Source organism: Thermomonospora cellulosilytica (genome assembly GCF_014138835.1).
GTDB classification, from domain to species: Bacteria; Actinomycetota; Actinomycetes; order Streptosporangiales; family Streptosporangiaceae; genus Thermomonospora; species Thermomonospora amylolytica.
Genome location: NZ_JACJII010000001.1, coordinates 337509 through 394244, shown reverse-complemented (window position 1 = coordinate 394244; position 56736 = coordinate 337509). Strand labels below are relative to the sequence as shown.

54 protein-coding genes, 2 pseudogenes and 1 riboswitch (2 of these 57 running past the window's edge) are annotated in these 56736 nt (G+C 72.7%); of the genes and pseudogenes, 46 read left to right on the top strand and 10 right to left on the bottom strand.

The features are described from left to right. The 11 genes and pseudogenes from dacB to folK all read left to right on the top strand — a co-directional run. Positions 1-770, top strand: partial view of a D-alanyl-D-alanine carboxypeptidase/D-alanyl-D-alanine endopeptidase gene (gene dacB, locus HNR21_RS01970; RefSeq protein ID WP_182703780.1) — the 3' portion only. 592 nt of this gene lie to the left of the window's left edge; 770 of the gene's 1362 nt are visible here — the last part of the coding sequence; its start codon lies off the left edge, out of view; its stop codon occupies positions 768-770. A gap of 146 nt (positions 771-916) precedes the next feature. Further along, positions 917-2047, top strand: a complete 1131-nt coding sequence (locus tag HNR21_RS01965; protein ID WP_182708435.1) for an Rv3626c family coenzyme F420 biosynthesis-associated protein — start codon at positions 917-919, stop codon at positions 2045-2047. Positions 2048-2080: 33 nt separating this feature from the next. Continuing rightward, positions 2081-3064, top strand: coding sequence for a tRNA lysidine(34) synthetase TilS (gene tilS, locus HNR21_RS01960; protein ID WP_182703779.1), 984 nt, complete (start codon positions 2081-2083; stop codon positions 3062-3064). A gap of 25 nt (positions 3065-3089) precedes the next feature. Continuing rightward, the gene (gene hpt / locus HNR21_RS01955; RefSeq protein ID WP_182703778.1) at positions 3090-3650 is read left to right on the top strand and encodes a hypoxanthine phosphoribosyltransferase; all 561 of its coding nucleotides are present in this window, start codon (positions 3090-3092) and stop codon (positions 3648-3650) included. 256 nt (positions 3651-3906) lie between these two features. After that, positions 3907-5928: an ATP-dependent zinc metalloprotease FtsH gene (gene ftsH, locus HNR21_RS01950; RefSeq protein WP_119728195.1), complete on the top strand. Its 2022-nt coding sequence runs from the start codon at positions 3907-3909 to the stop codon at positions 5926-5928. Positions 5929-5930: 2 nt separating this feature from the next. Then, a pseudogene (locus tag HNR21_RS36535) lies at positions 5931-6206 on the top strand (GTP cyclohydrolase I); the annotation flags it as partial. 960 nt (positions 6207-7166) lie between these two features. Then, a pseudogene (folE, locus tag HNR21_RS01940) lies at positions 7167-7526 on the top strand (GTP cyclohydrolase I); the annotation flags it as partial. Positions 7527-7625: 99 nt separating this feature from the next. Beyond that, on the top strand, positions 7626-8480 hold the full coding sequence (folP, locus tag HNR21_RS01935) for a dihydropteroate synthase (RefSeq protein ID WP_446697333.1): 855 nt from the start codon (positions 7626-7628) through the stop codon (positions 8478-8480). Further along, positions 8477-8914 carry a nuclear transport factor 2 family protein gene (locus tag HNR21_RS01930; protein WP_119728199.1) on the top strand — a complete coding sequence of 146 codons (438 nt, stop codon included), beginning with the start codon at positions 8477-8479 and terminating at the stop codon, positions 8912-8914. The genes folP and HNR21_RS01930 overlap by 4 nt, the downstream gene beginning before the upstream one ends. 241 nt (positions 8915-9155) lie before the next feature. After that, positions 9156-9545, top strand: coding sequence for a dihydroneopterin aldolase (gene folB / locus HNR21_RS01925; RefSeq protein WP_312880779.1), 390 nt, complete (start codon positions 9156-9158; stop codon positions 9543-9545). Beyond that, a complete protein-coding gene (gene folK, locus HNR21_RS01920; RefSeq protein WP_182703777.1) occupies positions 9542-10117 on the top strand; it encodes a 2-amino-4-hydroxy-6-hydroxymethyldihydropteridine diphosphokinase in 576 nt (191 codons plus the stop codon). The genes folB and folK overlap by 4 nt, the downstream gene beginning before the upstream one ends. A gap of 65 nt (positions 10118-10182) precedes the next feature. Here folK and HNR21_RS01915 read toward each other — a convergent pair whose 3' ends face one another. Further along, entirely contained in the window at positions 10183-11373 is a 1191-nt protein-coding gene (locus HNR21_RS01915; protein ID WP_312880778.1) for an RNA-guided endonuclease InsQ/TnpB family protein, read from the bottom strand. A gap of 263 nt (positions 11374-11636) precedes the next feature. On the opposite strand from HNR21_RS01915, the gene HNR21_RS01910 reads away from it, so the two are divergent. Beyond that, on the top strand, positions 11637-12110 hold the full coding sequence (locus HNR21_RS01910; protein WP_119728201.1) for a DUF3180 domain-containing protein: 474 nt from the start codon (positions 11637-11639) through the stop codon (positions 12108-12110). A 57-nt stretch (positions 12111-12167) separates the two neighbouring features. Next, on the top strand, positions 12168-13202 hold the full coding sequence (locus HNR21_RS01905; RefSeq protein WP_182703776.1) for a HEAT repeat domain-containing protein: 1035 nt from the start codon (positions 12168-12170) through the stop codon (positions 13200-13202). 9 nt (positions 13203-13211) lie between these two features. Here the strand turns inward: HNR21_RS01905 and HNR21_RS01900 are convergent, their stop codons facing one another. After that, on the bottom strand, positions 13212-14369 hold the full coding sequence (locus HNR21_RS01900; protein ID WP_182703775.1) for an NADH-quinone oxidoreductase subunit D: 1158 nt from the start codon (positions 14367-14369) through the stop codon (positions 13212-13214). A 192-nt stretch (positions 14370-14561) separates the two neighbouring features. Between HNR21_RS01900 and HNR21_RS01895 the strand changes: the two genes are divergently transcribed. Beyond that, the gene (locus HNR21_RS01895; RefSeq protein WP_182703774.1) at positions 14562-15068 is read left to right on the top strand and encodes a PH domain-containing protein; all 507 of its coding nucleotides are present in this window, start codon (positions 14562-14564) and stop codon (positions 15066-15068) included. A gap of 2 nt (positions 15069-15070) precedes the next feature. Next, positions 15071-16447, top strand: coding sequence for a PH domain-containing protein (locus tag HNR21_RS01890; RefSeq protein ID WP_182708432.1), 1377 nt, complete (start codon positions 15071-15073; stop codon positions 16445-16447). Between the two features lie 3 nt (positions 16448-16450). On the opposite strand, the gene HNR21_RS01885 is transcribed toward HNR21_RS01890, so the two are convergent. Beyond that, positions 16451-17452, bottom strand: a complete 1002-nt coding sequence (locus HNR21_RS01885) for an SAM-dependent methyltransferase (RefSeq protein ID WP_312880777.1) — start codon at positions 17450-17452, stop codon at positions 16451-16453. Positions 17453-17543: 91 nt separating this feature from the next. Here HNR21_RS01885 and HNR21_RS01880 point away from each other — a divergent pair, with 91 nt between their 5' ends. The 12 genes from HNR21_RS01880 to HNR21_RS01825 all read left to right on the top strand — a co-directional run bounded on the left by HNR21_RS01880 (position 17544) and on the right by HNR21_RS01825 (position 31434). Then, on the top strand, positions 17544-18743 hold the full coding sequence (locus HNR21_RS01880; protein WP_246441915.1) for a sensor histidine kinase: 1200 nt from the start codon (positions 17544-17546) through the stop codon (positions 18741-18743). Continuing rightward, a complete protein-coding gene (locus HNR21_RS01875; RefSeq protein ID WP_312880776.1) occupies positions 18740-19411 on the top strand; it encodes a response regulator in 672 nt (223 codons plus the stop codon). Before HNR21_RS01880 ends, HNR21_RS01875 begins: the two co-directional genes overlap by 4 nt. A 147-nt stretch (positions 19412-19558) precedes the next feature. Further along, the gene (locus HNR21_RS01870; RefSeq protein WP_182703771.1) at positions 19559-20305 is read left to right on the top strand and encodes an ABC transporter ATP-binding protein; all 747 of its coding nucleotides are present in this window, start codon (positions 19559-19561) and stop codon (positions 20303-20305) included. 3 nt (positions 20306-20308) lie between these two features. Next, complete coding sequence (locus HNR21_RS01865) at positions 20309-22828, top strand: ABC transporter permease (protein ID WP_182703770.1); 2520 nt, start codon at positions 20309-20311, stop codon at positions 22826-22828. Between the two features lie 244 nt (positions 22829-23072). Beyond that, positions 23073-23981 (top strand): Rossmann-like and DUF2520 domain-containing protein, encoded by a 909-nt coding sequence (locus HNR21_RS01860; RefSeq protein ID WP_182703769.1) that lies wholly within the window; start codon positions 23073-23075, stop codon positions 23979-23981. 52 nt (positions 23982-24033) lie between these two features. After that, the gene (panC, locus tag HNR21_RS01855) at positions 24034-24897 is read left to right on the top strand and encodes a pantoate--beta-alanine ligase (protein WP_182703768.1); all 864 of its coding nucleotides are present in this window, start codon (positions 24034-24036) and stop codon (positions 24895-24897) included. Next, the gene (panD, locus tag HNR21_RS01850; RefSeq protein WP_119728212.1) at positions 24897-25322 is read left to right on the top strand and encodes an aspartate 1-decarboxylase; all 426 of its coding nucleotides are present in this window, start codon (positions 24897-24899) and stop codon (positions 25320-25322) included. Before panC ends, panD begins: the two co-directional genes overlap by 1 nt. Before the next feature lie 76 nt (positions 25323-25398). Further along, positions 25399-27051, top strand: a complete 1653-nt coding sequence (locus HNR21_RS01845) for an L-aspartate oxidase (protein ID WP_182703767.1) — start codon at positions 25399-25401, stop codon at positions 27049-27051. 11 nt (positions 27052-27062) lie between these two features. Further along, on the top strand, positions 27063-27920 hold the full coding sequence (gene nadC / locus HNR21_RS36530) for a carboxylating nicotinate-nucleotide diphosphorylase (RefSeq protein WP_182703766.1): 858 nt from the start codon (positions 27063-27065) through the stop codon (positions 27918-27920). Positions 27921-27935: 15 nt separating this feature from the next. Beyond that, the gene (locus HNR21_RS01835) at positions 27936-28724 is read left to right on the top strand and encodes a type III pantothenate kinase (RefSeq protein ID WP_119728215.1); all 789 of its coding nucleotides are present in this window, start codon (positions 27936-27938) and stop codon (positions 28722-28724) included. A gap of 80 nt (positions 28725-28804) precedes the next feature. Further along, complete coding sequence (gene lysX, locus HNR21_RS01830; RefSeq protein ID WP_312880775.1) at positions 28805-30298, top strand: bifunctional lysylphosphatidylglycerol synthetase/lysine--tRNA ligase LysX; 1494 nt, start codon at positions 28805-28807, stop codon at positions 30296-30298. A gap of 905 nt (positions 30299-31203) precedes the next feature. Continuing rightward, positions 31204-31434 (top strand): LuxR family transcriptional regulator, encoded by a 231-nt coding sequence (locus HNR21_RS01825; protein ID WP_119728217.1) that lies wholly within the window; start codon positions 31204-31206, stop codon positions 31432-31434. A gap of 96 nt (positions 31435-31530) precedes the next feature. On the opposite strand, the gene HNR21_RS01820 is transcribed toward HNR21_RS01825, so the two are convergent. Then, positions 31531-32592, bottom strand: coding sequence for a C40 family peptidase (locus HNR21_RS01820; RefSeq protein WP_312880774.1), 1062 nt, complete (start codon positions 32590-32592; stop codon positions 31531-31533). Positions 32593-32595: 3 nt separating this feature from the next. After that, positions 32596-32812, bottom strand: a riboswitch (cyclic di-AMP (ydaO/yuaA leader). Between the two features lie 130 nt (positions 32813-32942). Here HNR21_RS01820 and HNR21_RS01815 point away from each other — a divergent pair. From HNR21_RS01815 to eboE, 12 genes are all read left to right on the top strand, one after another. Beyond that, a complete protein-coding gene (locus tag HNR21_RS01815; protein ID WP_376766570.1) occupies positions 32943-33449 on the top strand; it encodes an amino-acid N-acetyltransferase in 507 nt (168 codons plus the stop codon). An 8-nt stretch (positions 33450-33457) separates the two neighbouring features. Then, positions 33458-34174, top strand: a complete 717-nt coding sequence (locus tag HNR21_RS01810; RefSeq protein WP_182703764.1) for an RDD family protein — start codon at positions 33458-33460, stop codon at positions 34172-34174. 7 nt (positions 34175-34181) lie between these two features. After that, entirely contained in the window at positions 34182-34670 is a 489-nt protein-coding gene (locus HNR21_RS01805) for an RDD family protein (RefSeq protein WP_182703763.1), read from the top strand. 651 nt (positions 34671-35321) lie between these two features. Continuing rightward, a complete protein-coding gene (locus HNR21_RS01800; protein ID WP_119728222.1) occupies positions 35322-35642 on the top strand; it encodes a histone-like nucleoid-structuring protein Lsr2 in 321 nt (106 codons plus the stop codon). Positions 35643-36044: 402 nt separating this feature from the next. Continuing rightward, complete coding sequence (locus tag HNR21_RS01795) at positions 36045-38555, top strand: ATP-dependent Clp protease ATP-binding subunit (RefSeq protein ID WP_182703762.1); 2511 nt, start codon at positions 36045-36047, stop codon at positions 38553-38555. A 225-nt stretch (positions 38556-38780) separates the two neighbouring features. Then, on the top strand, positions 38781-39917 hold the full coding sequence (locus tag HNR21_RS01790) for a ScyD/ScyE family protein (protein ID WP_182703761.1): 1137 nt from the start codon (positions 38781-38783) through the stop codon (positions 39915-39917). A 79-nt stretch (positions 39918-39996) separates the two neighbouring features. After that, positions 39997-41151 carry an inositol-3-phosphate synthase gene (locus tag HNR21_RS01785; protein ID WP_182703760.1) on the top strand — a complete coding sequence of 385 codons (1155 nt, stop codon included), beginning with the start codon at positions 39997-39999 and terminating at the stop codon, positions 41149-41151. Positions 41152-41179: 28 nt separating this feature from the next. Next, on the top strand, positions 41180-42007 hold the full coding sequence (locus HNR21_RS01780) for an SCO3242 family prenyltransferase (protein ID WP_182703759.1): 828 nt from the start codon (positions 41180-41182) through the stop codon (positions 42005-42007). Beyond that, a complete protein-coding gene (locus HNR21_RS01775; RefSeq protein WP_182703758.1) occupies positions 42004-42864 on the top strand; it encodes a sugar phosphate isomerase/epimerase family protein in 861 nt (286 codons plus the stop codon). Before HNR21_RS01780 ends, HNR21_RS01775 begins: the two co-directional genes overlap by 4 nt. Then, positions 42861-43532, top strand: coding sequence for an EboA domain-containing protein (locus HNR21_RS01770; protein WP_182703757.1), 672 nt, complete (start codon positions 42861-42863; stop codon positions 43530-43532). Before HNR21_RS01775 ends, HNR21_RS01770 begins: the two co-directional genes overlap by 4 nt. A 10-nt stretch (positions 43533-43542) precedes the next feature. Then, positions 43543-44388 carry a TatD family hydrolase gene (locus HNR21_RS01765; protein WP_182708429.1) on the top strand — a complete coding sequence of 282 codons (846 nt, stop codon included), beginning with the start codon at positions 43543-43545 and terminating at the stop codon, positions 44386-44388. A 1-nt stretch (position 44389) separates the two neighbouring features. Further along, positions 44390-45541 (top strand): metabolite traffic protein EboE, encoded by a 1152-nt coding sequence (eboE, locus tag HNR21_RS01760; protein WP_182703756.1) that lies wholly within the window; start codon positions 44390-44392, stop codon positions 45539-45541. A 13-nt stretch (positions 45542-45554) separates the two neighbouring features. On the opposite strand, the gene HNR21_RS01755 is transcribed toward eboE, so the two are convergent. Next, positions 45555-46241, bottom strand: a complete 687-nt coding sequence (locus tag HNR21_RS01755; RefSeq protein ID WP_182703755.1) for a sulfotransferase family protein — start codon at positions 46239-46241, stop codon at positions 45555-45557. Between the two features lie 92 nt (positions 46242-46333). Continuing rightward, complete coding sequence (locus HNR21_RS01750; RefSeq protein WP_182703754.1) at positions 46334-47224, bottom strand: HhH-GPD family protein; 891 nt, start codon at positions 47222-47224, stop codon at positions 46334-46336. A gap of 66 nt (positions 47225-47290) precedes the next feature. Between HNR21_RS01750 and HNR21_RS01745 the strand changes: the two genes are divergently transcribed. Then, the gene (locus HNR21_RS01745) at positions 47291-47932 is read left to right on the top strand and encodes a hypothetical protein (RefSeq protein WP_182703753.1); all 642 of its coding nucleotides are present in this window, start codon (positions 47291-47293) and stop codon (positions 47930-47932) included. Here HNR21_RS01745 and HNR21_RS01740 read toward each other — a convergent pair. Next, a complete protein-coding gene (locus HNR21_RS01740; RefSeq protein ID WP_182703752.1) occupies positions 47898-48392 on the bottom strand; it encodes a MarR family winged helix-turn-helix transcriptional regulator in 495 nt (164 codons plus the stop codon). The genes HNR21_RS01745 and HNR21_RS01740 overlap by 35 nt on opposite strands. 59 nt (positions 48393-48451) lie before the next feature. On the opposite strand from HNR21_RS01740, the gene HNR21_RS01735 reads away from it, so the two are divergent. After that, entirely contained in the window at positions 48452-48868 is a 417-nt protein-coding gene (locus tag HNR21_RS01735) for a MarR family winged helix-turn-helix transcriptional regulator (RefSeq protein WP_182703751.1), read from the top strand. Between the two features lie 349 nt (positions 48869-49217). On the opposite strand, the gene disA is transcribed toward HNR21_RS01735, so the two are convergent. The 3 genes from disA to HNR21_RS01720 form a co-directional block, all read right to left on the bottom strand. Next, positions 49218-50303 carry a DNA integrity scanning diadenylate cyclase DisA gene (disA, locus tag HNR21_RS01730; RefSeq protein WP_198679467.1) on the bottom strand — a complete coding sequence of 362 codons (1086 nt, stop codon included), beginning with the start codon at positions 50301-50303 and terminating at the stop codon, positions 49218-49220. A gap of 159 nt (positions 50304-50462) precedes the next feature. Beyond that, complete coding sequence (radA, locus tag HNR21_RS01725) at positions 50463-51872, bottom strand: DNA repair protein RadA (RefSeq protein ID WP_119728234.1); 1410 nt, start codon at positions 51870-51872, stop codon at positions 50463-50465. Between the two features lie 33 nt (positions 51873-51905). Then, positions 51906-52604, bottom strand: coding sequence for a class I SAM-dependent methyltransferase (locus HNR21_RS01720; RefSeq protein ID WP_182703750.1), 699 nt, complete (start codon positions 52602-52604; stop codon positions 51906-51908). Positions 52605-52792: 188 nt separating this feature from the next. On the opposite strand from HNR21_RS01720, the gene HNR21_RS01715 reads away from it, so the two are divergent. The 5 genes from HNR21_RS01715 to HNR21_RS01695 form a co-directional block, all read left to right on the top strand. Then, on the top strand, positions 52793-53683 hold the full coding sequence (locus HNR21_RS01715) for a sugar phosphate isomerase/epimerase family protein (RefSeq protein WP_182703749.1): 891 nt from the start codon (positions 52793-52795) through the stop codon (positions 53681-53683). Next, entirely contained in the window at positions 53683-54273 is a 591-nt protein-coding gene (locus HNR21_RS01710; protein WP_119728236.1) for a TetR/AcrR family transcriptional regulator, read from the top strand. Before HNR21_RS01715 ends, HNR21_RS01710 begins: the two co-directional genes overlap by 1 nt. 271 nt (positions 54274-54544) lie before the next feature. Then, on the top strand, positions 54545-55291 hold the full coding sequence (locus tag HNR21_RS01705; protein WP_220500002.1) for an ABC transporter ATP-binding protein: 747 nt from the start codon (positions 54545-54547) through the stop codon (positions 55289-55291). After that, on the top strand, positions 55288-56022 hold the full coding sequence (locus HNR21_RS01700) for an ABC transporter permease (protein WP_182703748.1): 735 nt from the start codon (positions 55288-55290) through the stop codon (positions 56020-56022). The genes HNR21_RS01705 and HNR21_RS01700 overlap by 4 nt, the downstream gene beginning before the upstream one ends. A gap of 75 nt (positions 56023-56097) precedes the next feature. After that, positions 56098-56736, top strand: partial view of an LCP family protein gene (locus HNR21_RS01695; protein ID WP_182703747.1) — the 5' portion only. The gene runs 477 nt beyond the window's last position; 639 of the gene's 1116 nt are visible here — the first part of the coding sequence; the start codon lies at positions 56098-56100; its stop codon lies beyond the right edge, outside the window.

Genomic DNA, 56736 nt, shown 5'->3' with positions numbered 1-56736 from the left:
TGGGCCCCGGCACGGCCACCGGATGGAAGCGCAACTACCTCCCCGACGGGGAGGTGGCTCCGATGAGCGCGCTGACGGTGGACGAGGGCCGTACCGAGGACGGGGGGCGTGTCGAGGACCCGGCCTCCGATGCGGCCGAAAAGTTCGCGCGTCTGCTGGACCGGGCCGGAGTCAACGCTAAAGCAGGACGCCGTACCGTCGCCCCCAAGGACGCCCCCGCACTGGGCGCGGTGCAGTCCCCGCCGGTGTCGGCGCTGGTGGAGCACCTGATGACGGTCTCCGACAACGACGTGGCCGAGGCCCTGATCCGCCAGGTCGCCATCAAGAGGAAGCAGCCCGCGTCGTTCGACGGCGGCGCACGGGCCGTCATGGCCGAGATGCGGAGACTGAACCTCGAGCAGGGCATCGAGGTCCACGACGGCAGCGGCCTGTCCACCCGTAACCGCATCACCCCCCTGGCGCTCGCCCGCCTGGCCTCCCTCGCCGCCTCCGACGCGCACCCGGAACTGCGCCCCGCCCTCACCGGCATGCCCGTGGCGGGGTTCACCGGCACCCTGGCCGCCCCCCGCTACACCGGTGAGACCGCGGCGGGGGCCGGGACCGTACGGGCCAAGACCGGCACGTTGTCGGGCGTGAGCACCCTCGCCGGGGTCGTCCAGGACGCGCGCGGGCGGCTGCTGGCGTTCGCGTTCATGCTCGGCGACGGCGAGGGCCCGGTCGAGCCGCGGCGGCTGGACCGGCTGGCCGCCGCCGTCGCCGCCTGCTGCTGACCCCTCCGCCGGGCCCGGCATATCGCCACGTCGGGGTGTGGACCTGGGCATACGGGGAGATAACCAGAACGTCCGTTCGTTGGACTTCGTGCAAGGGCGCTGCAGCGCCGGGTCGGAAAACTACGGTGGGATACATGAGCGCCCAGATGATCGACTGGAACGTCGCCGTCCAGACCGGGACCAGGCTGGTGCGCCCGGGACCGCAGGTCACCCCCGAGGAGGCCTTCGAGGTCGTCGACGAGCTGCGCCGGCTGGCCAAGGTCGCCGAGGGCCACGTCCGGGACTTCACCGGCATCGAGGCGGTGGGGACCGAGGCGACGCAGGCGACCGTCGTGGACCGGCCCGGCTGGATCCGGGCCAACGTCGACGGGTTCCGGGTCGTCCTGGAGCCGCTCATGGAACGGCTGGCCGAACGGCAGGGCGGGTTCGGTGGCCCGGGCGGCGCGGTCATCGCCGCGGTCGGCTCCCGGGTCACCGGCATGCAGGTCGGCGCGATCCTGGCGTACATGGCCAGCCGGGTGCTCGGCCAGTACGAGCTGTTCCTGCCCCCGGACCCGTCCGGGAGGGCCCCCACCGGCCGGCTGACCCTGGTCGCCCCCAACATCGTGCACGTGGAGCAGGAACTGGGGGTCGACACCCGCGACTTCCGCCTGTGGGTGTGCCTGCACGAGGAGACCCACCGCGCCCAGTTCACCGGGGTGCCGTGGCTGAGGTCGTACGTGCAGGAGCAGATGACCGAGTTCCTGCTGGCCTCCGAGGTGGACCCGGTGGCGATGATGGAACGGCTGCGGCAGACCGCCGAGGCCGTCATCGACGCCATCCGCGGCGACGAGGACCCCGACAACCCGCGCGGCGGGCTGATCGACGCGATCCAGTCCCCCGAACAGCGCGCCATCCTGGACCGCCTCACCGCCGTGATGACCCTGGTGGAGGGGCACGGCGACTACGTGATGGACGCGGTGGGGCCGGAGGTCGTCCCCTCGGTCAAGGAGATCCGGGCGCGCTTCCAGGGCCGCCGCGAGGGCGGCTCGCGCCTGGAGAAGGCGATCCGCCGGCTGCTCGGCATCGACCTGAAGATGCGCCAGTACGCCGAGGGCTCCCGGTTCGTGCGGCGCACCGTCGCCGAGGTCGGCATGGACGGCTTCAACAAGGTGTGGACGTCCCCGGAGACCCTGCCGACGCACGCGGAGATCAAGGAGCCGTCCGCGTGGATCGCCCGGGTGATCGGCACCCGTTCCCTGGAGGCGGGCCCCGCCCCGGAGGCCGGGCAGGGCTGAACCGCCGTACGCTTGCGCCCGTGAGGTGGGCGCATGGGGCCTGATCCGGCGGTGGCCGCGGTGCGGCTCGCGGTGCGACGGGCGATCGATGACCTGCCCGAGGGCACGCCGCTGCTGGTGGCGTGCAGCGGCGGGGCCGACTCCCTGGCGCTGGCCGCGGCGGTGGCGTTCGAGGCGCCGCGCGCGGGCCGGAACGCGGGCGGGGTGACCGTGGACCACGGCCTGCAGGAGGGCTCCGCGCATGTGGCCGACCGCGTCGTGCGGGCCATGCGCGACCTGGGCCTGGACCCGGCGGGCTCCGTGACGGTCACGGTGGACGGCGACGGCGGCCCCGAGAACGCCGCCCGCCAGGCCCGCTACGCCGCCCTCGACCGGACGGCCGAACGGCTCGGGGCGACCGTGCTCCTGGGCCACACCCTCGATGACCAGGCCGAGACCGTGCTGCTGGGGCTGGCGCGGGGATCCGGGGCCCGTTCCCTGGCCGGGATGCCTCCCGCCTTCCAACGGGGTGACGTCCATTACGTCCGGCCGTTCCTCGACCTGGACCGCGCGACCACCCGTAGGGCGTGCATGGTCATGGGGCTCGAACCATGGGAGGACCCCCACAACGAGGACCCCGCCTACACCCGCGTCCGGGTCCGGCAACAGGTCCTTCCCGCCCTCGAAAAGGCCCTGGGCCCGGGGGTCCCCGCGGCCCTCGCCCGTACGGCGAGGCTGCTGCGCGACGACGCCGACGCCCTGGACGCACTCGCCGACCGCGCCTACACCGACGCCCTCCACGACGAGGAACTCGAGGTCACGGCTCTGGAGGGCCTGCCCCGGGCGGTGCGCACCCGGGTCCTGCGGAGGGCGGCGCTCTTCGCGGGCAGCCCAGCGGGTACGCTCGCGGCCGTACACGTCGACGAACTGGATCGGCTGGTCACCGGGTGGCACGGACAACGCCACGTCGATCTGCCCGGAGGGCTGCGCGCGTTCCGGAGGCAGGGCCGGCTGCGGTTCGAACGGCGTGGGTCGTGACCGAACTTCGAGGTGCGGTGGGGTAGTGGACGACAAGGACCTGGGTGCGGACCTGGCGAACGTGCTGATTCCCGAGGACCGGCTGCAGGACAAGATCCGTGAGCTGGCGGCCCAGATCGACGCCGACTACGAGGGGCGCGACCTGCTGCTGGTGGGGGTGCTCAAGGGCGCGGTCATGGTGATGGCCGACCTGGCCAGGGCGCTGCACCTGCCGGTCTCCATGGACTGGATGGCGGTGTCCTCCTACGGCTCGGGCACCAAGTCCTCGGGCGTGGTGCGGATCCTCAAGGACCTCGACGCCGACATCACCGGCCGGCACGTGCTGATCGTCGAGGACATCATCGACTCCGGGCTGACCCTGTCCTGGCTGGTCAGCAATCTGCAGTCGCGCAATCCGGCGTCGCTGGAGATCTGCACGCTGCTGCGCAAGCCGGAGGCCGTCAAGACCGAGATCGACGTGCGCTACGTCGGCTTCGACATTCCCAACGAGTTCGTGGTCGGCTATGGCCTGGACTACGCCGAGAAGTACCGCAACCTGCCGTTCGTGGGCACCCTGGCGCCGCACGTCTACGGCGGCGGCGCCTGAGCCGTCACCGGCGTACAGGACACAAGGGAACATAGAGGGCGGCCGGTACGTTCCATGTCTGGACGGCCGGAGGCACCGGACGAGGCGCTCCAGCACGCGGGCTGCGGGCGGCACCACGCCGGTGTACCGTCGATGTCTCTGGGCATTGCCCGGGGTGTCGCACGGAAAGAGGCCGCTCCGCCGGGCCGCCGGTCTGGTGGTTGCTTGCAGACGCTGGTCAGGAGGGACGGGACCTCGCGAAGGGGTTGCCGGATAAATGGACGTGAAGCGCTATTTCCGCGGGCCGCTGCTGTGGGTCCTGCTGCTCGGTCTCTTGGTCACCCTGGTCGTGTGGGGGGCCGGCTCGAGCAACGGCTACAAGGCCGCCGACACCTCGGAGATCATCTCGGACATCACCCGCAACCGGGTGCAGTCCGCGAAGATCATCGACAAGGATCAGCGGATCGAGGTCACCCTCAAGGGCCGCGAGGCCGAGAAGAAGAAGGCCTCCTGGGTCAGCGGCCAGGGCCTTGAGCTGCAGCGGCTGCTGCAGACCAAGTCCGACCAGGGGCAGCTGCCCGGCGGGTACAACGTCGACGTCCCGCAGCAGAGCGTCTTCCTCAACCTGATCTTCAGCCTGCTGCCGATCGTCATCGTGGTGCTGATCTTCCTGTTCATCATGAACCAGATGCAGGGCGGCGGCTCCCGGGTGATGAACTTCGGCAAGTCCAAGGCCAAGCTGATCACCAAGGACACTCCCAAGACCACGTTCGCCGACGTGGCCGGCGCCGACGAGGCGCTGGAGGAGCTCGAGGAGATCAAGGACTTCCTGCAGAACCCGGCCAAGTTCCAGGCCATCGGCGCCAAGATCCCCAAGGGCGTGCTGCTGTTCGGTCCGCCCGGCACCGGCAAGACCCTGCTGGCCCGCGCGGTGGCCGGCGAGGCCGGGGTGCCGTTCTACTCGATCTCCGGCTCGGACTTCGTGGAGATGTTCGTCGGCGTCGGCGCCTCCCGGGTGCGCGACCTGTTCGAGCAGGCCAAGGCCAACGCCCCGTCGATCATCTTCATCGACGAGATCGACGCGGTCGGCCGGCACCGCGGCGCGGGCCTGGGCGGTGGCCACGACGAGCGCGAGCAGACCCTCAACCAGCTGCTGGTCGAGATGGACGGGTTCGACGTCAAGGGCGGCGTGATCCTGATCGCCGCCACCAACCGGCCCGACATCCTGGACCCGGCGCTGCTGCGTCCCGGCCGGTTCGACCGGCAGATCACGGTGGACCGCCCGGACCTGGAGGGCCGCAAGGGCATCCTCAAGGTGCACGGCCGCGGCAAGCCGTTCGCCCCGGACGTCGACCTGGACGTGATCGCCCGGCGCACCCCCGGCTTCACCGGCGCCGACCTGGCCAACGTGATCAACGAGGCGGCGCTGCTGACCGCCCGGTTCGACCGCAAGCTGATCGACATGGAGACGCTCGAGGAGGCCATCGACCGGGTGATGGCCGGTCCCGAGCGCAAGACCCGGGTGATGTCGGAGGCGGAGAAGAAGATCATCGCCTACCACGAGGGCGGTCACGCGCTGGTGGCGCACGCGCTGCCGAACGCCGACCCGGTGCACAAGGTGACGATCCTGCCGCGCGGCCGGGCCCTGGGCTACACCATGACCCTGCCGATGGAGGACAAGTTCCTCACCACCCGCTCGGAGATGACCGACCAGCTGGCGATGCTGCTGGGCGGCCGGACGGCCGAGGAGCTGGTGTTCCACGAGCCGACCACCGGCGCGGCCAACGACATCGAGAAGGCCACCGCCATCGCCCGCAACATGGTCACCGAGTACGGCATGAGCGAGCGGCTGGGCGCCCGCAAGTTCGGCTCCGGCCAGGGCGAGGTGTTCCTGGGCCGGGACGTCGGCCACGAGCGCGACTACTCCGAGGACATCGCCTCGGCCATCGACGACGAGGTGCGCCGGCTCATCGAGGCCGCCCACGACGTGGCCTGGGAGATCCTGGTCGAGTACCGTGACGTGCTGGACGAGCTGGTGCTGCAGCTGATGGAGAAGGAGACCCTCTCCAAGGAGCAGGTGCTGGAGATCTTCGCGCCGGTCCAGAAGCGGCCCAAGCGCAACTCCTACACCGGCTACGGCAAGCGCCTGCCCTCCGAGCGCCCCCCGGTGCTGACGCCCAAGGAGCTGGCCCTGATGGGTCCCAAGGACGTCCAGGACCTGCCGGGCGGCGCCGACCTGGCCAAGGGCAACGGCCAGGGCGGCACCGACCACCAGACCACCGAATCCTCCGAGAGCTGATCTTGACCGACCCATACGACGAGGACGCCCCCATCCGGATCGATCCGCCGGGCTTCGACCACGAACGCATCGAGCGGGCGGTCCGGGAGATCCTGATCGGCATCGGCGAGGATCCTGATCGGGACGGTCTGCTGGAGACGCCCGCCCGGGTGGCCCGCGCGTTCGCCGAGCAGTTCGCCGGACTGCGCCAGCGTCCCGAAGAGGTCCTCAACAAGGTGTTCGAGGCCGACCACGACGAGATGGTCCTGGTCAAGGACATCGAGGTGTACTCGACCTGTGTGCCGAGCAGGCAGACCGTCAACGCCGTGGGCGGCCGGAAGCGTGCCGCCGACGTGCGTGTCGGCGACGAGCTGTACACCCTGGTCGACGGGGAGGTGCGCACGACGGCCGTCACCCGGATCTCCTCACGCGAGGTGCGTGAGCTGGTCGAGGTCGTCACCGAGAAGGGCGTGTTCAAGGTCACGCCGGATCATCCGGTGGCCACCCCGGAGGGCTGGCGTGAGGCCAAGGACGTCGCCGGTCTGTTCATCGAGTGGACTCCTCCGCGCAAGCTCTGTCGCAAGCGGCCGGCGATCGTGTACGGCCATGACTTCGGATACCTGGTCGGAACGATCTGCGCGGACGGCACCGTCGGCAAGAATTACGTCTCCCTGGTCGTCAATGACCAGGAGTACGCCAAGAAGTTCGCCGAAGCGGTCCGGCGGTCTTTGGGATTCGACGCGCAGATCGAAGCCGTGAGCAGGCCCTCGGGCTTCACCGGGCTGGACACGCCCGGGTACCGGGTGCGGGTGGTGTCGTCCTACCTGGCGGATCTCGTACGGCAGTATGTCGGCGGAGACGCCCACCACATGCGGCAGCGCTTCCCACGGGTGGTGCTACGGGACGTGGAGACGTTCCGTGGTTTCCTGGACGGTTACATCGACGGAGACGGCTGCCGTTCGGCGAGGTCCGGGGGCTCCACCATCCTCGGCGGGAACGTTCCGTTCCTGGAGGACCTCGCCCAGATCATCGGCGCGCGGTTCACGCCCTCGACAGGGAGCAGGTCGGCCCTCTGGGTGGCCGACAGCTGGTTCCGCAGGCACGGGTTCCGCGCGGAGTACGATCATCCGTCCCGGCTCGTGGAGTCGGAATGGGCGAAGGTGCTCCAGGTGCGGCCGGTCCATGCGACCGGGACCAAGCCTTACACCGTGTACAGCTTCAAATGCGATCCGCATCCGACGTTCCTGATAAACGGCCATCTGACGCACAACTGTGAGCATCATCTGGTCCCGTTCCACGGGCTGGCGCACGTCGGCTACACCCCCAACGAGAAGGGGCAGATCACCGGGCTGTCCAAGCTGGCCCGGCTGGTGGACGTGTACGCCCGGCGCCCCCAGGTGCAGGAGCGGCTGACCAGCCAGATCGCCGACGCGCTGATGCGGGTGCTGGAGCCGCGCGGGGTGATCGTGGTGATCGAGGCCGAGCACCTGTGCATGACCATGCGCGGGGTGCGCAAGCCCGGCGCCCGCACCGTCACCTCGGCGGTCCGCGGCGACTTCCGGGAGTACGCCGAGACCCGCGCCGAGGCGATGTCGCTGATCCTGGGCCGTTCGTCCTGACCGGTCCCGGGCGGGTGTGCCGCCCGGGACGCCGGGTATGGGGTGTTCCCAGCCGAGGGTGCGCCCCGCGGGGTTCTGATCACGACATAGGGTGACCTCATGACCAGTGCCGTTCCCGGGCTGCCCGACCCAGGGCGATGTCTCGTCATGGGCGTGGTGAACGTGACCCCGGACTCCTTCTCCGACGGCGGGGCGTGGTTCGACCCCGACAAGGCCATCCGCCACGCGCACGACCTGGTGCACGAGGGCGCCGACCTGATCGACGTGGGCGGGGAGTCGACCCGGCCCGGCGCGCAGCGGGTGTCGCTGGAGGAGGAGCTGCGCCGGGTGATCCCGGTGATCGAGGCGCTGGCCGCCGACGGGATCCCGGTCAGCGTGGACACCATGCGCGCCGAGGTCGCCGAGGCCGCCGTCGGGGCCGGCGCGAGGCTGATCAACGACGTCAGCGGGGGGCTGGCCGACCCGGACATGGCCCGGATCGTGGCCGCCGCGCGGGTGCCGTACGTGGTCATGCACTGGCGCGGGCACAGCCATGACATGTACCGCAGGGCCGAGTACGACGACGTGGTGGCCGAGGTCCGCGACGAGCTGCGGGCCCGGGTGGACGCGGTCGTCGCGCAGGGCGTGGACCCGGAGATGATCGTGCTGGACCCCGGGCTGGGGTTCGCCAAGAGGCCGCGGCACAACTGGACGCTGCTGGCCCGGCTCGGCGAGCTGTCGGACGACCTGCCGATCCTGGTGGGGGCGTCCCGCAAACGGTTCATCGGCAAGCTGCTGACGGGCCCGGACGGGCATCCGCGGCCGTTCGCCGACTGCGACGACGCCACGGTGGCGATCAGCGCGCTGTCGGCGGCGGCGGGCGCCTGGTGCGTGCGGGTGCACCGGGTGCGGCCGAACGCCGACGCGGTCCGGGTGGCCGCCGCGATCCGCGGAGACCGGGAGGTACGGCCATGACGCGCGCCGACCTGGCCGCGGTCGAGGAGGCCAACGCCGAGTTCTACGCCGCGTTCGAGGCCGGGGACCTGGACCGGATGTCGGCGGTGTGGGCGGGCGGCCCGCACGCCGCCAGCGTGGGCTGCGTGCATCCGGGCTGGCCGCTGCTCAAGGGCCGCGACGAGGTGCTGCGGTCGTGGGCGCTGATCATGGCGAACACCCCGTACATCCAGTTCGTGCTGACCGACCTGCACACCGAGGTGTTCGGCGACCACGCGCTGGTGACCTGCTCGGAGAACATCATCACGATGGACGACAGCGGCGAGGACGCCGGGATGCTGGCCGGCGGCAGCATCGTCGCCACCAACCTGTTCCTGCGGGTGGAGGGCGAGTGGCGGCTGCTGCACCACCACGGCTCGCCGGTGCTCAACCAGATGGAGGACGACGAAGAGTGAGCGCGCCGGAGGCGCGCGGCGCCGGATCGACGAGGAGCGCGCGGAGCGAGGCCGTGAGCAGCCGCGCGGTGGTCCGAGTGAGGAGCGCGCGGAGCGAGGAACGAGCGAGCACGCGACGAGGGAGGCCGCCGCGCTCGGCGGGCTGCGAGCAGCCGAGCGCAGCGAGGCAGTGGGCACGAGTGAGCACGCGACGAGGAGAGCCGGTGCCTTCGGGCGCGCCGGAGGCGAGCGGGGGGCAGGAGTGAGCGCGCCGGAGGCGCGCGGCGCCGATCTGGACCGCATCGAGCTGACCGGGCTGCGGGCGCGTGGACGGCACGGGGTCCTGCCCGCCGAGCGGGAGCTGGGGCAGGAGTTCGTGGTCGACGTGTCGCTGGGCCTGGACACCCGGCCCGCCGCGGAGACCGACGATCTGTCGCGTACGGTCGACTATGGAGCGCTGGCCGACCGGCTGGTCGCGGTGGTGCGGGGCGAGCCGGTCGACCTGATCGAGACGCTGGCCGAGCGGCTGGCGCAGGTCTGCCTGGAGGATCCGACCGTGCGGCAGGTCGATGTCACGGTGCACAAGCCGGCCGCCCCGGTGCCGCATCCGTTCGCCGACGTGGCCGTCAAGATCTCGAGGAGTCGCCGATGACCCGACCGGACCTGACCGCGACCGGCGGGCACATGCTCGTCCAGCAGCGCGTGGTGCTGTCGCTCGGCAGCAACCTCGGGGACCGGCTGGAGAACCTGCAGGAGGCGATCGACGCCCTGTTCGACGCCCCCGGCCTGGACTTCGTGGCGCTGTCGCCGGTGTACGAGACCGTCCCCTACGGCGGGCCGGAGGGCGGCGTCCCCGAGCAGGACGACTTCCTGAACGTGATCGTGGTGGCCGACACCCGGCTGGCCCCCAAGACGCTGCTGGAGCGGGTCCTGAACATCGAGAACTCGCTGCAGCGGGTCCGCGAGGTCCGCTGGGGCCCGCGCACCCTGGACATCGACATCGTGACGTTCGGCACCGTGACCTCCGACGACCCGGACCTGACCCTGCCGCATCCGCGCGCCCACGAGCGGGCGTTCGTGCTCGTCCCGTGGGCGGACCTGGAGCCGGACGTGCTGCTGCCCGGCCACGGCAGGGTGGCCGACCTGGCCGCGGAGGCGCTGCGCGCCGTCGGCCCGGACGCGGTGCGGCGCCGGGACGACCTGACCCTGCAAGAGCCGGCTTGACTGCTCCCCGCCCTGAAGGGCGGGCAGACTCCCGTCCAAGCAGGGGTGGTATGGGGATTTTCGGCTCACGCTGCCCGGTCGTCCGGCGGACGGCCGGGTCTTGCGCGATCAACGCCGTCCGGGTTCAGCCCTGCCCGGATGAGCATCACGCGTGCGGAGTTCTTGTCCCGTGGAGACGTGGTTCCGCAGGCGGTGCAGGTGTAGGTGCGTTCGGACAGCGGGAGTGCGTGCTTGGTTCTCGCTCCGCACCGCCCGCAGTCCATCGTGCTGTACGCGGGATGCACCAGCCGCAGGGTGCGGCCGTGTTTGCGGGCCATGGCGATCAGCTCGCGCTTGGTGGCGGTGATCGCCGCGTCGGCGGCCTTGCGCGCCATGGTGGACTTGGCCAGGAACTTCGGCCGGAAGTCCTCCACCGTCAGCGCGTCATGGTCCCGCACCAGCTTCTTGGCCCACCTGCGGGCGGTGTGGGCCCGTTGCCGGGCCACCTTCTTGTACGCCCTGGCCGCCTGCTTCCTCGCCTTGAGGTAGCCCTTCGAAGGAGCCTGCCCGCGCCTGCGGCGGCGGGCCATCCTCCGCTGGTAACGAGCCAGCCTGGCGGCGGCCTTCTTGCCGTACTCCGGGTGCGGCAGATCGTGGGCGTCGCTGGTGGTGGTCGCGATCTCTTTCACTCCCCAGTCCACGCCGACCACCCGGCCGGTCTCCGGCAGCGGCTGCACCTCGGCGGGGATGACGAACGAGCAGTACCAGTGCCCCAGACTGTCGCGGTACACGCGGACGCTGGACGGGTCGGCGGGCAGATCCCGCGACCACACCACGGTCAGCACGATGCCCCCGGCCAGGTGCAGACGGCCGTCCTTGAGCCGGAACCCACGCCGTGTGTAGTTCAGGCTTGGGCGGGCCAGCCCCTTCTTCTTGAAGCGCGGCATCCCGGCCCGCAGCCGCACCGGCAGCCGAGCCTTGATGTCCTTGAGAGCCTTGGCGCGGGCCTTGGCGAAGTCACGGATGACCTGCTGCTGCGGCACCGACGCTCCCTCACGCAACCAGGAGTGTTCGGCCCGCCAGCCGGTCAGCATCCGGTCCAGCCGGGCCGGACCGCACTCTTCGCGCGCCTTGTGCGCGGCGCGGGAGGTGGCCACGCACTGGTTCCACACCCACCGGCACCGATCCCACTCGGCCAGCAGCGCCCGGCGCGCGGTCGACGACACCCGCAGCCGGTAGGTGTACCGCACCTTCCCGCTATCGATCGCCCCCGACACGTTGTCACCGTAGCACTACAGATCGTGCGCCCTCCTGCTTTGTGGGGAGATCCGCGACCAAGCCGCCGTCCAAGTGTTCACCGCACGAAAGGGCGACCAATGCTCAGAACCCATACGTTCAGGAAATCGTGCCCAGGGAACCCGCAGGGACGGACGTGCGCGATGACCTACGGCACACGAGCCGTTCGTTCGCTGCCCCGGCCGCGTGCCGGGGTCTGGATTCCTTTCCTGCCTGAAGGCCCGAGCATCCTCCAGGAGAAACCGTGAAGCCGACCAGGCCGGCGTTGCCGGCGGCGCTGGCGGTGGCGCTCGCCATGGTCACCTGGGCGTTCCTGCAGGGGACCTACGACGTGCTGCCCAAACTGCCGTGGACGATGGTGCCGACGCTGCTGCTGCTGGGGCTCGGCGAGGCGTTCACCGCCTACAACCTGTGGCGGCGGATCCGGCGGCGGCCGGGCACCCGGCCGGTGGAGCCGCTGATGGTGGCGCGGATGGCGGTGCTGGCGAAGGCGAGCGTGATCGCCGGGGCGGTGCTCGCCGGGATCTTCGCCGGGTTCCTGCTGCGGCTGGCGCCGGAGCTGGACAAGACGGTGCCGCGGCAGGACTTCTTCGTCGGGGTGGGCACGTTCGTGGCGTCGCTGGTGCTGGTGGGCGCGGCGGTGTGGCTGGAGTACGCCTGCCGGGTGCCGAAGGGGCCCGACGACGAGGACCGCGACCGGGGGGCCTCGCGCGCCTGACCGGAGCGTGACCGCCGTCCCATGCGGGCGGGACGCGCCGGATGCCAGGCTGGGCCCATGAAGGGGCGAGTGGGCAAGTCCGGGGCGGTCGCGGGCGGCTCGGCGGCGTTCGCCGAACTGTTGCGGGCGCCCGAGGAGAGCCGCCACGACCTGCTGGAACGGGCGATCGACGAGGACGCGCGGGGGCTGGTGGCCGAGGCGCTGCACGTCTGTACGCAGGGCCCGGTGGAGCATGTGCTGCTCGCGGTGTGGGTCCTGGACCAGGCGCTGCTCAAGGAGGAGTGCCCGGAGCTGGTGCCGGACGCGGCGCGGGTGCTGACCGAGCTGTGCCACCCCGGCCAGGACCCGGTGGTGCTGGCGGCGGCGCTGGGGGTGTTCGGGGTGTACGCCTCCGGCCCGGCGGCGGCGCAGACCCTGCTGGGCATGACCGCGCACGAGGTCCCGGCGGTGCGGGCGGCGGCCGTGGACGGCATCGAGTACTTCACCGACGAGGGATCCTTCCCGCAGACGACGATGCGGCTGGTGGAGCGGCTGACCCGGATGGTCACCGAGGACCCGGACGCGGAGGTGCGGCTCGCGGCGGCCGGGGCGTTCACGCTGATGGACGGCTGGGACGGATACGAGACCACCGGGACCCCGGCGGTGGTGGCCGCGCTGGGCCGGGCGATGCGCACCGGCGAGGATCCGCGGGTGCGCGGGGAGGCCGTGCACAACCTGGCGCTGTTCACGGTGGAGGGCCACCAGGCGGCGATGGTCGCCGACGCGCTGCGGCCGTACACGCACGACCGTGACGACCGGGTGGCGGCGTGGGCGCTGGCCCGGCTGGCGTCGCTGGGCGACGAGCGGGCGGCGGAACGGCTGCTGGCGGTGCTGGAGGCGACGGACGTCCACCGCGAGTACGTGAGCGCCGCCACCGAGATGTCGGTGCCGTACCGCAACGGCCCGTCCGCCCTGCGCAAGCGGGTGCGCAAGGCGCTCAAGCGGCTGCGGAAGGAGGGCTGGTCCCAGCACCCGTCGGAGCGGCCGCCGATGTCGCCCGAGGACCGCCGCCGCTACCTCGATCTGGAGATCAGCCGCCTGCCGCGGTGGTGACCGGCCCCGTCACTTGTCGATGTCGCCGACCACGAAGAACATCGACCCCAGGATGGCGATCATGTCGGCGACCAGGGTGCCCGGCAGCATCTCGCTCAGCACCTGGATGTTGTTGTACGACGCCGACCGCAGCTTCATCCGCCACGGCGTCTTCTCGCCGCGCGACACCAGGTAGTAGCCGTTGATGCCGAGCGGGTTCTCCGTCCAGGCGTAGGTGTGGCCCTCGGGGACCTTGAGCACCTTCGGCAGCCGCTGGTTGATCGGCCCCGGCGGCAGCTCGGCCATCCGGTCCAGGCACGCGTCGGCCAGGTCCAGCGACGCGTACACCTGGTCCAGCAGGCACTCGAACCGGGCCAGGCAGTCGCCCTCGGTCCGGGTCACCACCCGCACGTCCAGCTCCCCGTAGGCCAGGTACGGCTCGTCGCGGCGCAGGTCGAAGTCCACCCCGGAGGCGCGGGCGATCGGACCGGACACCCCGTACTGCAGGATCTGCTCGCGGGTCAGCACCCCCACGCCACGGGTGCGGGCGCGGAAGATCTCGTTGCCCATGATCAGGTCGGCGATCTCGCCCATCCGGCCGCGGACCTCGGCGACGGCCTTGCGGACCCGTCCCGTCCATCCGGCCGGCAGCTCCTCCTTCAGCCCGCCGACCCGGTTGAACATGTAGTGGATGCGGCCCCCGGAGACCTCCTCCAGCACCCGCTGCAGATGCTCGCGCTCCCGGAACGAGTAGAAGATCGGGGTGATCGCGCCGACCTCCAGCGGATACGACCCCAGGAACATCAGGTGGTTGAGCACCCGGTTCAGCTCGGCCAGCAGGGTGCGGGCCCACACGGCGCGTTCGGGCGCCTCCATGCCGAGCATCCGCTCCACGGCCAGCACCACGCCGAGTTCGTTGGCGAACGCCGACAGCCAGTCGTGCCGGTTGGCCAGCACGATGATCTGCCGGTAGTCGCGCACCTCGAACAGCTTCTCCGCGCCCCGGTGCATGTAGCCGACGATCGGCTCGGCCCTGGAGATGCGCTCGCCGTCCAGCGTCAGCCGCAGCCGCAGCACGCCGTGCGTGGAGGGGTGCTGCGGGCCGATGTTGAGGACCATGTCCTCGGTGGCCAGTTCCTTGGCCCCGGCGCCGATCCCGACGGTGCGTACGGTCTCGTGGGTGCTCACCCGACCATCGTCCCATGACCGGCATGCGGTGAAGAGTCGCGGGATTCGGGGTGGTTCCGGTTGACTTGGACCACCATGAACGCTCCGCACGGTCAGCCACCGGCCGGCCCCCCGCCGTCGGAGGGCCACGGCCGCCCGCCAGCACCCCCGCCGCCCCCGTACGGGCCGCCGGTCACGCCTCCGCACGCGCCCATGCCCGCGCCCGTCGGGGACGGGGCGTTCGCGCCGCCGCCCGGGACGGCCTGGAACCGGGTGTCGCCGCGGATGCCGTGGCACTGGCGGCTGGCCGTCGTGCTGCGCGGGATCCCGGTCGCCGTCGTGGGCGGGTGGTGGATCCACCAGGGCGGCGGCATGGCGGGCCTGCTGGTGTGGGTGCTGGCGCTGCTGGTGAGCTGCGTGCTGGTGTGGGGCGTCGGCGAGCTGTCGTACCGCTCGGCGGGGTACCTGGAGCGGGCCGACGACCTGCTGGTGACCGGCGGGGTGTTCGTCCGGCGGCTGGTGGTGGTGCCGTACGGGCGGATGCAGTTCGTGGACGTGACGGCGGGGCTGCTGGAACGCTGGATGGGCATCGCGACCGTGCGGCTGCACACCGCCGCGGCGGCCACCGACGCCCGCATCCCCGGCCTGCCCGCCGCCGAGGCCGCCCAGCTCCGCGACCGCCTGGCGCACAAGGGCGAGGCGAGGAGCATGGGGCTGTGAACATGCCGTACGCGCCGCCGCCGGGGCCGTACGGGCCCGTGCCGGTGCCGCAGATGTACGGGCCGCCGCGGTTCCACCAGGGGGTGCACCGGCTGCATCCGGTGACGGCGCTGCTGCGGGCGTTCGTGTTCCTGCTCATCTACTTCGTGCTGATCGGGTTCTCGCTGCTGCTGACGCCGCAGGAGGACGGGTACGCGTTCCTGGAGCCCGCGGCGGTGCGGCGGTTCGCGCTGGTGTCGATCCCGGCGACGGTCGCGGCGGTGACGGTGGGCGTCTGGGGCTGGCTGGGGCTGCGGTTCTGGATCGCCGGTGACGACCTGGCGGTGGAGACCGGGGTGCTGCGCAAGCGGCGCCGGTTCATCCCGCTGTCGCGGATGCAGGCGATCGACATCGTCCGCCCGCTGATGACCCGGCTCACCGGACTGGCCGAGCTGCGGGTGGAGCTGGCCGGCGGCGACGGGAGCGGGGTGGTGCTGCGCTACCTGGGCCGCCGCTCGGCGCAGCAGCTCCGCGCCGAGCTGCTGGCCCGCGCCGCCGGGCTGCCCGGCCACACCCCCGAGGCCCCGGAGCGGCCGTTCTGGCGGGTGCCGTTCGGGACCCTGCTGCTGTCGCTGATCAGCCGGATGCCGGTGATCGGCACGGGCATGCTGTTCATGCTGCTGCTGATGGTGGGCGTCGCGTTCGTCGAGCCGGGGGTGCTCGGCGGCGCCATCCCGGCGCTGCTGGGCCTGATCAGCGCGGTGGTGGCCCCGTCGATCGTGTACGGCCGGTTCGCCGTGGCGACCTCGCCCGACGGCCTGCGCCTGCGGTACGGCCTGCTGGAGACCCGCATGCAGACCGTCCCGCCGGGCCGCGTCCAGGCGGTCGCGATCGTCGAGCCGCTGCTGTGGCGGCAGCGCCGCTGGGCGCGGGTGGACGTCACCGTCGCGGGCTATGCGGGCGAACGCCAGGCGCTGTCCTCGGTGCTGCTGCCGGTGGCGCCCCGCGAGGTGGCGGTGGCCCTGGTGGCGCACATCTTCCCCGGGGCCGACGTCGACGCCGTGCCGCTGGTCCCCGCCTCCGGCAGGGGCCTGTCCCTGGACCGCTTCGCCGCCGCGGGCACCGACGGCGTCGTCTTCGTCGCCCGCCGCGGCCTGCTGTGCCGCCGCACCACCGTCATCGCGCACGCCCGGGCCCAGAGCGTCCGCCTCACCTCCGGCCCCCTCCAGCGCCTTCTCCGCCTGGGCACCGTCCACGTCGACGCGCCCCCCGGCCCGGTCCGCGTGGCCGCCACCGACCGCGAGCTGTCCGAGGCCCGCGCCATCGTCGAGTCCACCGCCGAACGGGCCCGCCTGGCCCGTTCGAGGACCGGCGCCGACCCCGCCCGCTGGGCCCGCTGACCCTCAGTCCTGCAGGGGCTTGGGAAGGGGGATGTGCTTGGCCTGGGCGAGCCAGCCGAAGCCGCCCAGACCGGCCGGGTCGATGAGCTCGGCCTCCTCCCCGGCTCGGCGGAGGGCGTGGACGTAGGCGCGGGGGTCCCGGTGGGCCAGATGGATCGGCGGGCGGGCCCCGGTCAGGCCCAGGGCGCGGAGGACCCGGCGCTGGGTGGTGAGGACGGTGGCGGTGGCCCCCGCCTCGGCGCCGGCGGTGGCGCAGGCGTCCAGGGCCACGTGGGCGGTGATGTCGCAGGAGCCGTCCGGGACCGGGAGGACGGTGTGGCCGTCGCGGTAGCCGGTCAGGGTGCCGTGGACGGGACGGGCCTCACGGGTGTGGGAGTAGTCGATCGCCACCGCCAGACCGGCGTGCAGGCGGGACAGGACGCCGGACCAGGCGGTGCAGCGGGGATGGCCGATCTCGGCGCGGTCGCCGGGGTTCTCCAGCGGCCACCAGCGTTCCAGCCAGGCCAGGTCCTCGTCGGCGGGGGCCGGGCCGGGCCGTTCGGCGCCGGTGGCGGGGTCGACCAGGACCAGGCGGGGGCCCTCGGGGGTGAGCTCGACGACGTCCAGGGGGACGTTGTCGAGCCATTCGTTCGCTATGACCAGGCCGGTGACGGCGTCCGGGAGCGTGGGGCGCCAGGTGATGCGGCCGGGCAGGGACGAGGGGCGGGGCGCCAGTTCGACGGCGACCGGGTTGAGGCGTTCGGCCAGGTCGGGGTCGGCGGTCTGGAGGATGCGGACGACCAGCTCGCCGGAGCCCGCGCCGATGTCCACCAGGTCGATCCGGGACGGGCGTTCCAGGGCCGCGTCCACGTGCGCCAGCAACTGGGCGACCGCGTCGGCGAAGTGCGGGGAGGCGTGCACGGAGGTGCGGAAGTGGGCGGCGGGCCGCTCGCCCCGGCGGTAGAAGCCGCCTTCGCCGTAGAGGGCCTGCCGCATCGCCGTTCGCCACCTCACCCACCCGTCCACGACAGCGACGCTACCCGTGCGCCACGGGTCGTACGAGCCGTACGACTCAGGTCGGATGGGCCGCCACGACGCCGAACGTAGGCTCAAAGCCATGGTCGGGAGAGCGTGGGCGTGGTGGCGGGACAGGAAGGCGCTGGTCGACTTCGCCTTCATGTCGCCGCTGCTGCTGATGTCGGTGCTGTCCGCGCCCGCCTACACCTCCCCGTTGATGCACGGGGGCCAGGGCAGGACGATTCCCGAGTGGGTCTACGTCGCCCTGGTGGCGGGCCTGCTGGGGCCCTTGATCGTGCGGCGGCGATGGCCGGTGCAGGTCTTCACGGTGATCGCCGGGGTGTCGTTCGTCCAGTGGCTGCTCGCCTACACCGCCATCCCGGCGAACATGGGGGTGCTGGTCGCGGTCTACACGGTCGCGGCCAACTGCGCGTTCCGGTGGGCGGTGGCGGCGGGGCTCGCCACCGAGCTGGGGGCGATCCTGGCGGCGCTCCGCTACACGGTGAACCCCGGGGACCGCAAGTACACGACCATCATGCTGTCCGCGGTGGTCGCCGGGGTGTGGATCCTCGGCGTCTACATCAGCACCCGGCGCGCCTACACCCGTTCGCTGGAGGAACGCGCCGAACGCCTGGAACGCGAGCGCGACACCCAGATCCAGATCGCGATGGCCGCCGAACGGGCGCGGATCGCCCGGGAGCTGCACGACGTGGTGGCGCACAACGTCAGCGTCATCGTGGTGCAGGCCGACGGCGCCTCGTACGCGATCAACACCGACGTCGAACGGGCCAAACGCGCGCTGGAGACGATCTCGGCGACCGGGCGGACGGCGCTGGCGGAGATGCGGCGGCTGCTGGGGGTGCTGCGGGAGGGCGACGACGCGGGCGCCTACCGGCCGCAGCCGGGCGTCGCGCAGCTGACGGACCTGGTGGAGCAGATCCGCGAGTCGGGGCTGCCGCTGGACTTCCGGGTCGAGGGCGTCCCGGTGGAGCTGCCGCAGGGCATGCAGCTCGCGGTGTTCCGGATCGTCCAGGAGTCGCTGACCAACATCGTCAAGCACGCCGGTCCCCGGGCGACGGCGCAGGTGCGGCTGCACTACGGTGACGAGGCGATCCAGGTGACGGTGACCGACGACGGGCGCGGCGCGGCGGCCCGCGACGACGGCCGGGGGCACGGGCTGGTCGGGATGCGCGAACGCGCCGCGGTCTACGGCGGCACCGTGCGGGCGGGGCCGCGGGTCGGCGGCGGGTTCGAGGTGGTGGCCCGGCTGCCGCTGCGAGAGGAGGCGAGGAGCGCGTGATCCGGGTGATGCTGGTCGACGACCAGGAACTGGTGCGCGCCGGGTTCCGCATGGTGCTGGACGCCCAGCCCGACATCGAGGTGGTCGCCGAGGCGGGGGACGGAGCGCAGGTGGTGGACACGCTGCGGGCGGTCACCGCGGACGTGGTGCTGATGGACGTGCGGATGCCCCGGATGGACGGCATCGAGGCCACCCGCCGGATCGGGGCGCTGCCCGCCGAACGCCGGCCCAAGGTGATCATCCTGACCACCTTCGACCTGGACGAGTACGCGTTCGCGGCGATCAAGGCGGGCGCGGCCGGGTTCCTGCTCAAGGATGCCGGGCCGCCCCAGCTCATCGAGGCGATCCGGGCGGTGCGCTCCGGTGACGCGGTGGTCGCGCCGTCCACCACCCGGCGGCTGCTGGACCGGTTCGCGGTGCACCTGCCGGACACCGAGCAGCAGGCCGCGCAGGGGGCGCTGGCGACGCTGACGAGCCGGGAGCGCGAGGTGCTCCACCTGGTCGCCCGCGGACTGTCGAACGCCGAGATCGCCGGGCGGCTGTACGTGTCGGAGGCGACGGTCAAGACCCACATGGGCCGGATCCTCACCAAGCTGGGGCTGCGCGACCGGGTGCAGGCGGTGGTGTTCGCGTACGAGACCGGGCTGGTGCGCAGCGGTCAGGCTTAGGTCGGATCCGGGGCTGCGCCTCGGGTCGTACGGCGCCGGCCGGATCGGCCGCGACGCGCAGTCCGATCATGGCCGCGGGGCCGATGGCGGGAGGGGCGCCCGTTCCTAGCGTGGATCCCGTTCAGTCGAACGGATCGAGGAGTCCACGTGACCAGCACGCTCGCCCCATCCCCTCCGGCGGTCACGGCCACCGGGGTCGGCAAGGTCTACGGAACCGGCGACGCCGCCGTGCACGCCCTGCGCGGGGTCGACGTCGCGTTCGCCAAGGGCGCGTTCACCGCGATCATGGGCCCGTCCGGGTCCGGCAAGTCCACCCTGATGCACTGCCTGGCCGGCCTGGACACCGTCACCTCCGGCCGGATCGTGCTCGGCGACGTGGAGATCACCGGGCTGGGCGACCGGCGGCTGACGCTGCTGCGCCGGGAGCGGATCGGGTTCGTGTTCCAGGCGTTCAACCTGCTGCCCACGCTGACCGCCGAGCAGAACGTCCTGCTGCCGCTGGAGCTGGCCGGCCGCCGGCCCGACCGGGCCTGGTTCGACCGGGTGGTGGACGTGCTGGGGCTGCGGGACCGGCTGGCGCACCGGCCGGGCGAGCTGTCCGGCGGGCAGCAGCAGCGGGTGGCGTGCGCGCGGGCGCTGGTGACCCGGCCGGACGTGATCTTCGCCGACGAGCCCACCGGCAACCTGGACTCCCGGGCGGGCCTGGAGGTGCTGGGCTTCCTGCGCACCTCGGTCCGCGAACTGGGGCAGACGGTGGTGATGGTCACCCACGACCCGGTGGCCGCCTCGCACGCCGACCGGGTGGTGTTCCTGCACGACGGGCGGATCGTGGACGACCTGACCGGGCCGACCCCGGACGCGGTGCTGGACCGGCTCAAGGCGCTGGGGGGCTGAGCGATGCTGAGGATCTCCCTGGCGGGGCTGCGCGCCCACAAGGTCCGGCTGCTGATGACCGGGCTGGCGATCGTGCTGGGCGTCGGGTTCATCGCGGGCACGTTCGTGCTCACCGACAGCATGCAGGCGGGCATCGACGAGGAGTTCGCCGGGTCGGCGAGCAGGGTCGACGTGGGGGTGCTGCCGCGCAAGGGCCGGGAGCGGCTGCCCGCCTCGACGGTCCAGGCGGTCCGGGGCGTTCCCGGGGTGACCGGGGTCCACGGGCTGATCCGCGGCGACGCGGCGCTGATCGGCAAGGACGGCAAGGCCTACGGCGACATGCCCACGGTGGGCCTGTCGGTCACGCAGGGCGAGCTGCAGCGGTACGACATCACCTCCGGCCGGGCCCCGGGCGCGCCGGACGAGGTCGTGCTGGACGAGAAGACCGCCGCCAGGAACGGCTTCGGGGTCGGCGCGACCGTCACCGTCCTGGACGGCGGGGGCGCGCGGCACTCGTTCACCGTGACCGGGCTGGCCGACTTCGGCATCGACAGCGAGGTGAGCTTCCGCGGCGCGGTCGGCTTCACCCCGGAGACGGCCGCCCGGATGACCGGCGAACCGGATCCGGTCGAGATCGACATCGCCGGGAGCGGCGACCCGCGGGCGCTGCGCGACGCGGTCGCGGCGGCGGTCGGCGGCGGTCACGACGTGCTGGACGGCGGCGCGCTGAGCGACCGGCTGGCGACCAAGGCGGGTGCCGACACCACCATCATCCGGACCGTGCTGCTGCTGTTCGCCATGGTGGCGATGCTGGTGTCGGCGCTGGTCATCTACAACACGTTCGCCATCCTGGTGGCCCAGCGGATGCGCGAGATGGCGCTGCTGCGCTGCGTGGGCGCGACCCGGCGGCAGATCTTCACCGGGGTGCTGGCCGAGTCGGCGGTCGTCGGGCTGGTCGCCTCGCTGGCCGGGCTGGCGCTCGGCGTCGCGCTCGCCGGGGGGCTGCTGGCGCTGATCGGTGACCGGAGCGGCGACATCCCCGGCGGCGACCTGACCCTGACGCCCCTCGCCGTCGCGGTCGGGCTGGGCGTCGGCGTCGTGGTGACGGTGCTGTCGGCGCTGCTGCCGGCCCGTTCGGCGACCCGCGTCGCCCCGGTCGCCGCGCTGCGCACCGAACTGGAGCCCGGCTCGGCCCGGTTCCGGCTGGGCCTGCCGCGGTGGATCCTGACGGCGCTGCTCGGCGCGGGCGGCCTGGGGGCGGCGGGTCTCGGGGCGCTGGTCCTGGACAAGGGGCCGACCGCGATGTTCGTGGTCGCCGGGGGCGGCGTGCTGGTGTTCCTCGCGGTGATCGCGGTGATGCCCGCGCTGGTGCGGCCGCTGAGCCGGGTGGCCGGGGCGCTCCCGGCCCGGCTGGCCGGAGTCCCCGGCCGGCTGGCGGTGGCCAACGCCCGCCGTTCCCCGCGCCGGACCGCCACCACCACCATCGCGCTGACCATCGGGGTCGGGCTGATGAGCCTGTTCGCGGTGATCACCGCCGGGGGCCGGGCCACCGCCGACGCCCAGCTGGCCGAGCAGTTCCCGGTCGACTTCCAGCTGAACGGCCAGTTCACCACCAGCGACCGGGCCTGGCAGCTCGTGCCCTCGGAGGTCGCCGCCGGGCTGCGCGCGCGCCCGGAGGTCGCCGACGTGGTGGAACTGCGGATCCACCGGGTGCGCAACGACAGGGGTGCCACCAGGCCGGTCGGCGCGGTCACCCCGTCCGCCCTCGGCGGGCTGATCAACCCGAGGGTCGACGGCGGATCGCTGGACGACCTCACGTCCGGCACCGTCGCCGTCCGCACCGACAACGCCCGCCACCAGGGCTACGAGGTCGGCGACACGGTGACGATCCCCACCCGGCAGGGCCAGACGCGGCTCAAGGTGGTCGCCCTCTTCGCGGACGGCACGCCGCTGCCGCCGTACGTGGTGCCCGAGCAGGACTTCACCCGCTACTTCGGTCCCCAGGGCGCCGAGGTGGTCTACCTGAACGTCGCCGACGGCGTCGACCCCGACCGCGCCCTCGAGGTGGTGGAGCAGGTCGCCGCCCCCTACCCGACCGTCAAGGTGACCTCGGCGACGGCGCTGAAGGAGCAGTTCAACGAGGCCGTCGACACGATGCTGATGGTCGTCGGCGGCCTGCTGGGCCTGGCGGTGATCATCGCCCTGTTCGGCATCGCCAACACCCTCAGCCTGTCGGTCGTCGAACGCACCCGCGAGTCCGCCCTGCTGCGCGCCCTCGGCGTCACCCGCGCCCAGTTGCGGCTGATGCTGTCGATGGAGGCCGTCATCATGGCCGTCATCGGCGCCGTGACCGGCGTCGTGCTGGGCGTCGCCTTCGGCTGGGCCGCCACCGAGTCCATGGCCGACTCCGCCGTGGCCGCCGTCCCCTACGCCCAGATCGCCGGCCTGATGGCGCTGGCCGCCGTCGCCGGGCTGGCCGCCTCCGTCCTGCCCGCCCGCCGCGCCGCCCGCACCTCCGTCGTGGAGTCCCTCACCTACGACTGACCCACCGGAGTCCCCACGAGTGCTCCACATACCGGAGGCTCCACGTACTGAAGACCAACGCGAGCGGGCCGCGTGGCCGTGAGGAGGAGCGAGCAAGATCGCGAGGAACGAGCGATCTTGCTCGCGACGACGAACGGCCGCGCGTCCAAGGCCCGCGAGCCGTCGCGGCGGAGCCGCGACCATGAGCACGCGCGAGTGCCATAAACTCGTGCCGTCCGGTACCCCGTGGAGGACTGGAACGATCATGGAGTCTTCTGACGTGCCGTCGACCGCGCCCGCGGATCGGCCCGCCCGGCTCGCGGTGGGCGTCGTGGGCGCGGGACGGGTCGGCACGACCCTGGGCGCGGCGCTCGCGCTGGCCGGGCACCGGGTGGCGGCGGCCAGCGCGGTGTCGGACGCCTCGCGGCGGCGGGCCGCCGAGCGGCTGCCCGACGCGGTGGTGACCACCCCGCAGGAGGTGGTCGCCGGGGCCGAGCTGGTGCTGCTGACCGTTCCCGACGACGCGCTGCCGGAGCTGGTGAACGGGCTGGTGGCGACCGGCGTTCCGGTGCAGGGCAAGCTGCTGGTGCACACCAGCGGCCGGTACGGCGTGCGGGTGCTGGAGCCCGCGCTCAGGGCCGGGGCCCTGCCGCTGGCGCTGCATCCGGTGATGACGTTCACGGGACGCCCCGACGACCTGGACCGGCTGGCCGGGATCTCGTTCGGGGTGACCTCCCCGGAGACGCTGCGGCCGGTGGCCGAGGCCCTGGTGGTGGAGATGGGCGGGGAGCCGGTGTGGATCCCCGAGGAGCGCCGCACCCTCTACCACGCCGCGCTGGCCGGCGGCGCCAACCACCTGGTGACGCTGGTGGCCGAGGCGATGGACCTGCTGCGCGCGGCGGGCGTCGGGGACCCCGCGCAGATGCTCGGGCCGCTGCTGGGGGCGGCGCTGGACAACGGGCTGCGGCTCGGCATGAACGGGCTGACCGGGCCGGTCTCCCGGGGCGACGCCGGCACGGTCGCCGGGCACATCGCCGAGCTGGAGAAGGTCTCGGCCGAGAGCGCCCGCGCGTACGTGGCGATGGCCCGGCTGACCGCCGACCGCGCGCTGGCCGCCGGGCTGCTCAGGCCCGAGGACGCCGCGCGCCTGCTGGAAGTGCTGGCCGACTCCTGACCCCCCGGTGCGGTTTCCAGGCCGGGGCCGCGAGCAGAAGGGAAATCCGTTCATGACACCGGTCATCGCCCGCACGCGGGAGGAGCTGGCCGCCGCCCGCGCGCAGGTCCGCGGCGCGCTGGCGTTCGTCCCGACGATGGGCGCGCTGCACGAGGGGCACCGGTCGCTGATCCGCCGGGCGCGGGAGCTGGGCGACGCGGTGGCGGTGAGCATCTTCGTCAACCCGCTGCAGTTCGGGCCGAACGAGGACCTGGACCGCTACCCCCGCACGTTCGACGACGACGTCGCGATGTGCGCGGCCGAGGGCGTGGACCTGGTGTGGGCGCCGACGCCGGAGGTGATGTACCCGGTCACGCCGGAGGTGCGGCTCAGCGCGGGCCGGATGGGCACGGTCGTGGAGGGCGCGGCGCGGCCGGGCCACTTCGACGGAATGCTCACGGTGGTCATGAAGTTGTTCCACCAGGTCCGCCCGGACGCGGCGGTCTTCGGCGCCAAGGACGCGCAGCAGCTCGCCCTGATCCGCCGGATGGTCGCCGACCTGGACGTGCCGGTGCGGATCGAGGCCGCCCCGACCGTCCGCGAGCCGGACGGGCTGGCGCTGTCCAGCCGCAACCGCTACCTGTCGGACGCCGAACGGGTCACCGCCCGGTACCTGTCGCGCGCCCTGCGCGCGGGAGTCGAGCGGGCGGCGGACGGCCCGGCCGCGGTGCGCAGCGCCGCGCAGGCCGTGCTGGACGAGGCCGCCGAGGCCGACCCTCCGCTGCACCTGGACTACCTGGCCCTGGTCGACCCGGCCACCTTCGAGGAGGTCGGCGAGGCCCACGCCGGCGAGGCCGTGCTGGCCGTCGCCGGAAAGGTCGGCACCACCCACCTGATCGACAACATGCCCCTGCAGTTCGAGCCCCGGGAGAACTGATGTTCCGCACCATGTTCAAGTCGAAGATCCACCGCGCCACGGTGACCCAGGCCGACCTGCACTACGTGGGGTCGCTGACCATCGACCAGGACCTGATGGACGCCGCCGACCTGCTGCCCGGCGAGCAGGTCCAGGTGGTCGACATCGACAACGGCGCCCGGCTGGAGACCTACCTGATCGCCGGCCCCCGGGGCAGCGGCGTGATCGGCATCAACGGGGCCGCCGCCCGCCTGGTCAGCCCCGGCGACCTGGTGATCATCATCAGCTACGCCCAGATGACCGACGAGCAGGCCCGCTCGTTCCAGCCCCGCGTCGTCCACGTCGACCGCGACAACCGGATCATCTCGCTGGGCGACGACCCGGCCGAGCCCGTCCCCGGCTCCGACCAGCTCCGCGGCGACGCGTTCTGGCCGGCCGCCCGCTGACGGGCACCCCGGGGATCGTTCCGTGTCTCCCACGGGTTAATGTCAGTATGACGAAAAATCCCCCAGGGAGGGCGAGATGATCCCTCGACGTCTGCGCGCGCCCGCGCCCGGCTGGAGCGTCGACACCGACGTGGTGGTGATCGGCTCCGGCATCGCCGGGCTGGTCGCCGCGCTGGCCGCGGCCCGGAACGGGACCGGCCGGGTGCTGCTGGTGACCAAGGCGCGGCTGGAGGCCGGGTCCACGCGGTGGGCGCAGGGCGGGATCGCCGCCGCGCTCGCCCCCGGCGACAGCCCGGAGGAGCACCTGGCGGACACGCTGACCGCCGGCGCCGGGCTGTGCGACGAGGACGCCGTGCGGACCCTGGTCACCGAGGGGCCGGACGCCGTGCGGCGGCTGATCGCGCTGGGCGCGGGCTTCGACCTGGACGCGGACGGCGGGCTGGCGCTGACCCGTGAGGGCGGCCACCACCGCCGCCGGATCGCGCACGCGGGCGGGGACGCCACCGGCGCGGAGATCAGCCGCGCCCTGCTGGAGGCTCGCCGGGCGGCCGGGATCGAGGTCATCGAGCACGCCCTCGTGCTGGACCTGCTGCTGGACGCCACCGGCCGGGCCTGCGGGGTCACCCTCCACGTCATGGGGGAGGGGCGGCGCGACGGGGTCGGCGCGGTGCGGGCGCGGGCCGTGGTGCTGGCGACGGGGGGCCTGGGACAGGTCTTCTCCGCCACCACCAACCCCGAGGTGTCCACCGGCGACGGCGTGGCGCTGGCCCTGCGCGCCGGGGCCGAGGTCACCGACCTGGAGTTCGTGCAGTTCCACCCGACCGTGCTGTGGCTGGGGCGGGACGCCCGAGGCCGGCAGCCGCTGATCTCCGAGGCGGTCCGCGGCGAGGGCGCGTACCTGGTCGACCGCACCGGCGAGCGCTTCATGGTCGGCCGTCACGAGCTGGCCGAACTGGCGCCGCGCGACGTGGTCGCCAAGGGCATCATGAGCCGGATGCGCGAGACCGGCGCGTCCTGCATGTACCTCGACGGCCGGCACTTCGGCGCCGAGCTGTGGGAACGCCGCTTCCCCACCATCCTGGCGGCCTGCCGGGAGCACGGCGTCGACCCGGTCACCGAGCTGATCCCGGTCGTTCCGGCCGCCCACTACGCCAGCGGCGGCGTCCGCACCGACACCTGGGGCCGCACCTCGCTGCCCGGCCTGTACGCGTGCGGCGAGGTCGCCTGCACCGGCGTGCACGGGGCCAACCGCCTGGCCTCCAACTCCCTGCTGGAGGGCCTGGTGTTCGGCGAGCGCATCGCCACGGCCATCGGCGAGGACCTGGTCTCCCTGACCCACCGGACCCTCACCGCCGCCCGCGCGGACGCCCGCGCACAGGGCCTGCTCGACCCGGCGGTGCGCGAGGACGTCCAGCGGATCATGACCTCCCACGTCGGCGTGCTGCGCAGCGCCGAGGGCCTGGAGGCCGCCGCCCGGGAACTGGCCGCCCTCGCCGGCAGGACCAGCGACGAGCCCTGCGTCGAGGCCTGGGAGGCCACCAACCTGCACGCCGTGGCCTCGGCGATCGTGGCCGCCGCCCGGCTGCGCACCGAGACCCGCGGCAGCCACTGGCACCAGGACCACCCCGCCCGTGACGACTCCGCATGGCAGGGGCATCTTGTGACGAGGCTGGCCGACGACGGGCTGACCACGGCGTACGAACCGATGCGCCAGAAGACCGCGGCATAGGGGGCGGGGCGATGACACCGGAGCTCACGGAGCGGCTCACCGCCGCCGGGCTGGATCCACAGGCCGTGGAGGACCTGGCGCGGCGGGCGCTGGCCGAGGACGGCGACGTGGACGTCACCAGCGAGCCGATCTTCGGGCCGCAGGAGACCGCCCGCGGCGAGTTCACCGCACGGCAGGACGGCGTGGTGGCCGGGCTCCCGGTGGCCGCCGCCGTCTGCGGGCTGCTCGACCTGCGCGCCGTGCCGCACGTCCGCGACGGCGAACGGGTCATCGCCGGGCAGGTCCTGATGACCGTGTCCGGGCCGACCCGCGCGGTGCTGCGCGCCGAGCGGATCGCGCTGAACCTGCTCACCCACCTGTCCGGCGTCGCCACCGAGACCCGCCGCTGGGTCGACGCCGTCGCGGGCACCGGCGCGAGGATCCGCGACACCCGCAAGACGCTGCCGGGCCTGCGCGCCCTGCAGAAGTACGCGGTGCGCTGCGGCGGCGGCGTCAACCACCGGATGGGCCTGCACGACGCCGCGCTGATCAAGGACAACCACATCGCCGCCGCCGGTTCGGTGACCAAGGCGTACGAGGCGGTCCGCGCCATGTACCCGTCGCTGCACGTCCAGATCGAGTGCGACACCCTGGCGCAGGTCGAGGAGGCACTGGCGGCCGGGGCGACCTCGATCCTGCTGGACAACATGACCGTCGAGGAGATGACCGAGGCGGTGCGGCTGGTGGCGGGCCGGGCCGAGCTGGAGGCCAGCGGCGGCCTCACCCTGGACCGGGCCCGAGACGTCGCCGTGACCGGTGTGGACTACCTTGCGGTGGGGGCGCTGACGCACTCGGCGCGCTCGTTCGACATCGGCCTTGACTTTTCCTGAATCAGCGGGGACCTGATGCTGCTCACCATCGACGTCGGCAACACCAACACCGTGCTCGGCCTGTTCGAGGGCGAGGAGGTCATCGAGCACTGGCGGATCAACACCGACGCCCGGCGCACCGCCGACGAGATCGCCGTCGTCTTCCAGGGGCTGATCAGCCAGAGCCCGCTGCTGGCCGACACCGACATCAGCGGCATCGCGGTGTGCTCGACGGTCCCCTCGGTGCTGCACGAGATGCGGGAGATGTGCCGCCGCTACTACGGCGACGTGCCCGCGGTGATCGTGGAGCCCGGCGTCAAGACCGGCGTCCCGGTCCGGATGGACAACCCCAAGGAGGTCGGCTCCGACCGGATCGTCAACGCGCTGGCCGCCATCCACCTGTACGGCGGCCCGGCGATCGTGGTCGACTTCGGCACCGCCACCACGTTCGACGCGGTCTCCGCCAAGAACGAGTACATCGGCGGCGCCATCGCCCCCGGCATCGAGATCTCCATCGACGCGCTGTCGGCCCGCGGCGCCCAGCTGCACAAGATCGAGCTGGCCCGGCCGCGCAACGTGATCGCCAAGAACACCGTCGAGGCCCTGCAGTCCGGCATCATCCACGGTTTCGCCGGCCAGGTCGACGGCCTGGTCGACCGGATGTCGGAGGAGCTGACCAACGACCCCGACGAGCTGACCGTCGTCGCCACCGGCGGCCTGGCCCCCCTGGTCCTCGACGAGGCCCGCAGCATCGACGTGTACGAGCCCTGGCTGACCCTGATCGGCCTGCGCCTGATCTACGAACGCAACATCGGCGGATCCTGACGCGCCGGCGGCCGTGCCCGGGTGGCCGGACCGGCCGCACATTGCACGGGCGGCGTGCCGGGGTCGGTAGCCTTGCGTGCGTGAGTGCGCAGCAGGACTACGACGACCTTCCGGAGCAGATGCGGGTCCGGCGGGAGAAGCTGGACCGGCTTCGTGACAGCGGGATCGACCCGTACCCGGTGAACTTCCCGCGGACCCACACCCTGGCGGAGGTCCGGGAACGGTACCCGGACCTGGAGCCGGGGACCGAGACCGGCGACCGGGTGGGTGTCGCCGGGCGGGTCATGCTGCTGCGCAACACCGGCAAACTGTGCTTCGCCACCATCAAGGACGGCACCGGCGAGATCCAGGTGATGCTGTCGCTGGCCAAGGTCGGCGAGGAGCAGCTCGCCTCCTGGAAGCGGGACGTGGACCTCGGCGACCACATCGGGGTCGAGGGCGAGGTCGTCACCTCCCGGCGCGGCGAGCTGTCGGTGATGGCCGACCGGTACGCGATCACCTCCAAGTGCCTGCGCCCGCTGCCGGACAAGCACGCCGGGCTGACCGACCCGGAGGCCCGGGTGCGGCTGCGGTACGTGGACCTGATCGTCAACGACGAGGCCCGGCGGATGGCCCGGCTGCGCAGCGACACCGTCCGGGCGGTGCGGGACTTCTGGCACGAGGAGGGGTACCTCGAGGTCGAGACCCCGATGCTGCAGCCGATCCACGGCGGGGCGGCGGCGCGTCCGTTCGTGACGCACATCAACGCCTACGACATGGACCTGTACCTGCGGATCGCCATCGAGCTGTACCTCAAGCGGCTGGTGGTCGGCGGGATCGACAAGGTCTTCGAGATCAACCGCAACTTCCGCAACGAGGGCGCCGACTCCACCCACAACCCCGAGTTCACGATGCTCGAGGCGTACGGCACCTACCTGGACTACAACGACATGGCCGACCTGACCCAGCGGATGTACCAGCGGGCCGTGCGGGCGGCGCTGGGCACCACCGTGGTCGTGCACGACGGCCGGGAGGTGGACCTGGGGCTGGCGGAGTGGCCGCGGATCACCCTGTACGGCGCGGTGTCGCAGGCCCTCGGCGAGGAGATCACCCCGCACACCCCGATCGACAAGGTGCGCAAGCTGGCCGACGCCCGGGACGTGACCTGGGATCCCAAGTGGGGGCAGGGCCGGATCGTCCAGGAGATCTTCGAGGAGCTGGTCGAGCACACGCTGGTCCAGCCGACGTTCGTGATGGACTACCCGCTGGAGACCTCGCCGCTGACCCGGCAGCACCGCGACGAGCCGCTGCTGACCGAGAAGTGGGACCTGATCGGGTTCGGCACCGAGCTGGGCACCGCCTACAGCGAGCTGATCGACCCGATCGAGCAGCGCCGCCGGCTCACCGAGCAGTCGCTGCTGGCGGCCGGCGGGGACCCGGAGGCCATGCAGCTCGACGAGGACTTCCTGCGGGCGCTGGAGTACGCGATGCCGCCGACCGGGGGCGTGGGCGTCGGCATCGACCGGATGATCATGGCGTTCACCGGCAAGGGCATCCGGGAGACCATCCTGTTCCCGCTCGTCAAGCCCGAATGAGCGGGGCCGCCCGCTGTCAGTGTCCGGACAACCCCGCAGTGGGTGTCCGTAAACCCTCCTTGGAACGGTCCGCTGGCCCGTGCCCGCAGGCGGCCACGGGCCGGTCCCCGGCTCCGGCGATACCGGGCCAAACCTGACACCATTTTTCGGCCGGGAAATCCAATGAGTTGAGGACGTCTGGAAAAGCCTCAACCGAGCCGGGTGGTGACCTTCACCCGGGCCTGTCCGGAGCGGTGCGACCCCTCGCCGGCCCCTCCCCGGCGGACCGTTCGCGCAGGTCACTGCCGCGGCGGCGGGAAGGTCGTCGCAGGGTGTGACGGATGGCGCACATATGACTACACAGAGTCATGTTTACCCGCTTGACGACCTCTATCCGGCCGCCTAGCGTTCCGTGCCGTAACGCACCATGACCATGCGCCGATCATCGACGCCGGGTGGTCGGGGACACGGAAAGGGATGGGCGGAAGAGGCTCGACATGACCCATTCCGGACACGACCGCCTCCGCCCCGGCGCGTACGGCACCACCCGGCCCGGGTCCCGGCGGACGCCGGCTCCCGGCCCGGGTCCTCCCCGCACGCCGCGGGCGCCACGGGCCCGGCGGGGTCCTCTCCCTGAATGGTTACCCAACGCCGCCCGCGCGCGCCACACCTCGGGGGCATCGGCCGAATTCGGCCACATCGGAGCCGGTGAACGCTCCGATGCATCTGATCCGCCGGGAGAACGGCGCCGCCGCTCTCCCACAACCGCACATTACGCGCACCCAGTCGGCTGTTGTGGGCCGGTCGACAACTCCCTCACCCCGCAACCAGCGCGTACCGACCAAGGCCTACCCGTACCTGTGCGGCACCCGGACCGAGCCGGGTCCGCATCCCCGCGGTCATCACCACGGACGAGGGAGGACGGAGTGGAACAGGCCACACTCGCACGTCGTGGCACCGAGGAACCGCGCCTCAGCGAGGACGACATCCGGCTGCTCGCCCAGATCGCCACCGGCGTCACCGCCGATGTCGCGGCGCGCCGGCTCGAGCTGAGCGCACGGACGCTGCGGCGGCGGTTGCGGACCATCTGCGACAGGCTGGACGTGAACACCCCCATCGAGGCCGTCGTGTGGGCGGCCCGCAGGCAGCTGATCTGACGGGCGCCGGGCACGGAGCCCGGGGCCGGCGTCACGGGGGATCCGGGCGGGCGCACGACGGGGTGCGCCCGCCGCAGTGCTTCAGGCCACAGTGCTTCAGGCCACCCGGACCGCGCCCGCGTACGGGCGGCCCGCCAGCGACGAGATCTTGACCACGTCACCGGTCTGCGGGGCGTGGATGAACTTGCCGTCCCCCACGTACATCCCCATGTGGTGCAGGTCGGAGTGGAAGAACACCAGGTCGCCGGGCTGCAACTGGCTGCGGGAGATGTGCGTGCCGGCGTTCCACTGGCTGCCGGTGTAGTGCGGCAGGTTGATGCCCACCTGCTTGTAGGCCCACATCGTCAGGCCCGAGCAGTCGAACGCGTTCGGCCCCTCGGCCCCCCACACGTACGGCTTGCCGAGCTTGGACATCGCGTACCGCAGCGCCTGGGCGGCCTTCCCGGTGCCCACGACCGGCAGCTTGGCCAGCGCGCTCGGGTCCCGCTTGACGACCCGGTCGCGGACCTTCTCGTACAGCTCGGTCACTTCCTTGCGCTGCCGTTCCAGATCCGCGCGCAGCTTCTCGACCTGCGCGGCGCGGTTCTCGGCCGACTTGCGGGCCCGCTGGGCGGCCTGCATGGCCTGCAGCATCCCCTGCACCTTCACCCCCTCCTGGGTGGAGAAGTACTGCAGGGTGGCGGCCTGGTCGAGCACCCGCTGGGGGTCGCCGCCGCTGATCATCGCCACCGCCGGGTCCACGCCGTTCTGCATGTAGCTGCTGGCCGCCAGGCTGCTGACCTTCTGGCGGATCTCCTCCAGCGCCTCCTCCTGCCGCCGGGCGTTGGCGGCGGCCACCTGGGCGGCCCGCCGCGCCTGCGACAGCTGGACCTTCAGCCCGTTGTACTTCTCGGTGAGCTGCTCGAGCCGGTCGGCGAGCTTGAACGCCTGGTCGGTGAGCTCCTTGGTGGAGGGCTCCGGCTCGGCGTGCGCCGGACCCGCCGGGACGAGCGCCGAGGCCGCCAGCACGGTCCCGGCCAGCCCGGCCAGCACGGTGGTCCGCCACCGGCCGCGGGCGGCGCGGGGTGGGCGTCTGCCTCCTCGCCCGGCCGGACGGGCCGCGTCCCGCGGGGCGGATGGGGGACCCTGCGGATCGGGTTCGGGGCGGATGGACTCCACTCGGTCTCCTCTCCTGGTCCGCCTACCGGGTTAGCTGACGGGTTCGGGCAAGGAGAGCCCTACCGCGGTCGGCGCGCCGGGCGCCGGAGCGGACTCACCCCAGGGGCGCACCCTCCATTGGGTCCGACGGAGCGTTCGCTCCTGCCTGCCCAGGGGCATCAGATGGGTCCCCGGCTCCGCCGGGCATCGGGGCGCCCGACGGACTCGGCGGTCTCAGCACAGGACGCGCTGATGTCAGCGTCGCAGACTAACGGAGTCCGCCGACCCTGCCAACAGGAACGTCCGAAGACCCAGCTCGGCGGGGCACCGGCACAACGGCGGGCCGCCGGGACCGATACGCTCCCCTGTTCGTGGAGGTCACGATCAGGCGGGCGCGAACGGCCGACGTCCCGGCGATCCGCCGGCTCATCGACAGGTACGCCGGCGACGGGCGGACGCTGCGGAAGTCGACCGTGACCCTCTACGAGGACGTGCAGGAGTTCTGGGTGGCCGACGACCGCGAGCTCGGCGTCGTCGGCTGCGGTGCCCTGCACGTGATGTGGGAGGACCTCGCCGAGGTCCGCTCCGTCGCGGTCGACGAGCGCTGCGGCGGCCGCGGCATCGGGCACCGGATCGTGACCCGGCTGCTGGAAACCGCACGGGAACTCGGCGTGCGGAGGGTGTTCTGCCTTACCTTCGAAGTGGAGTTCTTCCGCCGTCACGGCTTCCGCCCGATTCTGGGCACTCCGGTGTCGCCAGAGGTGTACGAAGAACTCCTGCGTTCTTATGACGAAGGCGTGGCCGAGTTCCTCGATCTCGACCGCGTCAAGCCGAACACCTTGGGCAACACCCGGATGCTGCTACGCCTGGAGGAGTGACCGAAGCGATGAGCGACCCGTACCGCGGGGGACAGCCCTACAACCCGCACTGGCAAGGCGGAAGCCCCCCGGGGCAGTGGCAGCGGCCGCCGCAGACGCAATGGCAGCCCCCGGCCCATCACGGCGGCGGGTACGGCGGTTATGACCACGTTCCGGCGGGCGGCCTGCCGCTGGCGCCGATTGTGCGGCGGGCGGGCGCCCGGCTGATGGACAACGCCCTCGTGGCGGTGTTCGGATTCGCGCTCGTGCTGCCGATCGCGTGGGGCGTGATCGGGTTGGACGCGCCCGGCAGCGATACCCGTACCGAGGGCGGCGTGTGGAACTGGCCGATCATCATCACGCTGTTCGTGGTGCTGGCGGTGCTGCCTTTCCTCTACGAGGCGGTCCAGCTGGCGTTGTGGGGGCATACGCTCGGCAAGCGGATGCTCGGGATGAGCGTCGTGCGCGACGACGGCGAGCCGATGACGATGACGCAGGCGGTTTGGCGCGCGGCCGTCAACAACATCGGCTACCAGCTCGGCCTGTTCCTGTTCCTGATCCTTGCGGTGAAGGTCTGGGAGTACTTCGCCTACGGGCTGCTGCTGGTGTCGATAGGCATGGTGATGGCCTATCTGTGGGCGATCTGGGACGAGCCGCTGCACCAGGCGGTGCACGACCGCTTCGCCCAGACCGTCGTCGTCGACGACCGGGTGGGCCCCGAGGACGACCAGTACGACGCTCCCTGATCGGGTCATGCTCGACGACGACGCACCGCCGGAGCCCGCCCAGCGGCTGGTGGCCCGGGTCGTGGACACCCTCGTGGTGGGGCTGCCGGTGGCCCTGGTGATGCGCTCGGAGCCGCTGGGCCTGCCCCGGGCCACCGCGGACCTGCTGACCGTCCCGATCCTGGCCGGGCTGCTGCTGGTGTACGAGGCGGTCCAGCTCGCGCTGTGGGGCCGCACGCTGGGCAAACGGTTCGCCGGCCTGCGGGTGCGCGGCGAGCCGGGCGGCGCCGGGCCGGGGCTGGGGACGGGCCGCGCGCTGCTGCGGTCCGCCGTCTACGCGGTGCCGATCGCGCTGCGGCCGGTCCCGGTGCTGGGGGTCCTGGCGGGCCTGTTCTGGGTCGCCAACGCCGCCCTGGTGCTGGAGGGGACGCGGCGGCAGGCGCTGCACGACCGGCTGGCGGGCACCGTCGTGGTGGCCGTCCCGCACGCCCGCCGGTCCCCCGAGAGCGGCGGTTAGCATTCGGAGCTTTTCTGCTGCCAACTGGTCAGGGCAGTGGAAAACCGCCCGGACCGCCGGCGGGTTCGGATGGGCCGCGGATTTCGTGGCCGCGGCGGGCCCGCGCACCCCGCCGGAGGCCCCGATCGCCCATCCCACCGGGCCTGACGGCGGGTCGGCATTCCGTGGCCCGCGGGGCTTAGCGGCGTTACCCCCCCCGGCTAATCCACCCGGTGCGCGGCTCCTCCGGCGGTCCGTTAAGGTAGTTGTGGGGGCCATTTATCCGCTATCTTCCGACCGGACTTGCGCGGTGCCGGGCGGGAGACTACGCGCCGTGTTCGCGCCGAAGCTTTACCGGCGGCCGCCGGATTGCCCGCGGAGGGTCGTGATCTTGCCGCCGGGGACCGCCCGCCGGCCGATCGCGGGTGCGCAAAACGCCCATCCGGGGGCGGCTTGCCGGGATGCGGCGGCCGGACAATTCCCGCCGTCCGGGCCGGGTCGCGCCCCGTCCTGCGGACTAAGCCGGGCATAGCGGATTCGCCTCCCCTGATTACGGGGAGTTACCACCCTGCCGGGAATCTTCCCGGCGTGGCGTTGAATTGTCATCCGCAAGCGCTTCGGTATATCTTTGGAAACCGAATGTAGTTTGCTCCGGCGGAAAGGTCTGTCCCCATGGCACAGAAGGTTCAGGTGCTTCTCGTCGACGACCTCGACGGTGGCGAGGCGGACGAGACCGTGTCGTTCGCGCTCGATGGCGCCTCGTATGAGATCGACCTCAGTGGTGAGAACGCAAAGAAGCTGCGGGATTCTCTTGCGCCGTTCGTGCAGCACGCCCGTAAGGCGGGCACCCCGCGGCGGCGCCGCTCGCGCGGTGCGTCCAGCCGCGAGCGCAGTGCGGAGATCCGCGCCTGGGCGAAGGCCCAGGGCATCAAGGTCAATGAGCGCGGTCGCATCCCGGCGAGCGTCGTGGAGAAGTACGAAGCGACTCACTGACTCGTCGCCGGCGACGGCCCGCCCCACCGGATGATCCCGGGGCGGGCCGTTCGCTTGCGGCGAAGCGCCCGTGCCCGCCCGGGGCCCGGCCATCGGCCCCCAGGGTCGGCCCAGCGCCGCGAACCCGCCCGTCGGGACCGGGAACGCCCAGGTCGGACAGGGGCCGGACGGCCCGTGACCCGGCTCGCGGAACGCCGCGCGAGCCGGGTGAAAGCCGTTCGCTTGGGGCGTAGCGGGAACATGCCGCGGCCGCGTGGTAGTTGGATGAGGATGAACAGCGCTTAGCTGGGGAACGTCTCCTGGTGGGAGTGCACCGGGTGGCCTCCTCGGGGCGGGCTAGTCGGCGGGAGGACGGGTCCGGACACGCCGGATCCGCCCGACCGCTCTAAGAGGAGCGACGAGATGTTCGAGAGGTTCACCGACCGCGCGCGGCGGGTCGTCGTCCTGGCCCAGGAAGAGGCCCGGATGCTCAACCACAACTACATCGGGACCGAGCACATCCTTTTGGGTTTGATCCATGAGGGTGAGGGTGTGGCGGCGAAGGCTCTGGAGAGCCTGGGGATCAGTCTTGAGGCGGTGCGGCAGCAGGTCGAGGAGATCATCGGCCAGGGGCAGCAGGCGCCGTCGGGGCATATCCCGTTCACGCCGCGGGCCAAGAAGGTGTTGGAGCTGTCGCTGCGTGAGGCGTTGCAGCTGGGTCACAACTACATCGGGACCGAGCACATCCTTTTGGGGTTGATCCGGGAGGGTGAGGGTGTTGCGGCGCAGGTGCTGGTGAAGCTGGGTGCGGATCTGAACCGGGTGCGGCAGCAGGTGATCCAGTTGCTGCACGGCTACCAGGGCAAGGAGCCCGCGGCGGCCGGCCCGTCGGAGTCCGCCCCCTCCACCTCCCTGGTGCTCGACCAGTTCGGCCGCAACCTGACCCAGGCCGCCCGTGAGGGCAAGCTGGACCCGGTCATCGGCCGGGACAAGGAGATCGAGCGGGTCATGCAGGTGCTGTCCCGCCGTACCAAGAACAACCCGGTGCTGGTGGGCGAGCCCGGCGTCGGCAAGACCGCGGTCGTCGAGGGCCTGGCGCAGAAGATCGTCAAGGGCGAGGTCCCCGAGACGCTCAAGGACAAGCAGCTCTACACCCTCGACCTCGGTGCCCTGGTCGCGGGCTCCCGCTACCGCGGTGACTTCGAGGAGCGCCTGAAGAAGGTGCTCAAGGAGATCCGCACCCGCGGCGACATCATCCTGTTCATCGACGAGCTGCACACGCTCGTCGGCGCGGGCGCCGCCGAGGGCGCCATCGACGCCGCCAGCATCCTCAAGCCCATGCTGGCGCGCGGCGAGCTGCAGACCATCGGCGCGACCACCCTGGACGAGTACCGCAAGCACCTGGAGAAGGACGCCGCGCTGGAGCGCCGCTTCCAGCCCATCCAGGTCGCCGAGCCGTCCCTGAGCCACACGATCGAGATCCTCAAGGGTCTGCGGGATCGGTACGAGGCGCATCATCGGGTGTCGATCACCGATGGGGCGTTGGTGGCGGCGGCGCAGTTGGCGGATCGGTACATCTCGGATCGGTTCCTGCCGGACAAGGCGATCGATTTGATCGATGAGGCCGGCAGCCGGATGCGGATTCGGCGGATGACGGCGCCGCCGGATCTGCGGGAGTACGACGAGAAGATCGCCGGGGTGCGCCGGGAGAAGGAATCGGCGATCGACGCCCAGGACTTTGAGAAGGCCGCCGCGCTGCGCGACACCGAAAAGCAGCTCCTGGCCGCCAAGGCGCAGCGGGAGAAGGAGTGGAAGGCCGGCGACATGGACGTGGTCGCCGAGGTCACCGAGGAGCTGATCGCCGAGGTCCTGGCCACCGCCACCGGGATTCCGGTGTTCAAGCTGACCGAGGAGGAGACCTCCCGGCTGCTGCGGATGGAAGAGGAGCTGCACAAGCGGGTGATCGGCCAGGAGGACGCCATCCGCGCGCTGTCGCAGTCGATCCGCCGCACCCGCGCCGGGCTCAAGGACCCCAAGCGGCCGGGTGGGTCGTTCATCTTCGCCGGCCCCTCCGGTGTCGGGAAGACCGAGCTGTCCAAGACGCTGGCGGAGTTCTTGTTCGGGGACGAGGACGCGCTGATCCAGCTGGACATGAGCGAGTTCATGGAAAAGCACACCGTCTCGCGGCTGTTCGGCTCCCCGCCCGGCTACGTCGGGTACGAGGAGGGCGGGCAGCTGACCGAGAAGGTGCGGCGCAAGCCGTTCTCGGTGGTGCTGTTCGACGAGATCGAAAAGGCCCACCCCGACATCTTCAACAGCCTGCTGCAGATCCTCGAGGACGGGCGGCTGACCGACGCCCAAGGCCGGGTGGTGGACTTCAAGAACACCGTGATCATCATGACCACCAACCTGGGCACCCGCGACATCTCCAAGGGCCAGTCCCTCGGCTTCACCCGCGCCGACGACCACGCCGGGGACTACGAGCGGATGAAGGCCAAGGTCCAAGAGGAGCTCAAGCAGCACTTCCGGCCCGAGTTCCTCAACCGGGTCGATGACATCGTGGTGTTCCACCAGCTCACCCCCAAGGAGATCATCCAGATCGTCGACCTGATGATCGCCCGCGTCGACGAACGGCTGCGGGACCGGGACATGGGCATCGAACTCAAGCCCGCCGCCAAGGACCTGCTGGCCACCCGCGGCTACGACCCGGTGCTCGGCGCCCGGCCGCTCCGCCGCACGATCCAGCGGGAGATCGAGGACGCCCTGTCGGAGAAGATCCTGTACGGCGACCTGAAGGCCGGACAGATCGTCATCGTCGACACCCAGGGCGAGGGCGAGGACGCTAAGTTCACCTTCAAGGGCGTGCCCAAGCCCGCCGGCGTCCCCGACACCCCACCTCCCGTCGAAGGCGCCATCAACTTCAACAAGGATTGACCGGCCGCTGAACGGCCGAGCACGGGGCCCGCACCGCACGGTGCGGGCCCTTTGCGTTCACGCACGATTAGTGAACATGCGTCACGCTACGTGATGGCCCGGTCTTGGGCGTGTCCTGGCCGAACGGCCGGTGCGCCACGCCGGGCGGGACGGCCGATTGGTCGTCAATGGGCACCTTCCCTGGTGGTGCGGGTGATGCCCCGCCACGAACACAAGGGGAGGGACATGTCGAGATCACGCAAGTCGTCGGCGATGGCCTGTCTGGCCGCCGGCGGCCTGACGGCGGCGTTGCTGCCCGGTCAGCCGGGACACGCCCACACCGTCCAGCGGTCCGAGGTGGTCGCCCAGGGGCTGAACAGTCCCCGCGGCATCACCGTGCTCGACGACGGCACCGTGCTGGTGGCCGAATCCGGCACCGGCGGCCGCGGCCCCTGCTACCTCCAGCGGCAGAAGCGGGTCTGCTTCGGGAACACCGGCTCGATCTACCGGGTCAGGGGCCACCAGAAGGGCCGGGTGCTGCGCGGACTGCCGTCCATCAGCGACGCCGCGGGCCAGGAGGCGTCCGGTCCGGTGGATGTCACCGCGTCCGGCGACGGCTACCTGATCCTGAACGGCGGCGGCCCGGGCCTCCTGCAACGCGCCGCACTGGGTCCGGCCGCGCGCCGCGTCGGCACGCTCTACCGGGTCGGCCGCGGCGGGCACGACCGCGGCGTCATCGCCGACCTGCTCGCCCACGAGGAACGCCTCGATCCCGACTGGGTGACCCCGCGCGCCCACCCCGACGAGCCCACCGTGCACTCCAACCCGTGGCGGTTCACGAGCGCCCCCAGGGGCGGCTGGCTGGTGACCGACTCGGGAGGCAACGACCTGGTCAGGGCGGACGGGCACGGCCGTACGTTCACCGAGGCGATCTTCCCGCCCAACGTCGTCCCCGGCGGCGCCGGGCAGCCGGCGCGACTGGCCGACTCGGTGCCCACCGGCGTCGTCCGCGGCCGGGACGGCGCCTACTACGTCGCCGACCTCGGCGGCCTGCTGCCCCGCGCCGCCCGGATCTGGCGGATCGTGCCGGGCCACCGGCCGCAGGTGTTCGCCTCCGGGCTGACCGCGTTGGTCGACATCGCGGTGGACCGCCGCGGCGACCTGATCGTGCTGAGTCTGACCAGCCGGTTCGAGCCCGGCGGCACGTCCGCGCCCGGTGCGCTCCACCGGATCGACCTGCGGACCCGGGCCCGCACGCCGATCGCCGCCGACGTACGGCTCACCATGCCGACCGGCCTGGCCGTCGGCCGCCGTGGCGAGCTGTACGTGTCCAACAACGGCGTCGGCAACGGCGCCGGTCAGCTGCTCCGCATCAGGCCCTGAACACCGGCGGTCCCGGGAGTGCCGGGGCCGCCGGTCCGGGCTTCGAGGAGGTGTCGGGCATGGGTTGTGAGGGGGTCCGATGAGGGTCGGTGTCTGGTTGGTGGGGGGCCGCGGCTCCGTGGCGACGACGGTGGTCACCGGGGCGGCGGCGATCAGGTCCGGGCTGCTCCCGCCGGTGGGGTGCGTCACCGAGACGGCGGACTTCGCCGGGGCGGAGCTGCCGGGCCTGGACGCGCTGGTGTTCGGCGGCCACGACATCGCCGGGGCGGCGCCGATGGCCAAGCGGGCCGAGGAACTGGCCCGCGCCGGGGTGGTGCCGCCGTGGTCGCCGGCGGCGGTGGCCGGTGAGCTGGAGGACGCGGACGCGGAGATCCGCGTCGGCCTGGTCGCCGGGGAGCCGGGAACGCTGCGCGAGCAGGCCGACCGGCTGATCGCCGATCTGGTCTCGTTCCGGGAGCGGCGGGACCTGGAACGGGTCGTCGTGGTCAACGTGGCGTCCACCGAGCCGCCGTTCCCGCGGCGGCCGGAGCACGCCGACCTCGGCGCGCTGGAAAGCGCCCTAGCCGCGTCCGGTGACGCGCTGCCGCCGAGTTCGGTCTACGCGTACGCGGCGCTGCGGGCGGGCTGCCCGTACATCGACTTCACCCCGTCCACCGGCGTGCGGCTGCCCGCGCTGGACGAACTGGCCCGCCGGATGGGCGTGCCGTACGCGGGCAGCGACGCCAAGACCGGGGAGACGCTGGTCAAGACGGCGCTGGCGCCGATGTTCGCGGCCCGGGCGCTGGCCGTGCGGGCCTGGTCGGGCACCAACCTGCTGGGCGGCGGGGACGGGGCGACGCTGGCCGACCCGCAGGCGAGCCGCAGCAAGAAGATCTCCAAGGACCGGTCGCTCACCGAGATCCTCGGCCATCGGGTCGAGGGCGAGACCCACATCGACTACGTGCGGCCGATGGGGGAGTGGAAGACCGCCTGGGACCACGTGCTGTTCGAGGGGTTCGGCGGGGTGCAGATGACCCTGCAGTTCACCTGGCAGGGCTGCGACTCGGCGCTGGCCGCCCCGCTGGTGCTGGACCTGGCCCGGCTGGCGGCCCGCGCCCACGAGACGGGCGAGTCGGGTCCGCTGACGGCGCTGGGCTTCTTCTTCAAGGACCCGATCGGCGTGCGGGAGCACCGGCTCGCCCTCCAGTACGAGCTGCTGTGCGAGTGGGCGGCCCGGCTGGGGGCCCGCGCATGAGCGCGCCGGAGGCGGGCGGGGAACGCGCATGAACGTCGTCGACCTGACGGAACTGGTGCGGGCCCCGGCGGCGCTGACCGTGCCCGGGGACGTGCTCGCCGGGGGCGCCGGCGGGCCGGCGGCGGCGGTGTCGTCGGTGTGCCTGTACTGGGCGGGGATGGCGCTCAACGACTACGCCGACCGGGCGGTGGACGCGGGCGAACGTCCCCGGCGCCCGATCCCCTCCGGCCGGGTGGCCCCGAACGCCGCGCTGGCGCTCGCCGCCGGGCTCACCGGGGCGGGCCTGGCCGCCGCGGCCGTGACCGGGGGACGCCGGAGGCTGGCCCTGGCGCTGCCGCTGGCGGTGACGGTCTGGGCGTACGACCTGAGGTTCAAGGGGACGGCGGTGGGTCCCGTGGTGATGGCGGCGGCCAGGGTGCAGGACGTGCTGCTCGGCGGCGGCGCGAGGGCGCTCCTGCCCGCGCTGGCGATCGGCGTGCACACCTGCGGCGTCACGGTGCTCAGCCGGGGCGAGGTCCGCGGGACGGACGGCGTGCCCGCCTACGCGGCGCTGGCGGCGACGGCCGTGGCGGCCGTTCTCGCGGCCCGGCCCGTACGGAGCGAGCCGCTGGGGCGAAGGGCCGCGAGGCTGTGCCTGGCCGCCGCCTACGCCGGGTCGGTGGGGTGGGCGCAGACGCGGGCCGCGCGGCGCCGTGACCCGGTGGCCGTCCGCGCGGCCGTGGGCGCGGGGATCTGTGGCCTGCTGCCGTTGCAGGCCGCGTTCACCGCCGCGCAGGGCCGCACCGCCACCGCCGCCGCCCTCGCCGCGATCCACCCGGTGGCGCGGCTGCTCTCACGGAAGGTGTCACCGACATGAGGTTCGCCTACGGGACCAACGGGTTCGCGAACCACCGGCTGGACGAGGCGCTCGCCGTGCTGGCCGACCTCGGGTACGACGGGGTGGCGCTGACCCTGGACGGCGGGCATCTCGACCCGTTCGACGCGGACCTGGCGCGCAGGGTGGACAAGGTCGCCGCCCGGCTGGGCGAGCTGGGGCTCGGCGTGGTCGTGGAGACCGGCGGGCGCTATGTCCTGGACCCGCGCCGCAAGCACCGGCCGACGCTGCTGGACGCGCCCCCCGAGGCCGACCGCCGGATCGACCTGCTGCTGCGGGCCGTCCGGGTGGCCGCCGACCTGGGCGCGGAGGCGATGTCGTTCTGGAGCGGCGCGGCGGACCCGGGCCTGCCGGAGGAGACGGCGTGGCGGCGGCTCACCGAGGGCGTCGCCCGGGTCGTCGCCGAGGCCGAACGCCGTGACGTCCGGCTCGGCTTCGAACCCGAGCCGGGGATGTTCGTCGACACCATCGCGGGCTTCGAGGACCTGCACGCCCGGCTGGGCGCGCCGTCCGCGCTCGGGATCACGCTGGACATCGGGCACTGCCGCTGCCTGGAGCCCGAGCCCGTTCCCGACTGCGTCCGCCGGGCCGCTCCCCGCCTGGTGAACGTGCAGATCGAGGACATGCGGCGGGGGGTGCACGAGCACCTGGAGTTCGGCGAAGGGGAGATCGACTTTCCGCCGGTGCTGGCCGCGCTGGACGCCTGCGGATACCGCGGGCTGGTCGGCGTGGAACTGCCCCGGCACAGCCATGCCGCACCCGCGGTCGCGGAGCGTTCGCTCCGCTTCCTGCGGGCCGCGGCCGACGAAGCGGGGATCACTCGGGAGGCGAACCGATGACGCAGGTGGACCAGTCGCTCGACCGTGAGCGGCTGCTGGACGGAGTGCTGGACGAACACGGCCGGAGCTGGCTGGCGGACGCGGTACGGCGCGTCCGGGAACGGGAGGAGGCCGTCCTGGAGCTGTTCCCGGTGGCGGCGCGGGCCTGCGGGCGCGCGCCGGTGCCGGGGATGCCGGGGGTGACGGTCGACCTTCTCGTCCGGGAACGGCTCCTGGCCGCCCTGCCCGGCCGGGGCGCGGCGCTGGGCGACCTGCTGTGGCGGATCTACCGGTACGGCGACGCGTCCGAACGGATCGCGGTGCTCACGGCGCTCGGAAGGCTGGACGCCGACGGCGCGCTGGGCGAGCACGGGCTGCAGATCGTGCGGGACGCGATACGGACCAACGACACCCGGCTGATCGAGGCGGCCGTCGGCCCGTACGGGGCGCGGCACCTCCCCGACGGCGAGTACCGGCAGGCGGTGCTCAAGTGCGTGTTCGTCGGCGTTCCGCTGTCGGCGGTGGCCGGGCTGAAGCGGCGGGCCGACCGCGAGCTGGCGCGGATGCTGGCCGACTACGCCCACGAACGCACCGTCGCCGGGCGTGACGTCCCGGCGGACGTGTGGCCGCTGATCCGGCGGCACCCGGACGTGACGGAAGGCAGGCGACTCCCGGAAGGACAGGTCTGACATGTCTGACATGCGCATCTTCGACCCGCACATCCACATGACCTCCCGCACCACCGACGACTACGAAGCCATGTACACCGCCGGGGTGCGGGCCGTGGTCGAGCCGGCGTTCTGGCTCGGCCAGCCGCGCACCTCGCCGGACACGTTCGCCGACTACTTCGACTCGCTGCTGGGCTGGGAGCCGTACCGGGCCTCCCAGTTCGGCATCCGGCACCACTGCACGATCGCGCTCAACCCCAAGGAGGCGGGCGATCCCCGCTGCCGTCCCGTGCTCGACCTGGTGCCCCGCTACCTGGCCAAGGACGGGGTGGTGGCGGTCGGCGAGGTCGGCTACGACTCGATGACCCCCGACGAGGACGAGGTGTTCGCCGTCCAGCTCGAGATGGCCCGCGACGTCGGCCTGCCCGTGCTCGTGCACACCCCGCACCGCGACAAGGCCGCCGGCACCCGCCGCAGCCTGGACGTGGTCCGCGAGTCCGGGCTGCCGCCCGAGCGGGTGCTGATCGACCATCTCAACGAGCCGACCGTGGCGATGGTGAAGGAATCGGGATGCTGGATGGGATTCTCGGTCTATCCGGACACCAAGATGGACGAAGATCGGATGGTGAGGATCCTCAAGGAGTACGGCACGGAACGCATGCTGGTGAACTCGGCCGCCGACTGGGGCCGCAGCGACCCGCTCAAGACCCGCCGGGTCGGGGAGGCGATGCTGGCGGCGGGTTTCACCGAGGTCGACGTGGACACCGTCCTGTGGGACAACCCGGTGGCCTTCTACGGCCAGAGCGGCCGGCTCGACCTCGCCGAGACGGAGCCTGCGGCGTTCTACGCCGGCAACACCATCAAACGAGGCGGATGACATGCGCTTTCGGCATCGCGACGGAACCCTCGTGCACGTCGCGTACTGCACCAACGTTCACCCGGCCGAAGACCTCGACGGGGTGATCGCCCAGTTCACCCGGTACGCCCGTCCCATCCGCGACCGGCTGGGGGTGAACCGGCTGGGGGTCGGGCTGTGGCTGGCCCGGCCCGTGGCCGACATGCTCACCGCCGACCCCGGCGAGCTGCTGCGGCTGCGCCGCGCCGTCGACAAGGCCGGGCTGGAGGTCGTCACCATCAACGGCTTCCCGTACCAGGGCTTCCACAGCGAGGTGGTCAAGCACGACGTGTACCACCCGGACTGGACCCAGCCCGAACGGATGCGCTACACCCTCGACCTGGCCCGCATCCTCACCCGGCTGCTGCCCGAGGACGTGCGGCACGGCAGCATCTCCACCCTGCCGGTGGCGTGGCGGGAGCCCTGGTCGGCGGCCCAGGAGGAGCTGGCCCGGCGGCGGCAGGACCGGCTGGACCGCGAGCTGATCGCGCTGGCCTCGGCCACCGGCCGCAGCATCCGGGTGGCCTTCGAGCCCGAGCCCGGCTGCCTGGTGGAGTCCACCGCCCAGGCCGCCCAGCACCTGCTGGGCGACCGGCGGTTCCTGGGGGTGTGCCTGGACGCCTGCCATCTGGCGGTGGGCTTCGAGGACCCGGCCGCCGCGCTGGACCGGCTGGCCGCCGCCGGCCTGCCGGTGGTCAAGCTCCAGGCGTCCTGCGCCCTGCAGGCCGACCGGCCCGCCGACCCGGAGACCCGCAAGGCGCTGAACGCGTTCGTCGAGCCCCGCTTCCTGCACCAGACCAGGGAGCGGGGCGTGGCCGCCGGCGTCGACGACCTGGACGCCGCCCTCGACGGGGAGCTGCCCGGCGAGCACGAGTGGCGCGTCCACTACCACGTCCCGCTGCACGCCGAACCGGCCGAGCCGCTGCGCTCCACCCGGCCGGTGCTGACCGGCGCGCTGGAGACCCTGTTCGGCGGCGACCGCGCGCTCACCGACCACGTGGAGGTCGAGACCTACACCTGGGAGGTCCTGCCGGGCCACACCCGGACCAAGGAGGCGCTGATCAACGGCATCGTCGCCGAGCTCACCTGGACCCGCGACGAGCTGGTCCGCCTGGGCCTCAAAGAGGAGAACTGACCGTCCCGCCGGATCAGCCGCCCCGGACGGTGCCGAACGGCGTGACCATGGGCCCGCCGCCCACGGCGTCCTCGAACATCCGCCGCATGGCCGCGCTGTCGTTGAGGTGCGGGAACGGGGCGTCGGGCACCGGCACGCCCAGGAACTCGCACAGCGGCTCCCAGCCCCGGCCCACCTCGTACACCAGCAGCCGCTCGGCGGGGACGGCCTCCCGGACCAGACGGGTGTGCCGTTCGAAGACCTCCACGGCCTTCTCCTCGCCGGGCGGCTGATCCACGGGGGCGCCGAACGTCCGCGTCCACATCCGGTCCAGCATCGGACGCAGGTCCCCCATCACCTTCAGGGGGCCCTGCACGTCCGGCGGGATCGTCTGCCTCGCCGCGTCCATGATGGTGTGCATGCTGGCGAACCAGCGGTGCGGGTCGCGAACGGTGAGGAGCACCTTGGCCTGCGGGTACGCCTCGGCCAGTTCACGCCAGTAGAACCCGGCGGGCCAGTCCACCGCCGACCGGTAGCCCTCGAAGACGTGCTCCCAGTCCGGCGTCCCGCCCTCGCCGACCGCCAGCCACCGCTCGGCGAGCCCCGGCCGCATGATCACCTCGAACATGTGGTGGCAGGGCCCGAACCCCAGCAGCTCCAGCGCCGCCTTCATCGAACTGGTCCCCGTCCGCGGAAACCCCGCCCCGATCACCTGCAGCATTGCCGCCCCTCCCGCTCGCCGATGCTTTGTCGCACCCCCTCAGCCTTCCCCGGCGCGGAGGCCGCACCACCGGCCGACTGTGGCCATCCGTTTCAGGAGGGCAGGGCGTAGCGGCCGTCCTCCAGGGGGTCGACGAGGCCGTCGGCGACCAGGCCGTCGAGGGCGCGTTCGCGCTGGACGGGGTCGGACCACGCGACGTCCAGAGCCGCCTTCTCCACAGGGCCTTCGGCGTTGCGCAGCACGGCCAGCAGGCGGCCCCGGCACTGGCGGTCGGTGCCCGCGTACGTCTGGCCGCGCCGTGGCGGTCCGTCGTAGGGCGGACGACCGGCCTGGTGCCAGGCGCAGGAGCCGATGACGGGGCAGTCGACGCAGCGGGGCGTACGCGCCGTGCAGACCAGGGCGCCCAGTTCCATGACCGCCACGGCCCAGCGGGCGGCGGTGGGGGCGTCCGGGGGGAGGAGGGACTCGGCGAGGGTCACCTCGGCGGCCGTCTGGGTCTTGGGCGGGTACTCCACGCCGGTGATCAGCCGTGCCAGGACGCGCCGCACGTTGGTGTCCAGAACGGCGTGGCGCTGCCGGTAGGCGAAGCTGGCCACGGCCGCCGCGGTGTACGCCCCGACCCCGGGCAGGGCCCTCAGCTCGTCGTAGGAGTCGGGCACCCGCCCGCCGTGCCGCTCGGTGATCGCCACCGCGCACGCGTGCAGCCGCAGCGCCCGGCGCGGATATCCCAGCCGCCCCCAGGCCCGCACCGCCTCCCCGGACGGCTCGGCGGCCAGCGCCTCGGGCGCCGGCCAGCGCCGCATCCACTCCCGCCAGACCGGCAGCACCCGGGCGACGGGCGTCTGCTGCAGCATGATCTCGCTGACCAGGATCCCCCACGGGGTCGCGTCGGGAGCGCGCCAGGGCAGGTCGCGGGCGTGCTCGGCGTACCAGTCGAGGATCGGCCCGGTGTACCGGACGGCGTTGGGCGGTGTGACGGTCATGGCGAACGCCATCCTGCCACGGCGCGCCGCCATGCTCGCCGCCCCAAGGAAACGCATACTGCCCGCATGGATTTGGACGCGCACAGCGACGAGGACGGTCCGGTCTACTGGCGTCGCCGCGCCATGGTCCTGGGCGGCGTGGCCGCCGTGGTGGCCCTGCTGGCCTGGGCCTGCGGCGGTGGCGGCGAGCAGACCGTCCGCCCCGCCGGCGCCGCCGACGCCCAGACCCCCACCATCCCGGTGCTCCCGACCGTCACCGTGACCGCCACCCCCAGCGGCACTCCGAAACCCAGGCCCTCCGCCGAGGAGGAGCCCACGACCCGGGACGGCCACTGCGACCCCGACGACCTGGTCCTGACGTTCCGAACGGACCAGACCACCTACGCCGGAGGCCGGCATCCCAGACTGCAGCTCTCCCTGGTCAACATCGGTGACCGGACCTGCACCTACGACACGGGTCCCGAGAACCTCCGGGTCCGCATCATGAGCGGCCCCGACCGCATCTGGTCCTCCGACCACTGCACCAAGGGCGCTTCACTCCAGAAGCTCCGCCGGGGCGTCCCCCACATCCAGACCATCACCTGGGACCGGAAGCGTTCGACCCCCGGCTGCCCCAAGACCCGCCCGGCGGCCAAGCCCGGCACCTACGTGGCCACCGCCCACCTGGAGGGCCTCAAGCCCCATCGCGAGGTCTTCCACCTCCGCTGACGGCGCCCAGCCCCGCCACAAAGCGTCCGAGCAGCCGGGCGAACTCGGCGCGCTCGGCATCGGTCCACCCCGCCATCGCCGCCGCGAACACCCGCCGCCGATGTTCATGCACCCGCTCGGTGAGCGCCCGCCCCTCACCGGTCCGCTCCAGCAGCGCCCGCCGCCCGTCGGCCTGGTCGGCGACCCGCCGCACCAGCCCCGCGTCCACCGCCGCGGACACCAGCCTGCTCGCCCGGGGTTGATCGACGCCCAGGGCCGCCGCCACCGTCCCCACGGTGGCCGCCTCCCCGCCCGCCTCGGCGGCCTCGATCACGTCCAGCACATCGAACACCGCCCGGCCTGCCGACCCGGCCCCCGCCAACTCCGCCAGGACCCCGCGCCGCTGGCCCCGCCGGATGGCGACCATGGCCTGCTCGATGGCCGCGAGCTCACCCCCACCGGAAACGCCCTTGTCCGCCATGGCCCCTCAACACATAATCAAAGACAACTAGTTGTCACATTACATGGATTGGCCTGACGATGACGGACCGCCCGATCGGCTACTGGATCCGCCGCCTGGACGCCCTGCTCGAAGAGACCCTGGACCGCGCACTGGCCGAAGAGGGAGTCGGCCGCCGCCACTGGCAGACGCTCAACGTCCTGCGGGACGGCCCCCTGGACCCCGCCGCCCTGACCGAACGCCTGGCCCCCTTCTGGACCGAAGGCGCGATCACCCCCGCCGAGATCATCGAAGACCTGACCCGCCGAGGCTGGCTGGAACGCACCGCCGACGGCCGCCTCCACCTCACCGCCGAGGGCGCCACCACCCACACCCGCCTGTCCACCCGGGTCGGGGCGAACAGGCAACGCCTCACCGAGGGCATCCTCCCCGAGGAGTACGCCACCGCCCTCAACGTCCTACGCCGCATGACCGAAAACGCCCAAGCCCTACCCTGACCCCACCCCCGCCGTGGCCTTGCGCGGCCGTCCGCGTCCACTGCTCGCCATGCGGAAATCGTCAGACAGCTCCTAGAGGATCGGCCAAGAGGCATGGCCGGTCGGCAGTGGCATCCGGAGATCGTCCGGGGGTCTGGGGGCGGAGCCCCCAGAACTTCCACACCAGCTTGGGACAAGCCCACTCTCAGTCGGCCGGAGCGGAGCCTCCAGGCGGAGCTTCGGCCGACTGAGCGCGGTCCGGGCACCGCAGCCGACCACGGCGCAGCGAGCCGCCAGGCGAGCGGAGCCGGGGTCGGCGAGGATGCCCGGATCCGCGTGCGGGGGGTGTGGGGGGTCGCCCCCCCACAAGTCACACGTACCGTTCGAGGATGGAGCTCTCGGCCAGGCGGGACAGGCCCTCGCGGACGCTGCGGGCCCGGGACTCGCCCACGCCGGTGACGGACTGCAGGTCGTCGATGCTGGCGGCCAGCAGCTTCTGCAGGCCGCCGAAGTGCTCGACCAGGTCCTCGACGACCAGGCTGGGCAGGCGGGGGACCTTGGCCAGCAGGCGGTAGCCCTTGGGGCTGACCGGGATGTCCAGGGCGTCGGGGCCGGAGTAGCCCATGACCTCGGCGACGGTGGTGAGGTCGAGCAGCTCGTTGGCGCTGAGGGTGTCGAGGGCGTCCAGGACCTCGCCGACCCGGCGGGCGGGGGTGTCGGGCGGCTGGTAGTCGCGGACGATGAGCTCGCGGTCCACGTCGACGCCGGAGACCAGCTCGTCGAGCTGCAGGGACAGCAGCCGGCCGTCGGTGCCGAGCTCGACGACGTACCCCTCGATCTCGTCGGCGATGCGGCGGACCATCTCCAGCCGCTGCACGACGGCGGTCACGTCGCGGACGGTGACCAGGTCCTCGATCTCCAGGGCGGACAGGGTGCCGGAGACCTCGTCGAGACGGAGCTTGTACCGCTCCAGGGTCGCCAGCGCCTGGTTGGCCTTGGACAGGATGGCCGCCGAGTCCTCCAGCACGTAGCGGGTGCCGTCCAGGTAGAGGGCGATGATCCGCATGGACTGGCTGACCGAGATCACCGGGAAGCCGCACTGCTTGGCCACGCGCTCGGCGGTGCGGTGCCGGGTGCCGGACTCCTCGGTGGGGATGGTGGGGTCGGGCACCAGGTGGACGGCCGCGCGGACGATCCGCCGGTGGTCGTTGTCCAGCACGATGGCGCCGTCCATCTTGGCCAGCTCGCGCAGCCGGGTCGCGGAGAACTCCACGTCCAGCTCGAAGCCCCCCGAGCACAGCTCCGCCACGACCTCGTCGTAGCCGAGGACGATCAGGCCGCCGGTGTGCCCCCGCAGGATGCGCTCCAGACCGTCGCGAAGGGCGGTGCCGGGGGCGACCGCCGCCAGCGTGGCGCGGCGCCTCTCGTCATGCGACTTGTCGTGCAGTACTCCCACTGGACCCCCGGAGGTCGCTGAACGGCGCTTAGTTTACCGAGCCGTTTGGGCGACCGGCTCGTTCCCCGGTACCAGGCGATCCTTTGTGGAGTAATACCCACAGGGGACCTGCGGGCCGCCTCGCCCGTCCGCCGGGTCAAGCCGAGGTTATCCCGGAGGTCAGGGCGCGGTGAAGGCCACCCGGAGGGCCTGCTGCAGATTGTCCACCTCCATCACCTTCATGCCCTCGTAGCTGACCGCCTGCAGCTCGGCCCGCCGCAGCGGGGTCCGTTCGCCCAGGTCCAGCGACCCCTTGGGGACGACCGCGGCCTTGAACCCCAGTCGGCTCGCCTCGGCCAGCCGGCGCTGCACGCCCGGCACCGCGCGGACCTCCCCGGCCAGCCCGACCTCGCCGAGCGCGATCACGTTCCCCGACAGCGCCTGCTCGACGGTGGACCCGGCCACCGCCAGCGCCACCGCCAGGTCCACGGAGGTCTCGGTGAGCCGCACCCCGCCGACGGTGGAGACGTACACGTCCTGGTCGTGCATGGAGATCTGGCAGCGCCGGGCCAGCACCGCCAGCACCATCGCCACCCGCGCCGACTCCAGCCCGGAGGTGGCGCGGCGCGGGGAGGGCAGGAACGACTTGGCCACCAGCGCCTGCACCTCGGCGACCAGCGGGCGGCGGCCCTCCAGCGTCACGGTCACGCAGGTCCCCGGCACCGGCTCCTCGCGCCGGGTCAGGAACAGCCCGCTGGGGTCGGCCAGCCCCACGATGCCGACCTCCGACAGGTCGAAGCAGCCCAGCTCGTCGGTGGGGCCGTAGCGGTTCTTGACGGCGCGGATCATCCGCAGCCGGCTGTGCCGGTCGCCCTCGAAGTACAGCACCACGTCGACCAGGTGCTCCAGCAGCCGGGGCCCGGCGATGGCGCCGTCCTTGGTGACGTGGCCGACCAGCACGGTGGTGATGCCGCGTTCCTTGGCCACCCGGATGAAGTTGGCGGTGACCTCGCGGATCTGGGTGACGCCGCCGGGGGCGCCGTCGACCTCGGCGGTGCCGATGGTCTGGATGGAGTCCACCACCAGCAGCCTGGGCTCGACCGCGTCGATGTGGCCGAGCACGGCGGCCAGCTCGGTCTCGGCGGCCAGGTACAGCCCGTCGGTGACCGCGCCCACCCGGTCGGCGCGCAGCCGGACCTGCTCGGCGGACTCCTCGCCGGTGACGTACAGCACGGGGGTGTCGGCGGCGGCCAGCGCGGCGACCTCCAGCAGCAGGGTGGACTTGCCGATGCCGGGCTCGCCGGCCAGCAGCAGCACCGCGCCGGGCACCAGGCCGCCGCCCAGCACCCGGTCCAGCTCGTCCAGCCCGGTCGGCCGGGTCTGCGCGGTCCGTACGTCCACCTCGCCGATCGGCCGGGCCGGGGAGGTGACCGGACCGGCGGCCACCACGCGCGGCGGGGCGGCGGCGCCGGCCTCGGAGACGGTGCCCCACGCCTGGCACTCGCCGCAGCGCCCGACCCACTTGGTGGTCTGCCAGCCGCACTCGGCGCAGCGGTAGGCCGCCCGGGGAGTGGTCTTCGCCTTGGCCATGTCTCGATACGGTACGTCGGGCCGCCGACAGTCTCAGTAGCGCCGCCACCAGATGTTCACGGCGTAGTCGACCTCGCACCCGTCGTGCTCGGCCAGGAACGCCTCGGCCAGCTCCGCCGGGAACTCGATGCGCAGCACCTCGGCCAGGTCCTCGCGGCTGCCGAACGCCCACCGGATCAGCACCGGCTCCCGGCTGAACCCCTGCCGGGCCCAGAACGCCTCCACCGCCGCCGGGTCGTACCGGGGCAGCCAGCGCCGGAACCAGCCGCCGAACGTGGAGCGGGTGGCGTCGTTGTCGATGATCATCGCCGCCCCGCCGCGCCGGATCACCCGCCGCAGCTCGGCCAGCCCCGGCTCGCAGCCCGGCCCGAAGAAGTACGCCCAGCGGGCGTGCACCACGTCCACCGAGGCGTCCGGCAGCGGGATCGCCTGCGCCGCGCCGACCCGCACGGCCACGTTCGCCAGGTCCCGCACCCGCCGCGCGGCGGCCGCCGCCAGCGCCGAGTGCGGCTCCACGCCGATCACCCGGGCCGCCTCGCGGGCGAACATCGGCAGGTGGAAGCCCGTTCCGCAGCCCAGGTCCAGCACGGTCGCGCCGGCCCACGGGCGGATCCGGCGCAGCGCCGCCTCCAGCAGCCCGTCGGGGTCCACGGCGCGGTTCTCGATCTCGTAGACCTGCGGGGAGTTCCAGATGTTGGGGCTGGGCACGGCGCCCGCCGCGATCTCGGCCACGGACGCCGAGAGTAGCCGCGCCCACGGAGTGTTGTGCGAATCATCGATACCCGGGGGACACACACCGCGACGCACCGCATAGGCTTTCGTTTGCGCGGTGCCCTCCCGGCGGGCAGCATTGTTCAATTCGGCGGGCCGCCGGCCGGCGCCGAGCAGACGATCGTCGAGTGATCCTCAGCGAGGGGGCAGTGACTCCGCAGCACGACGGCGCAGGCGCAGTACCAGCGGGGCTCCGGCTGCCGGACGCCTCGGTGACGCTCTCGACCGCATCGGTCTACCCCGAGAAGGCCCCCAGCGCCTTCGAGATCGCCGCCACGCTGGGGTACGACGGGGTCGAGGTGATGGTCGCCACCGACGCCGCCTCCCAGGACCTGAACGTGCTGCGCCGGCTGTCGGAGTACCACCAGGTCCCGATCAAGTCGATCCACGCGCCCTGCCTGCTGCTCACCCAGCGGGTGTGGGGCCGCGACCCGTGGGGCAAGCTGGTGCGCTCCAAGGAGGTCGCCGAGGCGCTCGGCGCCGAGGTCGTGGTGGTGCACCCGCCGTTCCGCTGGCAGCGCGAGTACGCCCGCGAGTTCGTCGAGGGCCTGGCCCGCATGCAGTCCGAGACCGACGTGCTGTTCGCGGTGGAGAACATGTTCCCGGTGCGGGCGCGCGGCGCCGAGGTGGGCATGTACTCGCCCGGCTGGAACCCGCTGGACCAGGACTACCCGTACGTGACGCTGGACCTGTCGCACACCGCGGTGTCCGGGTCGGACGCGCTGGAGATGGCCGGGCAGCTCGGCGAGCGGCTGCGGCACATCCACCTGGCCGACGGGATCGGCGTGACCAACAAGGACGAGCACCTGGTGCCGGGCCGGGGCGGCCAGCCGTGCGCGGAGGTGCTGGAGAAGCTGGCCGCCGACGGGTTCTCCGGGCACATCGTGCTGGAGGTCAACACCCGGCGGGCGGCCAACCGGGCCGAGCGCATGGAGGACCTGGCCGAGGCGCTGGCGTTCGCCCGGCTGCACCTGGCCGCCGCCGACCGCACCTGGGAGGTCACCCCGGCCGGAGAGGTGTCGCGCCGGGGCCCGCGCTGATGACGACCGGCGCCACCGGCCGGCCCGGGCGGCGTCCCGGCCCCACCGAGACCCGGGAGAAGATCCTGGCCTGCGCCCGGCGGCTGTTCGCCGAGAAGGGGTACGACGGGGCGTCGCTGCGCGGCATCGCCCGGGAGGCCGGGGTGGACCCGGCGCTGGTGCACCACTTCTTCGGCGGCAAGCAGGGCGTGTTCGTCGCGGCGATGCAGTTCCCGCTGGATCCGGGGGTGCTGCTGGAACGGATCGCGCAGGCCCCTCGTGACCGGCTCGGCGAGACGCTGGCGACGGTGTTCCTGGACGTGTGGAGCGACCCGGCGCGGCGCGCCCCGCTGCTGGCCGTGCTGCGGTCGGCGATGACCAACGAGCAGGCCGCCACGATGATGCGGCAGTTCGTCAGCGCGACGCTGCTGCGCCCGGCCACCGAGCTGTACGGGATCCCGCCGATCCGGATCCAGGCGGCGGTGGGGCAGATGATCGGCGTGGCCATGCTCCGGTACGTGCTGGAGGTGGAGCCGATCGCGTCGGCCGCCCCGCAGGAGCTGGTGGCGATGCTGGCCCCGGTGCTGCAGCACCACCTCGAGCACGGGTGACGTGTGGGGGGGCGACCCCCCACGCCCCCCGCGGCGGTCCGGGCATCCTCGCCGGCCCGTCCTGCGCTCGCCTGGGGGCTCGCTCCGGACGGGTCGGCTGCGGTGCCCGGACCGCTCAGGTGAACCGCCGCTCCGCTGGAGCTCCGCGGCGGTTCACCTGGGCTGCCGCGCTTCGGTTGCGGTGGAAGGTCGGGGTTTCCACCTGCCGCGTTCTGCCGGTCAGTCCTTCCGTGCCCTTGACCGGGATGTCGTACGGGCATAAATTCAACACATGATGAGTTCTGTTCCGGCAGGCCCTCCGGACGCCGCCGTCAGCGTCCGCGACCTGCGGGTCGAGCGGGGCGGCCGGGAGGTGCTGCGCGGGATCGGGTTCGACGTTCCGCGCGGCGCCGTGGTCGGCCTGCTCGGGCCCAGCGGCTGCGGCAAGACCACGCTGATGCGCGCCATCGTGGGCGTGCAGATCGTCAAGGGCGGCGCCGTCACCGTGCTCGGCCGCCCGGCGGGCAGCCCCGAGCTGCGCCGCCGCGTCGGGTACTCGACCCAGGGCGCCGCCGTCTACACCGACCTGACCGTCCGGGAGAACCTGCGCTACTTCGCCGCGGTGCTCGGCGCGCCGCGCGGCGACGTGGACCGGGTGCTGGCGGAGGTCGGGCTCACCGACCACCGCGACCGGGTGGCCGGGACGCTGTCCGGCGGGCAGCTCAGCCGCGCCAGCCTGGCGGTCGCCCTGCTCGGCGCCCCCGAGCTGCTGGTCCTGGACGAGCCGACCGTGGGGCTGGACCCGGTGCTGCGGCAGGAGCTGTGGGAGCTGTTCCACCGGCTGGCCGCGCGCGGCACGACGCTGCTGGTCTCCAGCCACGTCATGGACGAGGCGGGCCGCTGCCAGCGGCTGCTGCTGATGCGGGAGGGCGAGATCCTCGCCGACGACTCGCCCGACGCGCTGCGCGAACGCGCCGGCGCGACCGATCTGGAACAGGTCTTCCTCCACCTGATCGGCGACCGGGCGGTGGCGTCATGAGCATCGCGGTGACATCGGCGACGACGCGGCGGATCCTGCGGCAGCTGCGGCACGACCACCGGACGGTGGCGATGATCGTCGGGGTGCCCAGCCTGCTGATGATCCTGCTGCGCTACGTGTTCGACCAGCCGGCGCTGTTCGACCGGGTCGGGCCGATCCTGCTCGGCGTGTTCCCGTTCATCATCATGTTCATCGTGACCAGCGTCGGCACGCTGCGCGAGCGCACCGGCGGCACGCTGGAACGGCTGATGACGACGCCGCTGGGCAGGCTGGACCTGCTGCTGGGGTACGCGCTGGCGTTCGGGCTGGTGGCGCTGCTGCAGGTGGCGGTGGTGCTGACGATCTCGCTGACCTGGCTGGGGCTGGACCTGGCGGGCTCGGTGGGGACGCTGGTGGCGGTGGCGGTGCTGGACGCGCTGCTGGGCGTGGCGCTGGGACTGCTGGCCAGCGCGTTCGCCCGCACCGAGTTCCAGGCGGTGCAGCTGATGCCGGCGTTCGTGCTGCCGCAGGCGCTGCTGTGCGGACTGTTCGTCCCGCGCGACCAGATGGCCGGCTGGCTGGAGGCGATCTCCACCGTACTGCCGCTGTCGTACGCGGTGGAGGCCATGCAGGAGGTGTCCCGCGAGCCCGGCGTGACCGGGACGCTGCTGCGCGACGTGGCGGTGATCGCCGGCTGCGTGCTGCTCGCCCTGGCCCTCGGCGCGGCCACGCTGCGGCGGCGCACCCCGTAGCCCGGGACTTCCGGATCGTGCGGTCCGGCGCCGAAACGGGCGCGGTGTCAAGGGTCGTCGGTAGTATCCCGGCCCATGAGCACAGAGAAGGATCCCGCCGCGGGCGCCGACCTGTTCGACGAGCCCCGCCCGGACGGCGCCGATCCACGGGAGACGGACGCGGGCGACGCGCCGGACGCGCCGCGCCGCCGCCGCGGCCGCCGCATCCTGCTGGCGGTCCTGGCGTTCCTCCTGATCGTCGTGCTCGGCGTGACCGCGCTGCTGTGGCAGCGGCAGAGCGCCTACAACGGCAACATCGACCGGCTGCCCGGCGTGATGCCCACCGGCGACCGGCCCGGGCCCAACGTGGTCGGCACCGAGAACTGGCTGCTGGTCGGCTCCGACACCCGGGTGGAGACCAAGACCACCGGTGAGGGCGGCCGGGTCTGGAAGCCGGGGCAGCAGCGGGCCGACACGATCATGCTGGTGCACCTGCCGGCCGACCGGGACAAGGTCTACGTGATCTCGATCCCGCGCGACTCGTGGGTCACCGTCCCCGGCTACGGGCAGCAGAAGATCAACGCCGCGTTCTCGTTCGGCGGGCCGCCGCTGCTGATCGAGGCGGTGGAGGACCTGACCGGCGTCCGGGTCGACCACTTCGGCGCGATCGACTTCAACGGGTTCAAGGACATGACCGACGCGCTCGGCGGCGTCGACGTGCACGTCGCCAGGACC

What these genes read in the sequence shown, in the direction of transcription:
- HNR21_RS01905 (WP_182703776.1), top strand. Translation starts at nt 12,168, where the DNA reads ATGAAGGGGCGAGTGGGCAAGTCCGGGGCGGTCGCGGGCGGCTCGGCG.
- HNR21_RS01895 (WP_182703774.1), top strand. Translation starts at nt 14,562, where the DNA reads ATGCCCGCGCCCGTCGGGGACGGGGCGTTCGCGCCGCCGCCCGGGACG.
- HNR21_RS01860 (WP_182703769.1), top strand. Translation starts at nt 23,073, where the DNA reads ATGGAGTCTTCTGACGTGCCGTCGACCGCGCCCGCGGATCGGCCCGCC.
- HNR21_RS01785 (WP_182703760.1), top strand. Translation starts at nt 39,997, where the DNA reads ATGAGGGTCGGTGTCTGGTTGGTGGGGGGCCGCGGCTCCGTGGCGACG.
- HNR21_RS01790 (WP_182703761.1), top strand. Translation starts at nt 38,781, where the DNA reads ATGTCGAGATCACGCAAGTCGTCGGCGATGGCCTGTCTGGCCGCCGGC.
- HNR21_RS01965 (WP_182708435.1), top strand. Translation starts at nt 917, where the DNA reads ATGATCGACTGGAACGTCGCCGTCCAGACCGGGACCAGGCTGGTGCGC.
- HNR21_RS01745 (WP_182703753.1), top strand. Translation starts at nt 47,291, where the DNA reads ATGGATTTGGACGCGCACAGCGACGAGGACGGTCCGGTCTACTGGCGT.
- HNR21_RS01800 (WP_119728222.1), top strand. Translation starts at nt 35,322, where the DNA reads ATGGCACAGAAGGTTCAGGTGCTTCTCGTCGACGACCTCGACGGTGGC.
- HNR21_RS01880 (WP_246441915.1), top strand. Translation starts at nt 17,544, where the DNA reads ATGGTCGGGAGAGCGTGGGCGTGGTGGCGGGACAGGAAGGCGCTGGTC.
- HNR21_RS01805 (WP_182703763.1), top strand. Translation starts at nt 34,182, where the DNA reads ATGCTCGACGACGACGCACCGCCGGAGCCCGCCCAGCGGCTGGTGGCC.
- nadC (WP_182703766.1), top strand. Translation starts at nt 27,063, where the DNA reads ATGACACCGGAGCTCACGGAGCGGCTCACCGCCGCCGGGCTGGATCCA.
- panD (WP_119728212.1), top strand. Translation starts at nt 24,897, where the DNA reads ATGTTCCGCACCATGTTCAAGTCGAAGATCCACCGCGCCACGGTGACC.
- HNR21_RS01770 (WP_182703757.1), top strand. Translation starts at nt 42,861, where the DNA reads ATGACGCAGGTGGACCAGTCGCTCGACCGTGAGCGGCTGCTGGACGGA.
- ftsH (WP_119728195.1), top strand. Translation starts at nt 3,907, where the DNA reads ATGGACGTGAAGCGCTATTTCCGCGGGCCGCTGCTGTGGGTCCTGCTG.
- HNR21_RS01810 (WP_182703764.1), top strand. Translation starts at nt 33,458, where the DNA reads ATGAGCGACCCGTACCGCGGGGGACAGCCCTACAACCCGCACTGGCAA.
- HNR21_RS01705 (WP_220500002.1), top strand. Translation starts at nt 54,545, where the DNA reads ATGATGAGTTCTGTTCCGGCAGGCCCTCCGGACGCCGCCGTCAGCGTC.
- HNR21_RS01710 (WP_119728236.1), top strand. Translation starts at nt 53,683, where the DNA reads ATGACGACCGGCGCCACCGGCCGGCCCGGGCGGCGTCCCGGCCCCACC.
- radA (WP_119728234.1), bottom strand. Translation starts at nt 51,872, where the DNA reads ATGGCCAAGGCGAAGACCACTCCCCGGGCGGCCTACCGCTGCGCCGAG.
- HNR21_RS01765 (WP_182708429.1), top strand. Translation starts at nt 43,543, where the DNA reads ATGCGCATCTTCGACCCGCACATCCACATGACCTCCCGCACCACCGAC.
- folK (WP_182703777.1), top strand. Translation starts at nt 9,542, where the DNA reads ATGACCCGACCGGACCTGACCGCGACCGGCGGGCACATGCTCGTCCAG.
- HNR21_RS01700 (WP_182703748.1), top strand. Translation starts at nt 55,288, where the DNA reads ATGAGCATCGCGGTGACATCGGCGACGACGCGGCGGATCCTGCGGCAG.
- HNR21_RS01930 (WP_119728199.1), top strand. Translation starts at nt 8,477, where the DNA reads ATGACGCGCGCCGACCTGGCCGCGGTCGAGGAGGCCAACGCCGAGTTC.
- folP (WP_446697333.1), top strand. Translation starts at nt 7,626, where the DNA reads ATGACCAGTGCCGTTCCCGGGCTGCCCGACCCAGGGCGATGTCTCGTC.
- tilS (WP_182703779.1), top strand. Translation starts at nt 2,081, where the DNA reads ATGGGGCCTGATCCGGCGGTGGCCGCGGTGCGGCTCGCGGTGCGACGG.
- HNR21_RS01775 (WP_182703758.1), top strand. Translation starts at nt 42,004, where the DNA reads ATGAGGTTCGCCTACGGGACCAACGGGTTCGCGAACCACCGGCTGGAC.
- eboE (WP_182703756.1), top strand. Translation starts at nt 44,390, where the DNA reads ATGCGCTTTCGGCATCGCGACGGAACCCTCGTGCACGTCGCGTACTGC.
- HNR21_RS01795 (WP_182703762.1), top strand. Translation starts at nt 36,045, where the DNA reads ATGTTCGAGAGGTTCACCGACCGCGCGCGGCGGGTCGTCGTCCTGGCC.
- HNR21_RS01750 (WP_182703754.1), bottom strand. Translation starts at nt 47,224, where the DNA reads ATGACCGTCACACCGCCCAACGCCGTCCGGTACACCGGGCCGATCCTC.
- HNR21_RS01780 (WP_182703759.1), top strand. Translation starts at nt 41,180, where the DNA reads ATGAACGTCGTCGACCTGACGGAACTGGTGCGGGCCCCGGCGGCGCTG.
- HNR21_RS01740 (WP_182703752.1), bottom strand. Translation starts at nt 48,392, where the DNA reads ATGGCGGACAAGGGCGTTTCCGGTGGGGGTGAGCTCGCGGCCATCGAG.
- panC (WP_182703768.1), top strand. Translation starts at nt 24,034, where the DNA reads ATGACACCGGTCATCGCCCGCACGCGGGAGGAGCTGGCCGCCGCCCGC.
- HNR21_RS01735 (WP_182703751.1), top strand. Translation starts at nt 48,452, where the DNA reads ATGACGGACCGCCCGATCGGCTACTGGATCCGCCGCCTGGACGCCCTG.
- HNR21_RS01890 (WP_182708432.1), top strand. Translation starts at nt 15,071, where the DNA reads ATGCCGTACGCGCCGCCGCCGGGGCCGTACGGGCCCGTGCCGGTGCCG.
- HNR21_RS01835 (WP_119728215.1), top strand. Translation starts at nt 27,936, where the DNA reads ATGCTGCTCACCATCGACGTCGGCAACACCAACACCGTGCTCGGCCTG.
- HNR21_RS01845 (WP_182703767.1), top strand. Translation starts at nt 25,399, where the DNA reads ATGATCCCTCGACGTCTGCGCGCGCCCGCGCCCGGCTGGAGCGTCGAC.
- HNR21_RS01865 (WP_182703770.1), top strand. Translation starts at nt 20,309, where the DNA reads ATGCTGAGGATCTCCCTGGCGGGGCTGCGCGCCCACAAGGTCCGGCTG.
- HNR21_RS01755 (WP_182703755.1), bottom strand. Translation starts at nt 46,241, where the DNA reads ATGCTGCAGGTGATCGGGGCGGGGTTTCCGCGGACGGGGACCAGTTCG.